Source organism: Ideonella alba, assembly GCF_018069845.1.
Classification (GTDB): Bacteria; Pseudomonadota; Gammaproteobacteria; order Burkholderiales; family Burkholderiaceae_C; genus Ideonella; species Ideonella alba.
Genome location: NZ_JAGQDD010000026.1, coordinates 1 through 55,550, shown reverse-complemented (window position 1 = coordinate 55,550; position 55,550 = coordinate 1). Strand labels below are relative to the sequence as shown.

Below are 55,550 nucleotides of genomic sequence, written 5' to 3'. Positions count from 1 at the left end.
ACGGCCGGTGAAATGGATGCCGGTGAGTTCGCCCGGCGCATCGGGCAGGCGGGTCTCGACCGGGCGCAGCGGCACCGGCGTCTGGTCGCCGGGCTCGGGCGGTGCGGCCTGGGGCAGCGGCTGCGCGCTGCGCTCGGCGCGGCCCAGTCGACGGATCAGCGCGGCCAGCTCGGGCAGCTGCTGCAGCCACTCGGCGGCCCGGCGTGCGGCCTGCCAGGGCCGGCCGCTGAGCTGGCCACGCAGCTCGTCCCAGCGCAGCTGCGCCAGGTCGCCCAGGCCCTGCAGCAGCGCCAGCGACTCTTCCAGGCCCTGGGTCTCGAACTGCCAGGCAGCGCTGAACTCGGCAGCCACCTCGGCGATGGCCTCGTCCCGCGTCAGGCGCGGCTGGTGGTCGGCGATGCGGTCCAGGTGCCACAGCACCGCACGCAGCACCTGCTCGGCCAGCGAGGGCACGCCGCGGCCCATGGCCGGCAGCTTCAGCTCGCCCACGGCCTGGCGCAGCGCGGCCGCCGCCGCAGCATCGCCGAAATCCGCATCGGCCGGGGGCAGTTCGCCAGCAGTCAGCGACTGCAGCCAGCGCTGGGCGTCGCGCAGCCGCGCCGCGCGCTCGCCGGTGGCATTGACCAGGCTGCCCAGCCACACGCCGCGGGGCAAGGGCGCCAGCGCGTCATAGGGCCGGTCGAGGGGGCCGTGGCCATGGGCGTCGCCACTGACGTCGCCACTGTGGCCCGCATTCACGCCGGCTCCAATTGCACCGGCGGCGGCGCCGGCTCGTTCAGGGTGTCGTCCAGCGGCAGCGTAGCGAAACCATCGCGCACCGGCGTCAGCCGGGCCACCAGCGCGGCCAGCACGGCCTCGGTGTGGCGGTGGGCGTCCACCACCTGCTGCGCCAGCGCAGGTGGCCACCACAGGCGGCCGCGCAGGCGCGCGGCCAGCGCGTCAGCGGTGGCGGCGGCCGCAGCGCGCTGAGCCTGCAACTGGGCCAGCAATTCGTCGGCCTGGGCCACGCGTGCCGCCACGTGCACCGGGCTGTAGCGCCGGCGCAGCTGGGCCTCAAGCTGCTGCGACACCATGCGCAGCATGCCGTCCCCGTCATCGCCCTGCCCCATCCCGATCTGGCGCGCCAGCGCCAGCTTGCCCGCGGCGTCATCGGCCTCGGCGTCCTGGCGCGCGCTCATCTCCAGGTCCAGCTGACGCTCGAAAGCCTCGACCGCCCGGGTCAGCCAGGGCGCCTCCTGCGGCACCGCCTGCAGCCACTCGGCCTGGAACCACTGCGCCAGTGCGGCGGCCTGCGCCGGCTCGTCGGCAGCCACCAGCGGCGCGGTCCACAGGTCCAGGCCGTCGATCTGGCTGCGGCCCTCGGTGGCCGCGGCCACCCGCAGCAGGCCCACCCACTGGCGCCAGCGGCGGTCGCTCAGCGAGCGGCCCTGCGCCGCCAGCCAGGCGCGCAGCGCGGCCAGCGCCTGCACCGCCTCGTCGCCCAGCGACACCTGGGTGGCGGCCGCGCTCACCGCGGCCCGCTCGTCGGGGCTGATCGGCACCGGCCAGAGCGGCTCGGCGCCGTTCAGGCGCAGCAATGCAGCGAAGTGATCGTCCCCCACCGGCGTCACCGGCACGCGCAGCAGGAAGCGGTCGTGGAAGGCGCGCAGTGCCTCGTCGGCCGGGCCTTCGTTGCTGGCCGCGACGACGCTGAGCAGCGGCGTGCGCTGGCGGCCGCTGCCGTTGTCGAACTCGCGCTCGTTGAGCAGGGTCAGCAGCGCGTTGAGGATGGCCGAGTTGGCCTTGAACACCTCGTCCAGGAAGGCCACGCCCGCGGTGGGCAGGAAGCCATCGACCAGGCGCTCGTAGCGGTCGTCCTCCAGCGCCTTCAGCGACAGCGGGCCGAACAGCTCTTCGGGCGTGGAGAAGCGCGTCAGCAGGCGCTCGAAGTAGCGGGCGCCGCCAAAGGCCCGGTGCAGGCGGCGCGCCAGCTCGCTCTTGGCAGTGCCGGGCGGCCCCAGCAGCAGCACATGCTCGCCGGCCAGTGCCGCCAGCAGCGCGGCGCGCACGGCCAGGCTGCGCTCCAGCAGGCCGCTCTCCAGGGCCGACAGCCAGGCCTGCAGGCGTTCAGGGGTGGGCAGGGACATGGCGGGATTGTCGGTGGGCGTGAAGGGGGCGGCAAGGCGCCGCGCCGGGGCATCGGTTATCGTTCACCTTGGAACCTCCTCATGAAATCCCGCGGCGTCCATCTCCAGTACAGCTTCCAGTCGGACGGCCAGCGCGGCGCGGACATCCAGAACCCGCTGTTCGACCTGCTCTCGGCGCTGCGCCAGCACGGCTCGATCCAGCACGCGGCCACCGCCACCGGCGCCTCCTACCGCCACGTCTGGGGCGCGCTCAAGCAGTGGGAGCTGGTGATCGGCGAGCCGCTGGTGCTGTGGGCCAAGGGCCAGCCGGCGCGGCTGACGCCCTTTGCCGAGCGGCTGCTGTGGGCCGAGGCGCGCGCCCGCACCCGCATGACGCCGCACATCGAGGCGCTGCGCTCCGAGCTGGAGCGCGTGCTGGCCGAGGCGCTGGACGGCAGCCACCAGGTGCTCACCATCTACGCCAGCCATGACCTGGCGCTGCCGGCACTGCGCGAGTGCGCCGCCGAGCACCACCGCCTGCACATCGACCTGCGCTTTGCCGGCAGCATGGACGCGCTGCGCGCGCTGTCCGAAGGCCGCTGCACCGTGGCGGGCTTCCATGTCCCGCCGCTGGAGGACGCGCGCAACCTGTTCGCCGAGGCGCTCAAGCCGCTGCTCAAGCCCGGCGTGCACAAGTTGATCGGCTGCACCCGGCGCACCCAGGGCCTGATGGTGGCGCGCGGCAACCCGCTGCGCCTGCGCGGCCTGGCGGACCTGGCCAGCGGCTCGGTGCGCTTCATCAACCGCCAGGAAGGCTCGGGCACCCGGCTGCTGACCGATCACCTGCTGGCCCAGCAAGGCCTGTCCAGCAGCTTCGTGCCGCGCTACCACGAGGTGGTGGAGGACAGCCACCTGGCCGTGGCCGCGGCCATCGCCAGCGGCCTGGGCGATGCCGGCGTGGGCATTGCCGCGGCGGCCGAGCAGTTCGGCCTGGACCTGGTGCCGCTGGTCGAGGAGGACTACTTCCTGGTCTGCCTGAAGGACGCGCTGCAGCACCCGGCGGTGCAGCAGCTGTGCGAGGCCCTGGCCGGCGCACCGATGCACCAGGCCGTCTCGGCGCTGCCCGGCTATGCGCTGAACACGCCGGGCGAGGTGCTGTCGCTGACCCGGGCCCTGCCCTGGTGGCATTTCCGCACCCGCAAGGAAGCGCACGAGGCCCGCCACGCTGCCGAGTAGGCCTGATCAGGGCCGGGCCGCGGCGGCCAGCGCCTCGCGCTCGTAGCGCGGATACAGGTGGGCCACGTTGCGCACGTACTCGGTGCGGAACGCAGCCCAGGCGCGGAACTCTTCGGGCACGGGCGCGCGCAGCAGGTCGTTCATCTCCCAGCCCTGCTGCGCGGCGCGGCGGAAATGGCCATCCAGCCACTGCAGGTAGCGCCGCGTCTGCGCCAGGCCGCGCGTGCCCTCGTGCACCGGTCCATGGCTGGGCACCACGGTGCGCAGGCCCTGGGTCTGCAGCGCGTCCAGGCTGGCCAGCCAGTCGGGGATGCGGGCATGCGGCGTGGTGGGAATGCGGTCGGCGAAGACCAGGCCGCCGACGAAGGCCACGCCGCTGGCGCGGTCGAACAGCACCAGGTCAGAGTCGGTGTGGCCGCGCCACTCGCGCAATTCCAGCTCGCGCGAGCCGATGCGCCAGCGCAGGCCCTCGGGCGGCACCACCAGGTCGGTGTCGGGCGCCAGGGTCTCGGTGCCCTTCATCCAGTCGCCGCACAGGCGGTAGAGGTTGGTTTCGTAGGCGGCCGCTTCGCGCGCCACGCCCGCCCGCGTGGTGGCGGTGGCGCGCCGTGGCACGTCGGCAAAGGCCTGGTCGCCCAGGAAGTAGTCGGGGTGCAGGTTCAGCTGCAGCACCTGCACCACCGGCTCGGGCGTGGTGCGGGCGATCAGGGCGCGCAACTGCTCGCCATACCGCCGGCTCGGGCCGGTGTTGATGACCACCACCCCTGCACCGGTGGCGATGAAGCCAGTGTTGATGATGTTGCAGCCATTGGCCACGCTGAAGTCGTCGTTCGCGCCTTCGACCACCCACACGCCAGGGGCCAGCGCGCGTGCCTGCAGGCGGTAGTCCTGGGTGACCGGATCCGGCGCGGCCTGCACCCACGAAGGCAACGCGGCCAGCAGCACCAGCACCAGGGCCAGCCCCAACGCCCCCAGGGGCGTGCTGATCTGCGGCCACCTCACGGCAGTCGCCCGTCGATGCGGTTGCCGTTGTTGTCAGCCCCGACGATGCGCACGCCGCCCTCCGGCGGGCTGCGGAAATCCAGGCTGAACACCGGGTTCTCGCTGACCGGCTCGAAGGCCTGCAGCCGGGCCAGCTCGCGCCCCTGCCCGTCCTGCACCGACAGGCGGTTGACGAAGAAGGCCGGCACGCCGCCCACCAGGCCGGTGTCCATCGGGTGCATCACACGCAGGCGCAAGCGCGCCGCCGGGCTGGAGGGGCCTTCGCTCTGCAGCGCAAAGACGCGGCCGCTGAGCTCACCCAGGGTGCGCGACCAGCTGCCGTCCTTGCGGCTGTCACCGCTGACCGTGCAACCGCCGCCGGCCGAGTCGATCTCGGTGCCGCCGACGTGCCACACGCCATCGGCGGTGCGCGCGGCGGCGCGGATCGGCGAGGCCTGCTCCAGCTTGAAGCGCAGCGACAGGCTGGGCAAGGCCAGCATCGGCTGGAAGGCCACCACCCGCTTGATCGGGTTGCGGTCGACCAGCACCAGGATCTGCTCGATCGGGCCCAGCGCCGGATCGACGCGCACGCTCACCGGCACGTTCATCGGGTCTTCGGCGAAGGCCGGGGCCTGCACCTGCACCCGTTCGTCATAGACCACCCGGCCGCCACCCAGGTACTCGCGGCGCATGTCGATCCAGACGTGCGAGCGGTAGGGGTCGCCCTCGAACTCATCGGCGCGCGCGCCCAGGCCGCCGGTCAGCGCGGCGGCCGCCCCGAGCCAGCGCAGGCAGTCGCGTCGCGCCAGCATCGTCAGCGCCCCAGCCCCAGGCGCAGGCCCAGCAGCACGCTGCGCGGCGCGCCTGGCTCGAAGAAGCGGCCGTTGCCGTCGTTGACGATCACGCTGCCGGCATAGGCGCGGTCGGCCAGGTTGTCGATGCGCGCCAGCAGCTCGGCGCGGGTGCCGTCGGGCAGCGTGTAGGCCTTGCGCCAGCGCAGCGCCAGCACCCCGTAGCCGCCGGCAAAGTCGGTGTTGCGGTCGTTCACCGCCACGCTGCCGGAGCCGCGCGCCTCCAGACCGAATTCGCCCCAGCGCGCATCGCGCCAGGCCAGCTCGGCAAAGCCGGTGCTGCGCGGCGCACCGGCCACGCGGTTGCCGGCCGCCACATCGGCCGTCGGCGCGGTGCAGGGCGTGCCCGCGCAGGTCTTGAAGGCGTCCAGGTAGGTGGCGTCCAGCCAGGTCAGCGCGGTGGCCGCGCGCCAGCCGCTGGCCGGGCGCCAGGCGGCGGACAGCTCCGCGCCCTGGCGGCGGGTGCGGCCCACGTTCTGGAAGCTGGAGCGGCCGCCGCTGTTGGTGGCGGTGCTCAGCTCGTCGTCGACCTGGGTGTGGAACAGCGTGGCATCGAGCTGCCAGGCCTGGGCGCGCCAGCGAGCGCCCAGCTCGGCCTGGCGGCTGGTCTGGGCCTTCAGCGCGGTGTTGAAACCGCCCTGGCCATCGGGCCGGTAGGCCAGCTCGCCCAGCGTGGGCGCCTCCACACCCCGGGCCACGCTGGCATGCAGCTGCCAGCCCGGCGCCACCTGCCAGCGCAGGCCCAGCACCGGGTTGGTGTAGGTGTAGCGGACCTCGCCGGAATCGTCGCCGTTGGCCAGGTAGGCGTCGTCGGCCGACAGGCTGACCTTGCCATGGCGCAGGCCGGCGCTCAGCGCCAGCGTGGGGTTCAGCTGCCAGTCGGCCTGGGCGAAGACGTCGCGGGTGTCGGCGCGGTCCACCTCGTCACGCCGCAGGCGGCCGGTCACGCCCAGCGTGCTGCCGATGAAGTTCTCATAGCCGCGGCGGTCATCGCGCTGGCTGTCCAGCGCCGCACCGACCACCAGGTCCAGCGCGTCCCAGCCCCAGCGCAGCCGGGCCTCGGCGCCATGGAAGCCGCGGTCGAAATCGACCACGCCACCGCCATGGCGCGGGCTGCCCTGCGCCGCCACCGGGATGGCCTGCCACTGCGTGACGCTGCGCTGACCGCTGTAGCCCGCCAGGCTGGCCTCGCGCAGCGCGCCGGCATCAAAGCGGTGCGTCCAGCTGCCGCCCACCTGGGTCTGGGCCAGCTCCTTGCGGGTGTTGAAGTCGATCGCCACCTGGGCGGTCTGGTAGGGGTCGGCGTCGAAGTCGGCGCGGTTCAGGCCCAGCGCGTCCTGCGCGTTCTGGCGCAGGTGGTTGAGTTGCAGCACGACGCGGTCGTTGCCCTCTTCCCAGGCACCGCGCAGCGTGCCCAGCGTGCGGTTGGCGGCGCTTTGCGGCCGGAAGCCGTCCAGCGTCATCTGCGTCAGCGAGGCGCGCACGCCAATGCCCGCAGGTGTCAAGGCCCCCACCGAGGCGCGCACCTGGCGCAGACCGTCGCTGCCGCCGTCGACGCTGAAGTCGGCCTCGGGGCCCTTGACCGGCGCGCTGAACAGCGAGATCACGCCGCCCGAGCTGTTGCCATACAGCGCCGAGAACGGCCCGCGCAGCACCTCGATGCGCTGCGCATTGGCCAGGTCGAACTGCGAGACCTGGCCCTGGCCGTCGGGGCCGCTGGCCGGGATGCCGTCGGTGTACAGGCGGATGCCACGCACGCCGAAGCCGGCCCGCGCGCCAAAGCCGCGGGCGCTGATCTGCAGGTCCTGGGCGTAGTTGCTGCGGTTGTTGACGACGATGCCGGGCACGCGGCCGATGGCCTCGCTGAGGTTGATGCCCGGGCCGGCGGCGCTGATCGTGTCGCGGTCGACCACGCCGATCGCGAAGGGCACCAGGTCGGCGGCGCGCGGCGCGGCGCTGCCGCTGACCACCACCTGCGTGGCGGCGGCGTCCTGGGCCTGGACGGACGGGAGACAGGCGGCCAGCACGGCCAGCGCGATCGGGCGAAGCAGGGAGCAGCGGTGTCGAATCATGGGGCGCGATTGAGCAGCAGCCGAACCGGCCGCCATCTGATCCGCATCAGACCCGGACGGCGCGCGCCCGCAAAGTTCGCGAAAACCCCGATCGATGCGCCAGGACGTGACACTGCCCAGCGCGCGCCGTGGCGCCGCCCCGGATCAGGGCTTGCCCCAGGTGTGGGGACTACACCACGCAGCCGGCGGTGACGCTGGCCGCCGCGCCGCCCACGAAGCGGGGTTCGGGGATCTCCCAGCCGTAGCGGATGGCCGTCAGCTCGGCCAGGATGGACACCGCGATCTCGGGCGGCGTTCGGGCGCCGTTCTTGATGCCCACCGGGCCGTGCAGCCGCGCCAGCTCGGCCTCGGTCATGCCGAAGTGCTCGGCCAGGCGCTGCTTGCGCTTGGCCTGGTTGATGCGCGAGCCGATCGCGCCGACGTAGAAGCAGGGGCTCTTGAGCGCCTCCATCAGCGCCAGGTCGTCCAGCTTGGGGTCGTGGGTCAGCGCGATCACCGCGGTGTGGGCGTCGGGCTTCATCGCGATCACCGCGTCGTCGGGCATCTCGCGGGTGCGCTGCACGCCGGGCAGCTCGGGCAGGTATTCCTCGCGCGGATCGCAGACCGTGACCTGGTAGTCCAGCGCCTGCGCCATCTGCGCCAGGTAGACCGTCATCTGGCCGGCCCCGATGACCATCAGCCGCCAGTGCGGGCCGTGGGTGGAGACCAGCGTGGACTCGTCCAGCAGCACGGTGTCGGCACCATCGGCCGGGGCCAGCGTCACCGCGCCGCTGCGCATGTCCAGCGTGCGCCGCACCCGTTGGCCATCGGCCAGGCGCTGCAGCAGGTCCTCGACCAGGCTGTGCGCCGCCAGCGGCTCCAGCACCAGCTCCAGCGTGCCGCCACAGGGCAGGCCGAAGCGCGCGGCCTCGTCGCCCGACACGCCGTAGCGCACCACCTGCGGCGCGTCGGCCACCAGGGCCTTCTCGCGCATGCGGGCGATCAGATCGTCCTCGATGCAGCCGCCCGACACCGAACCGGCGATCTGGCCGTCATCGCGCACCGCCACCACCGAGCCCACCGGCCGCGGCGCCGAGCCCCAGGTGCGGGTGATCGTGCCCATCACCACCGCATGTCCAGCCTCGCGCCAGGTCACGACCTGGCGCAGCACCTGCAGATCCACGTTGTCCATCGCCGGATTCTGGACCCGTCGTCAGGTTCCTGCAGGCGGCGGGACAAGCTCACCCACGCCACGCCTGCCAGCTGCTCCACAGCAGCCGCAGGCCAAAGCCGCCCACCACCGCCGCCGACACCCGGTTGAACACACCGGCGTGCCTCAGCCAGGCCTGCTGCACCGCCGGCTGGGACAAGGCCAGCGCCAGGCCGCCGTGCCACAGCAGCGAGTTGCCGAACACCAGCGCCACGGCGGCCGCCTGCAGCGCCAGCGCCGGCTGCGCCGGCAGTGCGGTGGCGAACACGCTGGCGTAGAACAGCGCGATCTTCGGGTTCAGCATCGCGGTGGTGAAGCCCACACGGGCCGCTGCCCAGCGCGACAGCCCCTCGGCCTGGGCCTGTGCGGTGGGCGAGCCGGCCGAGGCCCACAGCCGCCAGGCCAGCTGCAGCAGGTACAGCCCGCCCGCCACCTGCACCGCGTCGCGCAGCAGCGGGTGCGCGGCGAACACCACGCCCACGCCCAGCACCGCCAGCAGCGCCCAGCTCAGCGTGCCCGCCGTCATGCCGGCCACCGCGGCGAAGGCGCGGTCGCGCTGGCCACTGGCGGCCAGTTGGCCCAGCAGCACGAAGTTGAAACCCGGCACGAGCAGCACAGCCCAGTGCAACACGGCGATGGTGGCCAGAGAGCTCAGCATGAGCCCGATGCTAGCGGCTCAACCCGGCCAGCCGCGCCGCCACCACCGCCTCGATCAGGTCCATCGGCAGCGGCTGGTCATGGCGGAACTGCAGATTGCCCTTCGGGCCCGCCCAGGGCGCCAGCCGCGCGCGCAGCGCCGCGTCACGCACCGGCGGGAACAGGCCGATGTGCTGCTGGAAGGCCGCGTAGTGCAGCACCACGCCGCCGCGAAACATCGTCGGCATGCGGTAGCTCAGCCGCTCCTCGCCATCGGGCACGCAGCGCTGCAGCAGGGCGCGGATGTCGCGCAGGCGCTGGCGCACCGCCGCATCGGGCCAGTCATCGATCCAGGCCTGCACGGCCGCTGCGCCTTCGTCCATCACGGTCTGCCTCCCGGGTCCATGGTGCACGACGAAGCAGGCCGGCGCCGATCGACGCCGCAGCGCCGTGTCGGGCCGGCGCAACGCGCAGGTGCCGCGCCGATGGCTATTTTTTGTAAGCCCTGAGGCGCGGTCCGACGCCCGCTGCCCGGCCGGGCCCGGGTCAGACCCGGGCCTGCGTTAAGAAGCGTAAGCGCCAGCCCACCGGCCCCTCCGCGGCCCCGGGTGGCTGCCCATGCCGGTGCGGCCGGGCGATGCTAGCCTGCGCCACCGAAGACGCGGTTGCCACGCGTTCGACCGATGGAGACCCTGTTGATGCGCACGCCCCTCCTGGCCACCCTGCTGGCGGCCACCCTGCTCGCCCCGGCCCAGGCCGGCACGCTGACGATCGAGAGCTGGCGCGTCGACGACAAGGCGCTGTGGGAAAGCACGCTGATCCCCGCCTTCCAGCGCAAGCACCCGGGCGTGGAGGTGAAGTTCGCCCCCACCGCGCCCACCGAATACGACTCCAGCCTGTCGGCCCGGCTGACCGGCGGCACCGCCGGCGACCTGATCGCCTGCCGGCCGTTTGACGTGTCGCTGGCGCTGTACAAGAAGGGCCACCTGGAAAAGCTCGACGGCCGCCCCGGCATGGAGAACTTCCCCGCCAGCGCCAAGGTGGCCTGGCAGACCGATGACGGCAAGGACAGCTACTGCATGCCGATGGCCTCGGTGATCCACGGCTTCTTCTACAACAAGGCCATCTTCCGCAAGCTCTCGCTGCAGCCGCCCAGGACCGAGGCCGAGTTGTTCGCGCTGCTCGACACCGTCAAGAAGGCCGGCGGCATCGCCCCGCTGGCGCTGGGCACCGCTGACCAGTGGGAGGCCAACCAGATCGTCTTCACCAACCTGGGCCCCAACTACTGGCAGGGCGAGGCCGGCCGCAAGGCCCTGATCGCCGGGCAGGCCAGGTTCACCGACCCGGCGTTTGAAGGCGTGTTCGACCTGATGGCCCGACTGGGCCCCTACCTGCCCAAAGGCGCCAGCGCGCAGACGTATGGCGACAGCCAGAACCTCTTCGCGCTGGGCCGCGCCGCGGTGTACCCGGCGGGCTCCTGGGACATCGCCTACTTCAATCAGCAGGGCGTGGAGTTCGGCGCCTTCCCGCCGCCGGTGCGCAAGGCCGGGGACAAGTGCTTCATCTCCGACCACACCGACATCGGCATGGGCATCAACCGCAAGTCGAAAAACAAGGAGGACGCGCAGAAGTTCATCACCTGGCTGGGCTCGCAGGAGTTTGCCGATCTGTACACCAACAAGGTCACCGGCTTCTTCTCGCTGTCCAACCACCTGATCGCGGTGCGCGACCCGGTGGCCAAGCAGATGATGGACTGGCGCACCCAGTGCGGCTCCACCATCCGCCTGAACAGCCAGGTGCTCAACCGCGGCACGCCGCCGCTGGAGAACGAACTCTGGAACGTTGGCGCGCAGGTGCTCAACGGCAAGCTCGCGCCCAAGGACGCCGCCGCGCGCCTGCAGGCCGGGCTGGCCAAGTGGCACAAGCCGGCGCAGTGACGCTGCCTGGCCGCGCATGAGTCGCCTGCGCCCCTCGCCGCCGGTCCCGCGCTGGGTGCTGGCCGTGTTCCTGCTGCCGGCGGTGGGGGTCTACGCCGCCTTCAGTGCCCTGCCGCTGCTCGACACCCTGCGCCTGGGCCTGTTCGTCGCCGACGACAGCGGCGCGGCCCGCTTCGCCGGCCTGGCCAACTTCCACACGCTGCTGACCGACCCCGACTGGTCGGCCGCGTTCTGGAACGCAATGGGCAACAACCTGCGCTTCTTCGTGATCCACATGCTGGTGCAGAACCCGATCGCGCTGGGCCTGGCCGCGCTGCTGAGCCTGCGTGGCCTGCAAGGGGCCGCCGCCTACCGCACGCTGATCTTCCTGCCCACGCTGCTGTCGGTGGTGATCATCGGCTTCGTCTGGCAGCTGATGCTGTCGCCGCTGTGGGGCCTGGGCGAGCGCATGCTCGGCTGGGTGGGCCTGGCCGAGCATTTCCAGCCCTGGCTGGGCCAGGAGGAGACCGCGCTGACGACGCTGGCGCTGATCTCGGTGTGGCAGTACGTGGGCATGCCGATGATGCTGATCTACGCGGCGCTGATCGCCGTGCCTGAGGACATCATCGAAGCGGCCCATGTCGAGGGCGCCAGCGCCTGGCGCATCTTCTGGGCGATCCGCCTGCCGCTGGTCTACCCGACGCTGGGCCTGGTCACGATCCTGACCTTCGTCGGCAACTTCAACGCCTTCGACCTGATCTACTCGGTCAAGGGCGCGCTGGCCGGGCCGAACTTCTCCACCGACCTGCTGGGCACACTGTTCTACCGCACCTTCTTCGGCTACCAGGCGCAGATCGGCAGCCCGCAGATGGGCGCGGCGGTGGCCACGCTGATGTTCCTGGTAATCCTGGGCGGGGTGGGCCTGTATTTCGCGCTGGTGCAGCGCCGGCTGGTGCGCCATGCCCTCTAGCCCGGCGTCGCGCAAGCCACCGCTGCTGAACCGGCCGCAGCCGCTGGGTGTGGGCCCCGGCCTGGGCCGCGCCGGCGTGCACGCGCTGCTGCTGGCGTACACGCTGGTGGCGCTGTTCCCGATCGCGCTAGTGCTGATCAACGCGGTGAAATCGCGCGCCGCGATCTTCGACGACCCGCTGTCGCTGCCCGACGCCGCCAGCCTCTCGCTGGTCGGCTTCAACAAGGTGCTGGCCGCCACCCACTTCGCCCACTACTTTGGCAACAGCCTGGTGGTGACGCTGGGCTCGCTGGTGCTGATCCTGCTGTTCGGCGCCATGGCGGCCTGGGCACTGACCGAGTACGACTTCCGCGGCCGGCGCCTGCTGGGGCTGTTCATGGCCTTCGGCATCATGATCCCGATCCGCCTGGGCACGGTGTCCATCCTGGAGCTGGCGGTCCGGCTGGACCTGGTCAACACGCTGACGGTGCTGGTGCTGGTCTACACCGCCCAGGGCCTGCCGCTGGCGGTGCTGATCCTGTCCGAGTTCATCCAGCAGGTGCCGGGCGAACTCAAGGACGCGGCGCGCTGCGATGGCGTGGGCGAGCTGCGCATCTTCTTCCAGGTGGTGCTGCCGCTGATCCGTCCCGCCGTGGCCACGGTGGCGGTGTTCACGATGATCCCGGCCTGGAACGACCTGTGGTTCCCGCTGATCCTGGCGCCGTCCGAGCCCACCCGCACCGTCACGCTGGGCGTGCAGCAGTTCATCGGCCAGTACGTCACCGACTGGAATGCGGTGCTGGCCTCGCTGACGCTGGCGGTGCTGCCCATCCTCGTGCTGTATGCGCTGTTCTCGCGCCAGCTCATCCGCGGCCTGACCTCAGGCGCCGTCAAATAGAGTTCCCGCCCATGGCCCGCGTCCGCCTCTCCCGCCTGCGCAAATCCTACGACGGCCGCACCGATGTGCTGGCCGGCATCGACCTGGACATCGCCCACGGCGAGTTCGTCGTGCTGCTGGGCCCCTCGGGCTGCGGCAAGTCCACGCTGCTGCGCCTGCTGTGCGGGCTGGAGCCGATCACCGAGGGCACGCTAGAGATCGGCGACCGCGTCGTCAATGACCTGCCTCCCGCGCAGCGCGGCATCGCCATGGTCTTCCAGAGCTATGCGCTCTACCCGCACATGACGGTGTGGAAGAACATGGCCTTCGGCCTGAAGATCGCCGGCCAGGACAAGGCCGAGATCGATGCGCGCATCCGCCGCGCCGCCGCCATTCTGAAGATCGAGCACCTGCTGGAGCGGCTGCCGCGGGAACTGTCCGGCGGCCAGCGCCAGCGCGTGGCCATCGGCCGCGCGATCGTGCGCGAGCCGCAGCTTTTCCTGTTCGACGAGCCGCTGTCCAACCTGGACGCCGCGCTGCGCGTGCAGACCCGGCTGGAGATCGCCAAGCTGCACCGTCAGCTCGACGCCACCATCGTCTACGTCACCCACGACCAGGTCGAGGCGATGACCCTGGGCGACCGCATCGTGGTGATGCACGAGGGCCACATCCAGCAGGCCGGCACGCCGCTGCAGCTCTACCAGCAGCCGGCCAACCTGTTCGTCGCCGGCTTCATCGGCTCGCCGAAGATGAACCTGCTGCCCGCCCGCGTGCTGGCGGCCGCCGCCGACGGTGTGGTGCTGAGCCTGGGCGATGGCGCCCAGGTACGGGCGGCAGTCGATGGCCGGGGCGTGGCCGTCGGCAGCGCGGTGACGCTGGGCCTGCGCGCCGAACACGCCCGCGCCGGCCACAGCGCCAGCGAGCGCTTCAGCGGCCGCGTGCAGGCGGTCGAGCACCTGGGCGAATCCAACCACATCTACCTGGCCCTGGCCGATGGCAGCGAGCTGGTGATCCGTGGCGAGGGCGACCGCCCGGTCGATGCCGACGCGCCGCTGCATTTCTCCGCTGACCCGGCCGCCTTCCACGTCTTCGACGAGCGCGGCCAGGCGCTGACACGCTTGCAGCCCGGCAACCTGGTCTCCAGCGGCCGCGCCCGCGCCACGGGGGCCGCATGACGCCGCGCGCATGCCGCCAGGCGTGGGCCGCGATGGCCCTGGTCCTGCTGGGCCCCGCGGCGCTGGCCACCCCCGCCACGCTGCAGTGGTCGGTGCTGCGCAACGGCCCGGTGGCCGGCCACCCGGACCCGCTGGGCCTGCTGGAGCTGCAGCTGAGCCTGCCCGCCGACCTGGCGCTGCCGGCCACCGGCTGGTCGCTGTACCTCAGCACGGTCTCGGGCCTGCGCACCGGTCCCACCGAGGGCGGCCTGCTGGTGGAGCCGGTCAAGGGCACGCACTACCGGGTGCGGCCCATCCAGCCCCAACCGGTGGCCGCCGGCCAGACGCTGACGCTGCGCTTGCTGGCGGCCGAGCCCATGCACCGCGTCGACAAGGGCCCGCGCGGCGCCTACCTGGTGCTGGACGCCGAGCCCGACCGCGCCTGGCCCCTGGCCACCACCGCCCGCGCACTCGTGCCCGGCCCGGGCGACCCCCAGCCACCCACGGCGGCCGAGCTGTATGCGCGCTACCAGCGGCCGGCCCCGGCCGATGCGACGGCGCTGCCGCCGGTGTTTCCGCCGCCGCTGCATTGGCAGGCCGGCGCGGGCGAACTGCGCTGGCGCGCCCGCCCCGCGCTGCAGGCCGCGCCCGCGCTGCGCGCCCAGGCTGATCAACTGAACCGCTGGCTGGGCGCGCGCTGGCCCGGCCCGGTCGATGCCTCGCAGCCACCGCTGCGCCTGCGCGTGGGCGCAGTGCCCGGCAACGCTTCGCCCGAGGCCTACCGGCTGCAGATCCACCCGCAGCGCGGCATCACCCTGACCGGGCGCAGCCCGGCCGGCGTGGCGCGCGGCCTGTCCTCGCTGCGCGACCTGTGGCCCGCCCCGGGCGCCGCCTGGCCGGCGCTGGACATCACCGATGCGCCGCGCTTCGCGGTGCGCGGCCTGCTGGTCGACATCGCGCGCAACTTCCAGTCGCCCGACACGCTGAGCCACACGCTGGCGCTGATGGCCCGCCTGAAGCTCAACACGCTGCACCTGCACCTGAGCGACGACGAGGGCTGGCGCCTGGAGATCCCCGGCCTGCCCGAGCTGACCGACTTCGGCGCCCGCCGCGGCCACAGCGCCGATCCCTGGCGCCACCTGCCGCCGGCCCATGGCTCGGGCGCCGACGTGGCCGACCCGCACGGCAGCGGGCATCTCAGCCGGGCCGACTACATCGCGCTGCTGCGCGAGGCCGCGGCGCTGCAGATCACCGTGCTGCCCGAGATCGAGATGCCCGGCCACGCCCGCGCCGCCGTCTGGGCCATGGCCGCGCGCGAGCGCGCACTGGCCGCGCAAGGCCGGCCCGATGCCGCCCAGTACCGCCTGCGCGACCCGGACGACCCCTCGGTCTACCGCTCGGCCCAGCTGCACACCGACCATGTGATCGACCCCGGCCTGCCCGGCACCTACGCCTTCATCGACAAGGTGCTGGGCGAGATCGCCGCGATGCACCGCGAGGCCGGCGTGCCGCTGCGCCGCATCCACCTGGGCGCCGACGAGCTGCCTGGCCGCGCCTGGAGCGCCTCGCCGGCCAGCCTCGAGACCATCCGCCGGCTGGGCCTGGGTGACCGCGACGGCCTGTGGAACCACTTCTACCAGCGTGTCGACGCCATCGCCCGGCGCCACGGCGCGCGCGTTGATGGCTGGGAGGAGCTGGGCGCGGTGCGCCGCCCGCACGTGAACAGCAACGGCCCAGGCAGCCGGCTCGAGCCCAACCCGGTGTTCCGCGGCCGCGGCATGCGGCTGTTCGTCTGGAACAACCTGGACGACTCCGACGACCTGGCCTACCGCCTGGCCAATGCCGGCCACGACGTGGTGCTGGCGCCCGCCACGCGCCTGTACTTCGACATGGCGCATGACGCCGAGCCCAACGAGGTGGGCGTCAACTGGGCCGCGCTGACCGACCTGCAGCAGACCTGGTCCTATGTCCCGCTGGACGACCTGCGCGCCCGCCCCACCGACCCCACCCCGCTGCCCGGCCGCGCGGCACTCACCGCCAGCGGCCGTCGCCATGTGCTGGGCCTGGAGGGCACGCTGTTCTCCGAGGTGGTGCGCGAGCCCGCCACCATGCAGCGCCTGCTGCTGCCGCGCCTGCTGGCACTGGCCGAGCGCGCCTGGTCGGCCGACCCCGCCTGGGCGCGCAGCCGCGTGCCGGCGGACGCCGCCGCCGGCCATGCGCAGGACTGGGACCGTTTCACCCGCCAGGTGGGCACCCAGGTGCTGCCGCGGCTGCTGAGCGAGCAGCCGGGCCTGGCCTACCATGTACCGCCCCCGGGCCTGCAGGTGGACGGCGCACGCACCCGCAGCGCCACCGCCTGGCCCGGCCTGCAGGTGCGCTACACCACCGACGGCAGCGAACCCGGCCCCGACAGCCCGCTGGCCGGCCCCGACGGCATTCCCGCCACCACCGGCGTGCGCGCCGCCGCCTTCGGCCCGGGCGGCCAGCGCAGCCGCACCATCGCCCTGCCATGATGCGTCACCGCCTGCTCCTGTCCCTGCTGCTGGTCCTGCCGCTGATGAGCACCGCCGCCACCCCGCCCGACGACTGGGCCCAGCTGGGCCGCTTCCGCGAGGCCAACGCCGCGCTGGGCGCGCCGCGCGCCGACGAGGCCCGCGTGGTCGTGCTGGGCGACTCGATCACCGAGCACTGGAGCCACGACGCGCCCGATCCCTTCGGCCCCGGCGGCTGGATCAACCGCGGCATCAGCGGCCAGACCACGCCGCAGATGCTGCTGCGCCTGCGCCAGGACGTGATCGCGCTGGCGCCGCGGGTGCTGGTGATCATCGCCGGCACCAACGACATCGCCGGCAACACCGGCCCCACCACCGTGGAGGCCATCGCCGGGAACATCGCCTCGATGGCCGAGCTGGCGCGCGCACACGGCATCCGCGTGGTGATCGGCACCGTGCCGCCGGCCAGCCGGTACTGGTGGGCGCCCGAGATCGACCCGCGCACGCGCATCATCGAGCTGAACCACCTGCTGCGCCGCTACGCCCAGCAGCAGGACCTGGTGCTGCTGGAGCTGCACACGCCGCTGGCCGATGCCGACGGCGGCATCGCCAAGGCCCTGGCCGAGGACGGCGTGCACCCCACCGCCGCCGGCTACCGCGTGATGAGCGCCGCCGCGCGCGAGGCCGTGCAGCGCGCCCTGACCCGCTGACGCGCCGGTCTGGGCAGACAATGCCGCCGTGCGCCTCGTCCTGTCCACCCTCCTGCTGACCCTGCCGCTGGCCGCCGCCGCTGCCACGCCGCTGCAGGTGCTGCACTGGTGGACCTCGGCCAGCGAGCGCCGCGCGGTGGAGGTGCTGGCCGCGCATGCCGCGGCCGAGGACATCGCCTGGCGCGATGCCGCCGTACCCGGCGGGGCCGGCCAGGGCGCCGGCAAGGTGCTGCGCAGCCGCGTGCTGGCCGGCGACGCGCCCGACGCCACCCAGCTCATCGGCCGCTCGATCGCCGACTGGGCCGAGGTGGGCGTGCTGCTCGAACTCGACAATGTCGCCGGCACCTGGCCGCAGCAGCTGCTGCCCCCGGTGGCCGCGCTGCTGCGCCACCGCGGCCACACGGTGGCGGTGCCGCTGGGCATCCACCGCGCCAACGCCTTGTACCTGCACAAGCCCACCTTCGACCGCCTGGGCCTGAAAGCCCCCACCACCTGGGCCGAGCTGGAACGCACCGCCGCCGCGCTGCAGGCCGCCGGCGTGGTGCCGTTGGCGCAGAGCAGCGAGCCCTGGCAGGTGGCCGGCCTGGCCGAGGCGATGATCCTGGCCGAAGGCGGCGTGGCCCTGCACCGCGCGCTGTTCGTGCGCCACGACCCCGCCGCCGCGGCCGACCCGCGCCTGGCCACGGCGCTGCGCCGCCTGCGCCAGCTGCGCGGCTGGATCGGCGGCGCCGCCGCTGACCGCCCCTGGACCGACGAGGTCCGCCGCCTGCAGCGCGGCGACGCGGCCATGCTGATGATGGGCGACTGGGCCAAGGGCGAGCTGCTGGCGCTGGGCGCCCGGCTGGACCAGGACGTGGTCTGCAGCACCTGGCCCGGCACCCAGCGCCTGCACCTCTACAGCATCGATTCACTCGGCATGTTCACCAACGACTACGCCCGCAGCCCGGCGCAGGAGCGCCTGGCGCGTCTGCTGGTGACGCCGGCGGTGCAGGCCGACTACAACGCGGTCAAGGGCTCGGTGCCGGTGCGCCGCGACACCGACCCGGCCCGGCTGGATACCTGCGCGCGCGACTCCTGGCTGAGCTTCGCCCAGGGCAGCGCGCAGCGCGCGCCCAGCATGGTCCACCGCATGGCCACCGACGAGGCCAGCAAGGAGGCGCTGATCGACGAACTGCGCCGCTTCTTCCTGGACGACCAGGCCACGCCCGCCTCCCTGCAGCAGCGCCTGGCCGCGGTGCTGCGCACCCTGCCCCAACGCGCCACGGACGACTGAAGACCCATGGGACGCCAGATCCTTGTCGTCGACGACGACCAGAAGACCCGCCAGCTGCTCAAGACCTACCTCGAGAAGAACCAGTTCGAGGTGCTGGTGGCCCACGACGGCGCCAGCTTCATGGCCGAATTCCTGCGCCATGCCGACGAGCTGGCGCTGGTCATCCTGGACGTGATGCTGCCCGACACCGACGGCTTCGCGCTGTGCCGCGAGGTGCGCGCCCGCGCGCCCAAGGTGGCCATCATCATGCTCACCGCCAGCGCCGACGAAACCGACCGCGTGGTCGGCCTGGAGATCGGCGCCGACGACTACATGGCCAAGCCCTACAGCCCGCGCGAGCTGCTGGCGCGCATCAAGGCCATCCTGCGCCGCAGCGGCGCCGAGCAGTCGCCCGCGCTGCGCTTTCACCGCTTCGCCGGCTTCACGCTGGATCTGGTCGAGCGCACCGTGGTCGATGCCCAGGGCCAGCCGGTGGTTCTGACCGGCCTGGACTTCCAGCTGCTGCGCTGCTTCGTCGAGCACCCCGGCGTGATCCTCGACCGCGACCAGCTGTGCGAGCAGACGCGCGGCCGCGAATCCGGCCCGCTGGACCGCTCGCTCGACGTGCAGATCAGCCGCCTGCGCCTGCGCCTGGGCGACGACGGCAAGCAGCCGCACCTGATCAAGACGGTGCGCGGCGCCGGCTATGTCTTTGCCGCCGAGGTCGTCTCCGGTGCCGTCTGACGCACGCGGCGGCTGGCCGACCTCGATGATGGGTCGGCTGTCGCTGCTGCTGGTCGGCGGCGTGCTGGTGGTGCAGCTGGCGCTGGGCGCGCTGTGGAACGCCCAGTTGCGCGCCGACCGCCGCGCCGAGGCCGAGGCCGCCGCCCAGGTGCTGGGCCACGGCGCGGCGCACACCATCCGCTCGCTGCGCAGCGTGCCGGCCAGCTACCGGCCGCTGGTGGTGCAGCAGCAGCGCGACATGGGCGGCGCGCGCTTCCTGCTGTGGTTGAACGACGCCCCGGTGCCGGTGCAGCCGATCGCCCCGGCCGCGCTGGCCGAGCAGGCGCTGGCCTCGCTGGCGCGCACCCTGCACGCCGACCTGGCCAGCCTGCCGGGCCTGCAACTGGCCTTTTCCTGGCCGGGCGAGGTGCAGGTCAGCCCCGCCGGGGCGCGCCTGGTGGAGCTGCCTGAGCTGTGGGCCCAGCAGCTGCTGCTGCCGCAGCCGGCGCCGGTGCTGCTGGTGCAGACCGAGCTGGAGCCCGGCCACTGGCTGCTGCTGGCCACACTGATGCCCAACCCCTACTTCCTGGACGGCAGCGACGCCTTCAGCGCCGAGCGCCTGCTGCTGCCCGGCATCTCGCTGGCGGTGGCGCTGCTACTGCTGATGCTGTTCGTGCTGCGCGGCATCATCCGCCCGCTGGCCCGGCTGTCCGACGCCGCCACCGCCATCGGCCAGGGCGAGCCCATGCCGGCACTGCCCGAGACCGGCAGCCGCGAGTTCATCAACACCGCGCGCGCCTTCCGCGCGATGCAGCAGCGCATCCACAACTACCTGGAGGACCGCGAGCGCCTGTTCGTCGCCATCTCGCACGACCTGCGCACGCCGATCACCCGGCTCAAGCTGCGCTCGGAACTGCTGGACGACGACACGCTGCGCACCGAGTTCGAGGAAGACCTCGACGAGCTCGACATGATGGTCAAGGGCGCGCTGCAGAACGTCAGTGACAGCGACATCCACGAGGACGTGGTGGACGTGCGCCTGGATGCGCTGATCGCCCGCCTGGTGCGCGGTGCGCAGCTGTCGGGCCAGGCGGTGGCCTTCACGCCGGCGGGCCTGACGGTGCGCGCCAAGCCGCTGGCGCTCAAGCGTGCGCTGGGCAACCTGCTGGACAACGCGCTGTTCTACGGCGCGCGGGCCGAGATCAGCGTGCGCCGAGACGGCCCGCACACCGAGATCGCCGTGCGCGACCACGGCCCCGGTGTGCCCGACGAGGCCCTGCCGCGCCTGTTCGACCCGCACCTGCGCCTGTCGCATGGGCGCGAGCACAACGCGGGCGGCATGGGCCTGGGCCTGGGCATCGCGCGCAGCCTGGTGCAGGCGCAGGGCGGCGAGTTGCTGCTGGCCAACCACCCCGAGGGCGGATTCGTGGCGCGGATCCGACTGCCGGCCTGATCCGCGGGCCGCGGCCGGGCAAGTTTTTGTAATCTTCGGTGAGGCATCGCGCCGCGCGCACGCGCGGCCCTGGCCCGGCGGGGTAATGATGCGTAAGGGCGCCGCGCGCCGCACGCGGTGAATCAGGCACTTGCACCGGGGGGCCCCGGTGGCCGGGCCTCTGGCCTCGGCGCGCCGGGGATGCTAACTTGGGCACCGATGTCCACCGCCCACCCGTCCACCGCCCCCTCGCGTTCATTGGCGCTGGACGTGATGCGCGGCCTGACGGTGGCGCTGATGATCGTGGTCAACATGTCGCTCAGCGAGCAGCTGTCCTACGGCCAGCTGCTGCATGCGCGCTGGCACGGCTTCACGCTGACCGACCTGGTCTTCCCCAGCTTCCTGTTCATCGTGGGCGCGGCCATGGCCTTCTCGCTGGAGCGCAGCGCGCAGGCCGGCCGCGGCGCGGCCTTCGCGCGCGTGCTGCGCCGCTCGGCCCTGCTGTTCGGCTGCGGACTGTTGCTCTACTACTTTCCGTTCGTCCAGCAGGGGGCCGATGGCAGCTGGTCGCTGCGGCCGCTGGCCACCGCGCGCATTCCCGGCGTGCTGCAGCGCATTGCCCTGTGCCAGGCGCTGGCCGCCGCCGTGCTGCTGTGGGGCGGGCGGCGCGGCGCCATCGTCTTCAGCGGGTTGGTGCTGCTGGGCACCTGGGTGGTGCTGCTGACCGGCGGCGACCTCACGCTGGAGGGCAACGCCGCGCGCCGGCTGGACCTGTGGGTCTTCGGCGCCGGCCACATCTACCAGGGCGAAGGCCTGCCCTACGACCCTGAAGGCCTGCTGGGCACCGCCGCCGCCACCGTGCATGTGCTGGCCGGCTACGGCGCCACCCGCTGGCTGCGCGCCGCGCCGGCGCAGCCCCTGGCGCGGCTGGTGGTGCTGGGGGCCGCCAGCGTGGGCCTGGCCCTGGCCTGGGACCCGCTGCTGCCGATCAACAAGAAGCTCTGGACCCCCAGCTACGTGGCGCTGACCATCGGCCTGGACCTGTTGATCCTGGCGGCACTCACCGCGCTGATCGACCGCCGCGGCTGGCGTCGCGGCCTGTGGGTGTGGCAGGTCTTCGGCCTGAACCCGCTGGCCATCTACCTGCTCAGCGAGGTGGGCAATGCGGTGCTGTGGCTGACGCCGGTGCAGGGCACGTCGCTGATGGAGTGGCTCTACCAGCACGGCTTCCAGTCCTGGGCCGGCGACAAGCCCGGCTCGCTGCTCTACGCGCTGGCCTACACCGCCGCCTGCTGGCTGCCGGGCTGGTGGCTGTGGCGGCGCGGCATCGTGGTGCGGCTATGACGATGCCCCGCTACCTGGCCGGCGTGGATGGCGGCGGCACCGGCACGCGCGTTCGGGTGACCGACGTCGCCGGCACCCCGATCGGCCACGGCCGCGCCGGTGCATCGGCGCTGATGCACGGCATCCCCAGCGCGTGGCAAGCCGTGCGCGACGCCTTGGCCGACGCCTTCGCCCAGCAAGGCCAGCCGATGCCGCCCTGGTCCGAGATCGCGCTGGGCCTGGGCCTGGCCGGTGCCAACAACCCGCCCTGGGCGGCGGCCTTCGTGGCTGCCGACCCCGGCTGCGCCGCGCTGTGCCTGGCGAGTGACGCGCTGACCACACTGCTGGGCGCCCACGGCGGCGCGCCCGGCGCGGTGGTGGCCATGGGCACCGGCAGCGTGGGCCTGCGCCAGGATGCCCACGGCGCCCGGCGCGACGTGGGCGGCTGGGGCTTCCCGGCGGGCGATGAAGGCAGCGGCGCCTGGCTGGGCCTGCGCGCCGCCGCGCATCTGCAGCAGGTACTGGACGGCCGCGCCAGCGCCGACGCGCTGTCCCACGCCGTGGCCCAGCGCTGCGGCGCCGACCCCGACACCCTGCGCACCTGGCTGGGCCAGGCCAGCCAGGGCCACTTCGCCAGCCTGGCTCCGCTGGTGCTGGATCACGCGCCCAGCCACGCGCTGGCGCGCGCCTGGGTGGAACAGGCCGCGCGGGAGGTGGTGCGCCTGGCCGATGCCCTGGTGCCCCAGGGCGAGCTGCCGTTGTCGCTGTGCGGTGGCCTGGCCGCGCCACTGATGCCCTGGCTGCCCGAATCCTTCCGCCGCCGCCTGCAGCCGCCCCGCGGCGACGCGGCCGACGGCGCCCTGATCCTGCTGCGCCAGCACCTGGCGCACACTGACGCATGACCTTGCACACCCTGCACGCCAATGTGCTGACGCCCGAGGGCTGGCGCCTCGGCCCGCTGCGCTTCGACGAGCGCATCCAGGCCATCGACGGCGCGCCCATCGCCCAGCCCGACCCCGCGCTGCCGATCGCCCTGCCCGGCTTCATCGACCTGCACGTGCACGGCGGCGGCGGCGCCGACACCATGGAAGGCGCCGCCGCCGTGCGCACCCTGGCCCGGCTGCATGCGCGCCACGGCACCACCGCACTGCTGGCCACCACGATGACCGCGCCCACGGCCGATGTGCAGCGCGCCCTGGACGGCATCGCCGCCGCCATGGCCAGCGGTCCGGGTGACGGTGCCCGCGTGCTGGGCGTGCATCTGGAAGGCCCCTGGCTCAGCCCGCAGCGCCTGGGCGCTCAGCCACCCGACACCCACGCCGCCACGCTGGCTGAGCTGGACGACTTCTGCGCCCGCGCCACGCTGCGCGTGGTCACGCTGGCGCCCGAGGAGGACGGCCACCTGGCGCTGATCCCGCAGCTGGTGGCGCGCGGCCTGCGCGTGCAGATCGGCCACAGCGAGGCCAGCTACGAGCAGGGCGTGGCCGCGCTGGCCGCCGGTGCCAGCGGCTTCACCCACCTCTTCAACGCCATGTCCGGCCTGCACCACCGGGCCCCCGGCCTGGTGGGCGCGGCGCTGGCCCACGCCCAGCATGCCGAGCTGATCCCCGACGGCCTGCATGTGCACCCCGGCGCGCTGCTGGCCGCGCTGCGCGCCATCCCGCGCGTGTTCGCGGTGACCGACGCCACCGCCGCCGCCGGCATGCCCGAGGGCGAGTTCCGCCTGGGCCGCCAGACCGTGCACCACTGCGCCGGCGGCGTGCGCCTGGCCGACGGCACGCTGGCCGGCAGCGCGCTGACCATGGACCGCGCGCTGCGCCACCTGGTCGGCCTGGGCCTGAGCCTGGCCGAGGCCAGCGACCGCGTGTCGCGCTTCCCCGCCGACTACCTGGGCGAGACCGAGCGCGGCCGCCTCGCCCCCGGCGCCCACGCCGATCTGGTGCTGCTGGACGCACGGCTGGGCGTGCAGGCGGTCTACGTGGCCGGCCGGGAGCTGCCCCGATGAGCCGCATGCGCGACGAAGCCCTGGAGGCCGCTGCCGCGGTCGAGCGCCAGGGCATTGACGAGGACGCGCGCCTGGCCGCGCTGGGCCGCCACCTGGCCGCCTTGTCACCCGCGGTGACGCTGACCCTGGCCCGCGGCAGCAGCGACCACGCCGCCAGCTACCTGGCCTACCTGGTGATGGCGCGCCTGGGCTGCGTGGTGGCCTCGCTGCCGCTGTCGCTGCTGACTTTGGGCCAGGCCCCGCTGCGCACCGCCGGCGCACTGGCCGTGGCCGTGTCGCAATCGGGCCAGAGCCCCGACGTGGTCGAGCCGATGCGCGCGCTGCGCGCCAGCGGCGCCTGCACCGTGGCCCTGGTCAACGACACCACATCCCCGCTGGCCCAGGCCACCGAGTGGACCATCGGCTTGCACGCCGGCCCCGAGCGCAGCGTGGCCGCCACCAAGAGCTTCATCGCCAGCCTGGCCGCCGCCGCCCGCCTGGTGGCCCACTGGCAGGACTCCGCCGCCCTGCACGCCGCGCTGGCCGAACTGCCGCACGACCTGACCCGCGCCGCCCAGACCGACTGGTCGGCCGCCCTGCCCGTGCTGCAAAGCGCCCGCCACCTGATGGTGGTGGGCCGCGGCCTGGGCCTGTCGGTGGCGCAGGAGGCCGCGCTGAAGTTCAAGGAAACCTCGGCCCTGCAGGCCGAAGCCTTCAGCAGCGCCGAAATCCGCCACGGCCCGATGGCCCTGGTCGAACCCGGCTACCCGTTGCTGGTCTTCGCGCTGCGTGGACCCACGCAACCGGGCCTGCGCGCGCTGGCCGCCGACATGCGGCAGCGGGGTGCCGCGGTGCTGCTGGCGGCACCGGCCGATGTGCCCGAACGCGATCTGACGCTGCCCACGGCCACGCTGCCGGAGTTGGATCCGGCGTGCGCGATCCAGGCGTTCTACGGGATGGCGGCGCAGTTGGCCCAGGCGCGGGGGATGGACCCGGACCAGCCGAGGCATCTCAGCAAGGTGACGAAAACGGTGTAGTGAGACGAGCTCTGCCACGGCCCGCTAGAGGCCGCCGACATGCTTGATCAGCGCCTGCTTGTCTTCCGACAACCCAGCCAATTGCGCCTCCTGGATCCGTCCCTCGCGCAACAGGCGACCGAACACGATGATCAGTTGCGAGTACCGGTAGTCATATTTGGCGTCGATCTCGCGTTGCCGGTCAGCCAGGAAGGGCTGAATGGCCCACATCGCCTCGGGGCTCGACACCGCCGCTGCCCGGGCCTTGAACTGGGCCAGTGTGTCAGCCAGTTCCGCATCGAGCGCCTGGTCAAACAGGCGACGTGACAGGCTCTTCTCGGCCTGCGTCCACGTCAGGTTGTGCATCGCGCTCGCCAATGAGGGTCCACCGGGTGTGCGCTCACGCCGGCTGGGCGTGCAGGCGAACACCGAGCGCACGCGCCACCTTGAGCACCGTGGCGAAGCTGGGATTTCCGCCTTCGCTGAGCGCACGATAAAGGCTCTCGCGGCTCAGGCCAGCCTCCTTGGCGACCAGGCTCATGCCCTTGGCGCGAGCGATGTCACCCAGTGCGCGTGCAATGCCGGACACGTCATCGGGAGCGTCCTCGAGCCAGGCATCCAGATACGCCGCCATCTCCTCAGGCGTGCGCAGATGCTCGGCCACATCGTACGAGGACGTCTTGACCTTGGGGGTCGACTTGCGGGCAGCAGTGGCCATATTCACTCTCCGTACAACTGGGCCAGGCGAATGGCCCTGGCAATGTCCTTGGACTGGGTCGACTTGTCACCGCCGATGAGCAGCAACAGCAAGCGGTCACCGCGCTGGGTGTAGTACACACGGTAGCCTGGGCCCACATCGACCTTGAGCTCCGAGACGCCGTGAGTCAGGCAATGCGGTGCGCGCCCGGATTGCCATGGACGAGCCTGTCGACACGCATCAGGATGCGCGCACGCCCGGCAGTGTCCTTGAGGCTGTCAATCCACTCGCGATACTCGTTCGTCTTCTCGACGCGCATGGCCGGATTGTAGCCCAAAAGCTACATCCGGAACCATCTTGTGCATGGCACTGAATGCCTCGCCCGGAGCGTGACGAGTCATCGCCCGCCGTTGCTGCCCGCCGAAGCCCGCCCACCCCAGCGTACCGTCAACACCAACGGAAAGTGGTCACTGGTATAGCGCCCCCGCAATGAATCGGTCAGCACCGCATAGTCCAGCACCCGCACCCCCGGGCTGACGAAGAGGTAGTCGATGCGCTCCTCCGCCGCCGCATCCCACTGGAACGCATTGAAGGTGCCCATCGGCCCATAGGGTGGTGACTCGCTCAGCTCGCGCGCATCGCGCAGCGCGGCCCGCATGATCGCCACCGGCTCGCTGTCGGGGGTGGCGTTGAAGTCGCCCAGGCACAGCACCGGCAGGCCCTGGGACAGGGCCTTCACCCGCTCGACCAGCAGCCGCGCCGATTCGCGGCGCGACACCGCGGCCTCGTGGTCGAAGTGGACCGAGAAGGTGATGAAGCGCTGGCCGCTGGCGCGGTCGCGCAGCCGGGCCCAGGTGGCCAGGCGGTGGCAGCAGTTCGAATCCCAACTCATCGACGGTTTGTCGGGCGTGGCGCTGAGCCAGAAGTCGCCGTGGTCCTCCAGCGCCAGGCGCTCGCGGCGGAAGAAGATGGCCGAGTGTTCGCCACCCTCGCGGCCATCGTCGCGGCCCACCCCCACGCGGGCCCAGCCGGGCATGGCTTCCAGGTCATGGATCTGGTCGATCAGGCCTTCCTGCGTGGCCACCAGGTCCAGGCGGTGGTAGCGGATCAGGGCCTTGACCTGCTCGCGGCGGTGCGGCCAGGCGTTGGGGCCGTCCTCGGGCTCGTTCAGGCGCAGGTTGTAGGTGGCCACCTTCAGCGGCGGTGCGGCCTGCGCGGCGCCGACCAGGCCCAGCAGCAGCGCCAGCAGCCAGGCCCTCATCGGGCGCTCCCCGCCTGCCACACCCGCACATGGTCCACCGCCATCGTCACCGGGAAGATGCTGTCGTCCACGCGCCCGCCCAGGTCACCGCCGATGGCGATGTTCAGCACCAGGAACTGCGGGCGGTCGAAGGGCCAGGCGTCGCCGCCGTGGTTGAGGTAGCGGTAGTGCGCCACGCCGTCGATGCCGAAGTCGATGTGCGTGGGCGTCCAGTGCATCTGGTAGTCGTGGAAGGCGGTGCACACGTCGGTCAGCGTGCGCTCGGCCCCGCTGCCCCAGGCGCCGCTGCCGGCCTGGGTGTGCACGGTGCTGAAGACGCGGTCGGGTCGCTCGCCGATCTGCTCCAGGATGTCCAGCTCACCATCGGCCGGCCAGCGCCCGCCGCTGCCCACCATCCAGATCGCCGGCCAGGTGCCCTGGCCGCAGGGCAGCCTGGCGCGGATCTGGAAGAAGCCGTAGGTCCAGTCGCCTCGTCCCTTGGTGATCAGCCGTGCCGAACTGTAGGGCTGGCCGCCCCAGTCGGGCTGCTCGCGCAGCGCTTCGCGGCGGGCGGTGATGTGCAGTTGGCCGCCCTGCACCACCGCGTTCTCGGCGCGGCGGTCGCTGTAGTACTGGGCCTCCTTGTTGTACCAGCCCTCGCGGTTGCGGTGGGTGTCGTGCACCCAGCGCGCGGGGTCGGGCAGGCCGTCGCGGTCGAACTCGTCGGACCAGACCAGCGTGTAGCCGGCGGGCACGGCCAGGCGCTCGGGCAGCGGCGCGGTGAGCGGCTGCACGCGCTGGGGCGGGCTGCTGCAGCCGGCCAGCGCCAGCAGCGCGGCGCACAGGGCGGTGGCCAGCGCCTTCATGCGCGGGCTCCGGCGCGCCAGCGCGTCAGCGCGTCGCGGTAGGCGCGGGCGCTGGCCTTGGGGGTGCGCGCCAGGGTGGCGTAGTCGACATGCACGATGCCGAAGCGCTTGGCATAGCCGCTGGCCCATTCGAAGTTGTCCATCAGACTCCAGACGAAGTAGCCGGCCAGCGGCACGCCCTCCTGGGCGGCGCGCACCACGGCGGCGATGTGGGTGCGCAGGTAGTCGATGCGGTCGTGGTCGTGCACCAGACCGTCGGCCTGCACCGGGTCGGGGAAGGCGCCGCCGTTCTCGGTGATGTAGGTGGGGGGCAGCGCGTAGTCGCTGTGCAGGCGGGTGAGCAGCGCGTGGAAGCTGTCTGGGCAGATCTCCCAGCCCATGTCGGTCACCGGCAGGCCGTGCGCGGCCGGGTCCCAGGGTCCGGCGCTGCTGGACACGTTGCGGGTGTAGTAGTTGACCCCCAGCCAGTCCAGCGGCTGCGCAATGGCCGCCAGGTCGGTCGGTTCCATGCGCGGCGCGTCGCGCCCCAGATCGGCCCACACGTCCTCGGGGTAGCGGCCCCGCAGCAGCGGGTCCATGTACCAGCGCAGACCGCGGCCGTCCTGCAGGTGCGCCAGCGCCTGGTCGGCCGGGTCGGGGGTGGCCGGATCCTGCGGCGACATATTCAGCACGATGCCCAGCGGCGCGGTGGCGCCGTCGGCACGCAGGGCCTGCAGCGCCAGGCCATGACTCAGCAGCAGGTGGTGGCTGACCTGGGCAGCGGCGGCGCGGCTCTTCTGGCCGGGCGCGAAGATGCCCAGCTCATGGCCCAGGGTGGCGATCACCCAGGGCTCGTTGTGCGTGGCGATGCTGGCCAGCCGGTCGCCCAGGCGGCGCTGCACACCGCGCGCATAGTCGACAAAGCGGTGCACGGTGTCGCGCGCCACCCAGCCGCCCTGGGTCTGCAGCACCTGCGGCAGATCCCAGTGGTACAGCGTGGCGAAGGGCTGGATGCCGCGCGCCAGCAGTCCGTCGACCAGCCGGTCGTAGAAGCCCAGACCCTCCTCGCTCCACGGCCCCCAGCCCTGCGGCTGCACGCGCGGCCAGCTGATCGAGAAGCGGTAGGCGTCCACGCCCAGGCTGGCGATCAGGTCCAGGTCCTCATCCAGGCGGTGCACATGGTCGCAGGCCACGCTGGCGTCGCTGCCGTCGGCGATGGCGCCGCTCTGGCGGCAGAACACGTCCCAGATCGACTCGCCCTTGCCGTCGTCGTGGGCGGCGCCCTCGATCTGGAAGGCGCTGGTGGCCACGCCCCAGACGAAGTCGCTCGGCAGGCGGTGCTCGGGATCGATGGGCAGGCTCATGGTCACTTGACGGCGCCGGCCGTCAGACCGGCGATGAGTTGGCGTGAGCTGATCGCGAACAGCACGATCAACGGCAAGGTGGCGATGGCCGAGCCGGCCATCAGCGCGCCCCATTCGGTGCTGCTGGGCGCCTGCAGCGTGCGCAGCGCCAGCGGCAGCGTGTAATGGGCGGTGCTGCGCATCACCACCAGCGGCGCCATGAAGTTGTTCCACGAGCCGATGAAGGTGACCAGGCCCAGCGTGCCCAGCGCCGGGCGCAGCAGCGGCAGCGCAATGCGCCAGTAGATGCCCCACTCGCTGCAGCCGTCCATGCGCGCGGCCTCGACCAGCTCCTTCGGGATGGCGCTGCCGGCGTACTGGCGCACCAGGAAGATGCCGAAGGCACTGGCCGCGCCGGGGATGTACAGCGCGCGGTGCTGGTCGATCCAGCCCAGCGCGTCCATCACCATGAAGGTGGGGATCATGTTCATGAAGGTGGGCAGCAGCATCGTGCCCATCACGAAGCCGAACAGCGCGTTCTTGCCGCGGAACTCCAGCCGCGCGAAGGCATAGCCGCCCATCGAACAGAACAGCAGCGTCAGGCCGGTGGACATCAGCGCCACGTACAGGCTCCAGCCCACGTTGTGCCAGAACGGCAGCTTGGCGGTCAGGATGCCCAGGTTCTCCAGCAGCGCGCTGCCGAAGAAGGCCGGCGGCGGCAGGCGGAAGATCTCGCCCCGCGGGTGCGTGCCGAAGACGAACATGAACCAGAACGGCGCCAGCATCAGCAGCGCGCCGGCCCCCACCACGGCGTAGGCGGCGCCGGTGGCCAGCGACGGGGTGGTGGCGCGCTTCATTCGCTGGGCTTGAGCAGTCGGTGCGTCAGCCAGGTCATGCCCAGCACCACCAGGAACAGCAGCCAGGACATGGCGCTGGCGCCGCCGAAGTCATTGAAATCGAAGGCCATGCGGTAGAGGTACATGGCCGCGGTCATGCCGGCCTGGTCCGAGCCGCCGCGGCCATTGGTCAGCACGAAGGGCTCCTCGAACAGCTGCAGCCCGCCGATCACGCTGAGCGTGACGCCGAAAAAGATCATCGGCTTGAGCGAGGGCAGCGTGATGTGCAGGAACTGCCGCCAGGGCGTGGCGCCGTCCAGCGCGGCGGCCTCGTACAGGTCGCGCGGAATGGTCTGGATGGCCGCCAGGTACAGCACCAGGTTGAAGCCCAGGAAGCGCCAGAACACCACCATCGCGATCGCTGGCTTGATGAACTCGGGGCGGTTGAGCCAGTCGATGCCGCTGATGCCGGCCAGGCGCTGCAGCGTGGTGTTGACCAGGCCGTAGTCGGTGGAGAAGAAGGACGCGAACAGGATGGCCACCGCCACCGTGCTGGTGATGTAGGGCAGGAAGTACGCGCCCACCACCCAGTCGCGGCCGCGGCGCACGCGGCGGTCGATGAAGGCCGCCAGCGGCAGCGCCACCAGGTGCTGCGGCACGCCCGACATCACCGACAGCCACAGCGTGTTCCACAGCCCCTTCCAGAACCACTCGTCGCCGATGGCGAAGGCGAAGTTGTCCAGGCCCACCCAGTGCATCGCGCCCAGGCCGCCGGTGGGCTCCCAGGACTGGAAGGCCAGCCACAGCGAGAACAGCAGCGGGAACAGGCCGAACACCGCGAACAGCGCAAAGAAGGGCGCCACGAACAGGTAGGGTGCCCAGGTGGGCGGGATCCAGGCGCGGCGTGGTGAGGTCATCGGTTGGCCCGCCTCTCCAGCAGCCGCGCGGCGTCCTGCAGCGCCTGGGTGATGTCCTTGCCGTGGTCCATCACCTTGTCCAGCTCGCCGCCCACCACCTCCTCGGCAAAGGCGTTCTGCTTGTGCACCGGCACTGCGGGCAGGCGACGCGCGGTGTCGCGCCACTGGCGCCGCGCGCGCTGACCACCCAGGAAGGGCAGCGGCTCGTCAAAGAACGGATCGTCCAGCGTGGCCAGCAGCGTGGGAAAGGCGTCGAACTGCTTGAAGGCCAGCAGCTGCACCGCCGGGTCCAGCGTCATCATCCGGATGAAGTCCCAGGCCAGCGCCTTGGTGGCGGGGTCGGAGCGGCGCGGGATGGCGTAGCTGGAGCCGCCATAGCCGATCAGCGCCCCCTCGGGCAGCGGCGCGGCGCGCCACAGGCCGGCGGTTTCGGGTGCCAGCCAGCCGCTGAGCTGGCCGGCCATCCAGGCGCCGCTGAGCGCGGTGGCCACGCGACCGCGGCGCAGCGCCTCGACCCACTCGTTGGTCCAGATCATGTAGCGGCCGTCCAGGCGCTCCTGGCGCACCTGGCGCGCCAGCGTGAAGCCGCGCACGAAGCGCGCCGAGGTGACCTGCGGGTGATTGTCGGCGCCGTAGTACAGGCCGTCACCCGGGGCGATGCCGGTGCGCGCGACGATGTCCTTGAGCTCCAGCGCATGCCCCACCAGCCTGGCGCCGGTGCGGGCCTGGATCTGGCGGCCGGCGTCGAGGTAGCTGTCCCACGAGGCGCTCAGGCGCGCCGGATCGACGCCCGCCTTGTCCAGCACATCGGCGCGGTAGAACATCGTGCCCGGGCCCACGTCGGCCGGCGCCGCCACCAGCTCGCCGCGGCGGTTGCGGCCCTGCTCGTAGGCGCCACGGATCCAGCGTGGCGCATCGGCCTCGATGCTGAAGGGCGGCTGGCGCAGGTCCTCCAGGCCGCTGCCCTGGCCGAAGCGGCCGACGAAGCCGATCTCCAGCGCCATCACGTCGGGCAGGTGCGAGGCGGTGGACAGCGCCGTGGTCATGGCCGTGTGGTGGTCCATCCACTGGCGGCTGATCACCTCCAGCGCCACGCCGGGGTGGCGTTCACGCCAGCGCGGTGCCATGCCCTCGATCAGCTTGTCCAGCAGCGGAAAGGCCGCCACGCTGAGCCGGCGCGGCGTCTGCGCCTCAGCCGGGCCAGCGGCGGCACCCATGCACCAGGCGCCGGCCGCGCCAAGAACGCGGCGGCGGGTGAACGGGGGAGCAAGCGGAGGGCGGGACACGCGGGCAGAGGGTCTGGAAACGCCCGCGATGTTAATGTTTCATTAAACTATGAACGCTCGGGGCTTACCCTGGCGGGCCCGCCGCCGGCCACCTGCGGCAGGCAGGCGCGCGCCAGCAGGCCGCGCGGCGAGGCCGGCAGCAGGCGCACCTGGCCGGCGTGGCGCTCGACGATCTCGCGCACGATGGCCAGGCCCAGGCCGCAGCCGCTGCCGTCGTGGCGGGCGCGAGTGAAGCGCTCGAACATGCGTTCGCGGTCCGGCTCGGACAGGCCGGGGCCGTCGTCCTCGACCTCCATGCAGACCTGCCCGCCACCCTGGCGCACCCGCACCGTCACCACACGGCCGGCGCCGGCATAGCGCACCGCGTTGTCGATCAGGTTGTGCAGCGCCTCGCGCAGCAGCAGCGCGATGCCTTCCACCTGGGTGTCCTCGGGCGGCGGCGCCGGCTCGGGCTCGTCGTAACCCAGGTCCACACCGGCGGCCAGGGCGCGCGGCACCCATTCGGCGGTCAGCTCGCGCGCCAGCCGCGCCAGGTCCAGCACCGCGCGGTCCTGGCGCGAGGCCGACTCGGGCTCGGCGCGCGCCAGCGTCAGCAACTGGTTGACCAGGTGCGCGCTGCGCGCGGCGCTCTCGTGCACCCGGGTCAGCCGGGCCTGCAGCGCCGGGTCGGTGGCCTCGCGCAGCGCCAGCTCGGTCTGGCTCTTCAGGCCGGCCAGCGGCGTGCGCAGCTGGTGCGCGGCGTCCGAGATGAAGCGCTTCTGCGCCGCCACGCTGTGCTGCACCTCGGCCAGCAGGGTGTTGATCGCGCGCGCCAGCGAGCGCACCTCGGGCGGCGCCGCCTCGATCTCGATCGGCGCCAGGTCGTTGGCGGTCTGGCCCTGCACCCGCTGCTGCAGCTGGTCCAGCGGCTGCAGGCCGGCGCGGATGCCGGCCCAGACGATCAGCGTCATCAGCACCACCAGCGCCGACAGCGGCAGCGCGGTGTCGACCAGGATGCGTCGCGCCAGCTCTTCGCGGTTGGCGCGCGAGCGGCCCACCTGCACCAGCATCATGCCGTCCGACGCGCCCTCGGCCGCAAAGGGCAGGTACAGCGCCACCATGCGCACCGGCTCGGGCGCGGCCTCGGTGCGGGCCGGGTCGGGCAGCAGGCTGTCGTAGTGGTAAGGCTCGCCCAGGCGCGGCTCGGGGATGTCGGGCACCGGCAGGTTGGGCGTGCCGATCAGGAACTGACCCGGCGGCGAGCTGACGGCGTAGAGCACGCGGTCGGACGGGTCGGCCTCCAGGATCTCCTGCGCCGAGCGCGGGAAATCGATGTACAGGCCGGTGGCGGTGGGCTTGATCTGCCGCGCCAGCGCACGCGATGCCTGCACCAGGCTGGCGTCGATCGCCTCCTGCACATAGTGGCCGGCCAGCTTGTAGGTGAAGCCCGCCGCCGCCAGCCACAGCACCACCTGCGGCAGCAGCAGCCACAGCAGCAACTGGCGGTGCAGCGAGCGCGCACCGGGCAGGCGGGCCAGGTGACGCAGGCCGTTCATGCCTCAGGCGCGGGTGGTGTCGGGTTCGAGCAGGTAGCCCAGCCCGCGCACCGTGCGGATCGACAGGCCGGAGTCCTCCAGCTTGCGGCGCAGCCGGTGGATGAAGACCTCGATCGAGCCGGCCGCCCCGGGATCGGCGCCATCGGCGGCCCAGGCCTGGACGATCTCGTCCTTGGTGACCACCTGCTCGCGGCGGCTCAGCAGCAGCTCCAGCAGCAGCCACTCGCGCGGGCTGAGCTCCAGCGCCTGGCCGTCCACCGTGGCGCGGCGCGCGGGCCGGTCGAAAACCAGCCGGCCCAGGCCGATGTCGCCGGTGGCCGGGCGGCTGCGGCGCAGCAGCGCATGCAGCCGCGCTTCCAGCTCAGGGAAGTCGAAGGGCTTGGTGAGGTAATCGTCGGCCCCGGCGTTCAGCCCGGCAACGCGGTCGGCCAGGCTGTCCAGCGCGGTCAGCACCAGCACCGGCACCGGCTTGCGCGCCTCGCGCACGCGGCGCAGCACGGTCAGGCCGTCCACCATGGGCAGGCCCAGGTCCAGCACCGCCACATCCCAGGGCTGGCGCAGCAGCAGGTACTCGGCCACCGCGCCGTTGGGCGCGTGCTCGACCTGGAAGCCGGCCCGCTGCAACTGGGCCGACAGCGCGTCGGCCAGGATGGCGTCGTCCTCGGCCAGCAGCAGCGTGGGGGTGGTGGGCATGGTGGCCCGGACTGTAGCGCGCGACGTGGCGGGAAGTGGACAACCTAGGGTTAACGTTCAATTAACAACATTTCCATCTCGTTAAGAATCAGCGCAAGGTGCCGCAGTGCACTGCCCGCTTCCCGTTCCAACCACAGGAGACATCCCATGACACATGCCCGCGCTCGACAGCGGCGCTCTCTCTCGTCGCCCGGCACCCCGGTGGTGCGTCTGTCGCCGCTGGCACTGGCCAGCCTGGTGGTGCTGGGCCTGCCGGCCGGCCCGGCGCTGGCACAGGACGCGCAGGACACCCAGTCGGTGGTCGTGACCGGCATCCGCCGGGCGATCGAGACCTCGGTGGCCATCAAGCGCGAGTCCACCTCGGTGGTCGAGGCCGTCTCGGCCGAGGACCTGGGCAAGCTGCCCGACATCAGCATCGCCGAGTCGCTGGCCCGCCTGCCCGGCCTGACCGCGCAGCGCGTGAACGGCCGCGACCAGGTGCTGTCGGTGCGCGGCATGGCGCCCAAGTTCGGCGTCACGCTGCTCAATGGCCGCGAGGTGGTCTCCACCGGCGACAACCGCTCGGTCGAGTTCGACCAGTTCCCGAGCGAGCTGATCAACGGCGCCGTGGTCTACAAGACGCCCGATGCCAGCCTGGCCAGCCAGGGCCTGGCCGGCACGGTCAACATGAGCACGGTGCGGCCGCTGGACTTCCGCGAGCGCATCATCAGCGTCGGCGTGCGCGGCGAGCGCAACAGCAACGGCGCCCAGGTGCCCGGCAGCAGCGCCACCGGCAACCGCCTGAGCGTGTCCTATGTCGACCAGTTCGCCGACAACACCGTCGGCCTGGCGCTGGGCTTTGCCCACCTGGACAGCACCAGCCAGGAGCGCTACTTCAAGCACTGGTGGTGGGGCAATTCGGCGATCTGGGGCGGCGCCTTCCGCGGCCTGGAGAACACCGACCCGTCCAAGGCGCCGCACACGCTGCAGGGCTTCGAGACCGGCGTCACCGCCACCAAGCAGGTGCGCGACGGCGCCCTGGCCGTGCTGGAGTTCAAGCCCAACAAGGACATCCGCAGCCAGGTCGACCTGTACTACTCCAAGTTCAGCCAGGACGCCCAGGGCCGCGAGCTGCAGGCTGACCTCGGGCCGAACTGGTCGGGCGACGGCACCCCCGGCCACGAGGCCAACGGTGGCCCGATCTACAGCAACGTCAAGACCCAGCTCATCGGCAATGACCGCTACCTGGTGGGTGGCCGCGTCACCAACGTCGATCCGCGCATCCTGACCCGCTACGGCCAGCGCGATGACAACATCACCGCCCTGGGCTGGAACACCGAAGCCAACCTGGCCGCCGGCTGGAAGGGCGTGGCCGACCTGAGCTGGTCGAAGGCCAAGCGCGACGAACTGGTGGGCGAGGCCTATGCGTCGGCCACCACCCTGGGCGGCTTCGACTTCGTGGCCAATCCCAATGGTGGCTTCTCGCAGTTCACCCCGCTGGGCAACTACGGCGACGCCAACAACATCCAGCTGCGCGGCCTGTCGGGCTGGGGCAACCTCAACGGGGTCGGGCAGGCGGGCTCGCTGTCGCCGATCCATGTCAGCGACGAGCTCAAGTCGCTGCGCCTGGGGGCCAAGAAGGACCTGGAGTGGGGCGTCGTCAGTGGCTTCGAAGGGGGTGTCAACTACTCGCAGCGCAGCAAGGACCGCAACAGCACCCAGACCATCTATGCGCTGAAGAACGGCACCACCTGCGTCGGCAACGATGTCTGCCAGCCCTTCCCGGCCGGCCTGTTGCAGTCGCCGGTGAACATGGCCTTCTCGAAGGTGCCGGGCCTGGTCAGCTTCGACATGATGGCGGCCATCAATGCCGGCCTGTACAACTCGGGCGTGGTCAACCAGTCCTCGGCGCCGGGGCGGATCTGGGGTGTCGACGAGAAGGTCACCACCGCCTACGGCAAGGTCGACCTGGACTTCAACGCCGGCGTGCCGGTGCGCGGCAACCTGGGTCTGCAGGTGGTGCATGCCAACCAGAGCTCGACCGGTCTGGCGTGGGACGCCAACGCCAATGCGGCCACGCCGATGACCTTCGGCACCAGCTACACCGACGTGCTGCCCAGCCTGAACCTGGTGGCTGAGCTGCAGCCCTCGCTGCTGATGCGCTTCGGCCTGGCCAAGGTGGTGGCGCGGCCCAACATGGACGACATGCGCGCCGGCTTCTCGGCCAGTGTGGCCACCAGCGGCCAGGACCTGGGCAAGTGGTCCGGCTCGGGCGGCAACCCCTTCCTAGAGCCGTGGCGCGCCCGGGCGATCGACATCTCGCTGGAGAAGTACTTCGGCAAGCGCAGCTATGTGTCGGTAGCGGGCTTCCACAAGAAGCTGGCGAACTCGATCTATGTCGAGGACTTCCAGTTCGACTTCACCGGCTTCCCCAACACCTCGGGCACCACACCGATCAGCAACATCGGCAAGCTCACCGCGCCGGTCAACGGCAAGGGCGGTCATGTGGCCGGCCACGAGGTCACCGCCGCGCTGGAAGGCAACCTGGTGAGCCCGATGCTGGACGGCTTCGGCATCATCGCCAGCTACTCGCACACGGTGAGCAACCTGCCGGGCACGGCCAATGACGGCAAGGCCGCGCTGAACCGCAGCCTGGAGGGCCTGTCGGGCGAGGTCTACTCGCTGCAGGGCTACTACGAGAAGAACGGCTGGCAGTTCCGCGTGGCGCAGCGCTACCGCTCGAAGTTCGTGGCGGAAGTGCGCGGCGTGTGGATCGACAAGTCGCTCTCGGCGATCGACGCCGAGAAGATCACCGACCTGCAGCTGGGCTACAGCTGGGAGTCGGGTCCGCTCAAGGGCGTGTCGGTGCTGCTGCAGGTCAACAACCTGGACAACACGCCGTACAAGACCGCGCTGGCGGATGACTCGTCCACCTCGACGCCGCTGCGCATGATGCCCGAGCGCTACATCGAGTACGGTCGCCGCTACCTGCTGGGCGTGAACTACAAGTTCTGACCCTGGCCCGCGAACGGGGCGGTCCTGGCGCAACCCGCGACCAGGCCGCCCCGGTCGCTCCTCCGACACGACCACGACGCCACGATGTTCGATGCTCCGACGGCGCGCCAGCTGCGCCGCACCGATTTCCCGCCCGACTTCCGCTGGGGCTGCTCCACCTCCTCGTACCAGATCGAGGGCGCCGTCGATGAAGGCGGCCGCGGCGAATCGATCTGGGACCGCTTCTGCGCCCAGCCCGGACGCATCCGCGACGCCAGCAGCGGCGCGGTGGCCTGCGACCATTACCACCGCTGGCCCGAGGACCTGGACCTGGCGCAATCGCTGGGCGTCAACGCCTACCGGTTTTCCATCGCCTGGCCCCGCATCCAGCCCAGCGGCCGCGGACCGGCGCTGCAGGCCGGCCTGGATTTCTACGAACGCCTGGTCGACGGCATGCTCGAACGCGGCCTGCAGCCCTGGGCCACGCTCTACCACTGGGACCTGCCGCAGGCGCTGCAGGACGCCGGTGGCTGGGTGCAACGCGAGACGGTGGACGCCTTCGTCGACTACGCCGGCCTGGTGGTGCGGCGCCTGGGTGACCGGGTGCGCCACTGGATCACCCACAATGAGCCCTGGTGCACCGCCTTCCTGGGCCATGCCGAGGGCTGCCACGCGCCCGGCGTGCAGGACTTCGGCGCCGCGATCCAGGTCTGCCACCACCTGCTGCTGTCGCACGGCCTGGCGGTGCCGGTGATCCGCGCCGCCTGCCCCGGCGCGCAGGTGGGCATCACGCTGAGCCTGCACCCCATCCATGCGGCCAGCGACTCGGCCGCCGACCAGGCCGCGGTGCAGCGCCACGACGGCCTGCGCAACCGCTGGTTCCTGGACCCGCTGCACGGCCGGGGCTACCCCGCCGACACGCTGGCCCTGCTGGGCGACCGGGCGCCGCAGGTGGCCCCCGGTGACCTGCAGGCCATCGCCACCCGCACCGATTTCCTGGGCGTCAACTACTACTTCCCTGAAGAGGTGGCCGATGCACCCGGCCAGGGTCCGCTGGCCACCCGCGTGGTCGAACGCGAGGGCGTGCCGCGCACCGCCTTCGGCTGGGAGGTCTCGCCCGAAGGCCTGGTCGAGCTGCTCACCCGTGTGCAGCGCGACTACACCCCCGGCCCGATCTACCTGACCGAGAACGGCTCGACCTGGGACGACACGCTGGGCCCCGATGATCAGGTGCCGGACGAGCAACGTCTGGACTACCTGGCGCGCCACCTGGCCGCCGCGCGCGAGGCGATGCGCCAGGGCGTGCTGCTCAAGGGCTACTTCGCCTGGAGCCTGCTCGACAATTTCGAGTGGGCCGAGGGCTACACCCGCCGCTTCGGGCTGACCTATGTCGACTACCCGACGCAGCGGCGCATCCTGAAGGCCAGCGGGCAGTGGTACGCCCGCTTCCTCCACGCCTGAGACACTGCATGCCGATGCGCCGACTGCCCCGCTCCCTGCTGCCCGCCGCCCTGGCCCTGGCCATGGCGGCGCCGCAGGCCGCCCCCACGCCCCCCGCCCCGGCGGCCTCCCCCGCACCGGGCCCGCGCGCCGAGGTCATCCACTGGTGGACCTCGGGCGGCGAGTCGGCGGCCGTGAAGACGCTGGCCGACGCCTACCGCGCCGCCGGCGGCGTCTGGGTGGACATGGCGGTGGCGCTGGGCGAGCAGGCGCGCGCGGTGGCGGTCAACCGCATCATCGGCGGCAACCCGCCCACCGCGGCGCAGTTCAACACCACCAAGCAGTTCCACGACATCGTCGAGCAGGGCCTGGTGGTGCCGATGGACGAGGTGGCACAGAAGGACGGCTGGGACCGCTTCCTGCCCGAGATCGTGCTCAGCGCGATCCGCATCAAGGGCCACTATTACGCGGTGCCGGTGAACATCCACATGCCCACCTGGATCTGGTACTCCAAGGCGGCGTTCAGGCAGGCCGGCATCAGCGCCGAGCCGCGCACGATGGAAGAGCTGTTCGCCGCGCTGGACAAGCTCAAGGCCGCCGGCCTGGTGCCGCTGGCGCATGGCGGCCAGGCCTGGCAGGACAACACCGTCTTCACCGCGGTGCTCACCAATGTGGGCGGGCGCGAGCTCTACCTGAAAGTGCTGCGCGACCGCGACCCCGCAGCCATCAACTCCGAGGCCTTCCGCCAGGTGCTGCTGACCTTCAAGCGCCTGCAGGGTTATGTCGACAAGGGCTCGCCCGGGCGCAACTGGAACGACGCCACCGCCATGCTGATCAGCGGCAAGGCCGGTGTGCAGTTCATGGGCGACTGGGCCAAGGGCGAGTTCGCCCAGGCCCGCCAGGTGGCCGGGCGCGATTACGGCTGCATCCCCGGCTTCGGACCGCAGGCGCCCTACATCATCCAGGGCGACGTGTTCGTCTTCCCGCGCCAGAAGACGCCCGGTGTGCAGCCGGCCCAGCAGTTGCTGGCCCATGTGGTGACCCAGCCCGCCACGCAGGTGGAGTTCAGCCTGCGCAAGGGCTCGATCCCGATCCGCACCGATGTCGACGTCAGCAAGCTCGACATCTGCGCCCAGCAGGGCGTGGCGGCGATGAAGGACAAGGCGCGCCAGCTGGGCAATGGCGAGCTCTACCTGACCCCCGACCAGAACGGCGCGCTGCAGGACATCCTGACCACCTACTGGAACCGCAACATTCCGGTCGAGAAGGTGCAGCGCGACATCCTCGCGGCACTGCGCAGTTGATGCCCCGCCCGCGGACTCTCCAGCGACTGCGCCGTGCCCTGGTCGGTTGGGCCGCCCTGGGCCCGCTGCTGCTGACCGTGCTGCTGGCCTACGGCGGCTCGGTGCTGTGGACGCTGAGGGTGTCCTTCAGCAGCTCGCGCACGCTGCCGGTGGACGACTTCGTCGGCCTCGCGCAGTACGAGCGGTTGCTGGGCAATGCCCGCTGGATGGAGTCCCTGCAGCACCTGGCGCTGTATGGCGGCCTGTTCATGCTGGCCTGCCTGGGCCTGGGCATCCTGCTGGCGGTGGCGATCGACCAGAAGGTGCGCGCCGAGGACCTGCTGCGCAGCCTCTTCCTCTACCCCTATGCGCTGTCCTTCGTGGCCACCGGCCTGGTCTGGCAATGGCTGCTGCAGCCCGATGGCGCGGTGGCGGCAGGCGTGCGGGCGCTGGGCGGCGAGGGCTTCGACTGGCTGATCGACCCCGACCGCGTTCTCTACACCCTGGTCATCGCCACCACCTGGCAGGCGGCCGGGCTGGTGATGGCCATCATGCTGGCCGGCCTGCGCGGCGTGGACCCGCAGCTGTGGCAGGCCGCGCGCGTGGATGGCATCCCGCGCTGGCGGGTGCTGCTGCAGATCGTGCTGCCCTCGCTGGGCCCGTCGCTGGCCACCGCCACGGTGCTGCTGTTCACCGGCGTGGTCAAGCTCTTCGACGCGGTGGTGGCCATGACCCAGGGCGGCCCGGGCAACGCCAGCGATGTGCCGGCACGCTTCATCATGGACCACCTGTTCGGCCGCGCCAACATCGGCCTGGCCTCGGCCGGCGCGGTGCTGATGCTGCTGAGCGTGCTGGTGCTGGTGGCGCCGCTGCTGTACTGGCGCGCCCGCCGACAGGAGGCCGCATGACGCGCCGCCGCCTGACGCGCCGTCTGGATGTGGGCCGGCTGGGCCTGGTCGCCTTCCTGCTGCTGTCGGCACTGTTCTTCGTGCTGCCGCTGTGGGCGATGGTGGTCACCTCGCTGAAGGACATGGACCAGATCCGCGCCAGCAGCCCCCTGGCCTGGCCCGACAACCCCACGCTGCAGGCCTGGCAGGCCGCCTGGAGCGAGGCCTGCGCCGGCGTGGACTGCGGCGGCGTGCGCAGCGGCTTCTGGAACTCGGTGGCGATCGCCCTGCCCTCCACGCTGCTGCCCATTGGGGTGGGCGCGCTCAATGGCTACGCGCTGTCCTACTGGCAGCCACGCGGCGCCGGCTGGCTGTTCGGCGCGCTGCTGCTGGGCGGCTTCCTGCCGGTGCAGGTGATGATCTACCCCCTGGTCAAGACGCTGGCCGCCGGCGGCCTGTTCGGCACGCTGCCGGCCATCGTGCTGGTGCACCTGGTGTTCAGCATGCCGGTGATGACGCTGCTGTTTCGCAACCACTTCCTGTCGCTGCCGCGCGAGCTGTTCCTGGCGGCGCGGGTGGACGGCGCCGGCTTCTGGCGCGTCTTCGTGCAGCTGATGCTGCCGATGTCGCTGCCCATCATGGTGGTGGCCGGCATCATCCAGGTCACCGGCGTGTGGAACGACTACCTGCTGGGCCTGGTCTTCGCCGGCCCCGATTGGCAACCGATGACCGTGCAGCTCAACAACATCGTCAACACCAGCACTGGCGAGCGCCGCTATGACCTGAACATGGCCGCCACGCTGCTGACCTCGCTGGTGCCGCTGCTGGTGTACTTCGGCTCGGGCCGCTGGTTCGTGCGCGGCATCGCCGCCGGAGCCGTCAAGTGAGCCGCCTGGTCCTGCGACAGCTGGCCGCCGGGCACGGCCGCGCGCCGGTGTTCCAGGGCCTGGACCTGGAGGTGGCCGACGGCGAATTCATCGTGCTGCTGGGCCCGTCCGGCTGCGGCAAGAGCACGCTGCTGCACGCGATCGCCGGCCTGGTTGAGGTGCGGCAGGGACAGGTGCTGATCGGCGGGCACGACATGACCGACGCCGACCCCGCCGAGCGCGGCATCGGCATGGTGTTCCAGTCCTACGCGCTCTACCCGACGATGACGGTGGCCGGCAACATCGGCTTCGCGCTGCGCGTGGCCGGGCTGCCAGCCGCTGAGGTGGCGCAGCGCGTGCAGCGCGTGGCCCGCCTGCTGCAGCTCGAGCCGCTGCTGCAGCGCAAGCCCGCGCAGCTGTCGGGCGGGCAGCGCCAGCGGGTGGCCATCGGCCGCGCGCTGGTCCGCGAGCCGGCGCTGTTCCTGTTCGACGAGCCGCTGTCCAACCTGGACGCCCAGTTGCGCACCGAGCTGCGGCGCGAACTGAAGCTGCTGCATCGCCAGCTGGGCTCGACCATGGTGTACGTCACCCACGACCAGGTCGAGGCCATGACCCTGGCCACCCGCCTGGTGGTGATGCACGAGGGCCGCATCCAGCAGGTCGGCACACCGGCCGAGGTCTACGGCCGCCCGGCCAACCGCTTCGTGGCCAGCTTCGTCGGCTCGCCGGGCATGGCCTTCGAAGCCGGCACCTTGCGCGTGGGCCCGCAGGGCCAGGTCTCGTTCGTGTCCTCGCGCCTGCAGCTGCTGCTGGACCCGGCCACGCTGGACCACCCGCCGCGCGACGGCCAGGCGGTGCATCTGGGCCTGCGCGCCGACCAGGTCCGGCTGCACCCCGACGGCCCCTATGAGGCAGCGGTGCAGCTGGTCGAACCGCTGGGCGGCCAGGCCGTGGTCTGGCTGGACCTGGGCGGCTGCCTGCTGGCCGCGCTGTGGTCCGAGCCGGTGCTGCCGGCGCCGGACCAGCGCCTGCGCTTCACGATCCATGCGGCCGGGGCGTCGGTGTTCGACGCCGCCACCGGCCAGCGTTGCTGAGAGCATCCTGATGAGCGAACTGCAATTCCAACCCGCGCGCCGCGTGGTCATCGTGGGCGGGGGCACCGCCGGCTGGATGACCGCCGCGGCCCTGTCCACCCTGCTCGGCCCGCTGCACGAGATCCACCTGGTCGAGTCCGACGAGATCGGCACGATCGGCGTGGGCGAGGCCACGATCCCCCACATCCGCGTCTTCAACCAGGCCCTGGGCATCAACGAGGACGACTTCATCCGCGCCACCCAGGGCAGCTTCAAGCTGGGCATCGAGTTCGTCAACTGGGGCCAGCTGGGCGACCGTTACATTCACGGCTTCGGCACCATCGGCCATGACTACCACGGCACGCCCTTCCACCACTGGTGGCTGCGCCGCCAGGCCGAGGGCCGCGGGGGCGATCTGGCCGCGGTGTCGATCAACACCGCCGCGCCGCTGCAGGCGCGTTTCATGCGCCCGCGCGCCGACATGGCCGGCTCGCCGCTGGCCGACATCGCCTACGCCTTCCACTTCGACGCCAGCCTGTACGCGCGCTTCCTGCGCGGCTTTGCCGAGCAGCGCGGCGTGCGCCGCCACGAAGGCCGCATCACCCGCGTGCACCAGCGCCCCGGCGACGGCTTCATCACCGGCGTCACGCTGGCCAGCGGCCAGCAGATCGACGGTGACTTCTTCATCGATTGCTCGGGCATCCGCGCGCTGCTGATGGAGCAGACGCTGATGGTGGGCTACGAGGACTGGCGCCACTGGCTGCCCTGCGACCGCGCGATCGCCGTGCCCTGCGCCAGCGTCGAGCCGCTGCTGCCCATCACCCGCTCCACCGCCCACAGTGCCGGCTGGCAATGGCGCATTCCATTGCAGCACCGCATCGGCAACGGCCATGTGTTCTGCAGCCGCTTCATGAGCGAGGACGAGGCACAGTCCATCCTGCTGAACCACCTGGACGGCGAGCCCCTGGCCGAGCCGCGCACCATCCGCTACGTCACCGGCCGGCGGCTGCGCTTCTGGGACCGCAACTGCGTGGCGGTGGGCCTGTCCAGCGGTTTCCTGGAGCCGCTGGAGTCCACCAGCATCCACCTGATCCAGACCGCGATCACCCGCATCATCCAGTTCTTCCCGCATGCCGGTTTCGACAGCGCCGACATCGCCGAATACAACCGCCAGACCCGCTACGAATACGAGCGCATCCGCGACTTCCTGATCCTGCACTACCACGCCACCGACCGCAGCGACTCGCCGTTCTGGAACCACTGCCGCACGATGGAGGTGCCCGAATCGCTGCGCCACCGCATGGCCCTGTTCCTCAGCAACGGCCGCGTGGTGCGCGAAGGCAACGAACTGTTCGCCGAGGCCAGCTGGTTCCAGGTGATGTATGGCCAGCGCATGCGCCCGCGCGCCTACCACCCGCTGGCCGCACAGCGTCCGCTGGCCGAGGTACAGGACTTCGTGGACGGTGTCGAACAGGTGATCGGCCGCTGTGTGCAGGTGATGCCCAGCCATGCCGAGTTCATCGCCGAGCACTGCGCCGCCCCCAGCCCGAAGGCCATGGCATGAAGCGCCTGCTCACGCTGTCCCTGCTGGCCGCCGCACTGGGCCTGGGCGCACCTGCGCAGGCCGCGCCGCGGGCCTGGGTCACCAGCGGCGACGGCCTGCAGCTGATGCAGGCGCAGCCGCCGCTGCGCCCCGCGCCAGCGCCGCGCGGGCAGCTGATCGAGGTCGACCCCGCCCAGCGCTTCCAGACCATGAGCGGTCTGGGCGCCAGCATCACCGACGCCTCGGCGCAGCTGCTGATGGCCCTGCCGCCGGCGCGCCGCAGCGCGCTGCTGCGCGAGCTGTTCGGCCGCCAGGGCGACGCGCTGGGTTTTTCGCTGACCCGGCTGACGATCGGCGCCTCGGACTTCTCCACCCGCCACTACAGCTTCAACGACCTGCCGCCCGGCCAGACCGATGAGGCGCTGGCCGGCTTCTCCCTGGCGCCGCAGCGCGCCGATGTGATCCCGGTGGTGCGCCAGGCGCGTGCAATCAACCCGCGCCTGCAGGTGATGGCCTCGCCCTGGAGCGCCCCCGGCTGGATGAAGACCAACGATTCGCTGATCCAGGGCAGTCTGCGGCGCGACCGGCACGGCGTGTTCGCCCGCTACCTGGTGCGCTATGTGGACGAGATGGCCCGCGAAGGCGTGCCGATCTTCGCGCTGACGGTGCAGAACGAGCCCCACTTCGAGCCCGGCGACTACCCCGGCATGCGCATCGAATCACAGGACCGCGCCGCGCTGGTGGGCCAGCACCTGGGCCCGCTGCTGGCCGGGCGCCAGCCACCGGTGCAGATCATCGAATGGGACCACAACTGGGACCAGCCGCAGGCGCCGCTGGAGATGCTGTCCGACGCCCAGGCCCGGCGCTTTGTCAGCGGCGTGGGCTGGCATTGCTATGCCGGCGACGCGCGGGTCCAGTCGGTGGTGCACGACGCCCACCCCGACAAGGACACCTGGTTCACCGAGTGCTCCGGTGGCCGCTGGAAACCGCACTGGCCCGAGACCCTGCCGTGGATGATGCGCCATGTGGTGATCGGCAGCATCCGCCACTGGGCGCGCGGCGTGCTGATGTGGAACCTGGCACTGGACGACCAGGGCGGCCCGCACCTGGGCGGCTGCCCCGACTGCCGCGGGGTGGTCAGCATCAACACCGCCACCGGCACGGTCACACGCAACCTGGAGTACTACGCGCTGGGCCACGTCAGCCGCTGGGTGCGGCCGGGTGCGGTGCGCATCGGCAGCTCACCGGGCCGTGACGGGATCGACAGCGTGGCCTTTCGCAACGCCGATGATGGCTCGGTGGTGCTGGCCCTGTGCAACTCGGCGCCCGATGAGCGCTGGCTGACGCTGCGCCTGAACGGGCGCAGCACCACGCTACGCCTGCCGCGCGAGAGTGTGGCCACGGTGGTGTGGCCCGGACCGGGCCGCCTCACGCCGCGGTAGCCTGGTCGCGGTACCGCTGCTGGATCACCCGCGCCAGCGCCTGCATCTCCTGCTCGGCGTGGCGCTGCCAGATGGCCTGGGTGAAGAACAGGCGCGCCAGCAGGTGGCGCCAGGCATTCGGAAAGACGATGCAGATGCTCAGCCCCAGCCGGCAGGCGGCCGGGCCATCCGGATCAAAACGAAAGCTCACCTCCGAGCGCGAGGTGCTGCGGAACAGACCCAGCACGCGGACCTGGCTCTGCGCGGACACCAGGTCCATCCGCCGCCCAGGCACCAGCGCGGCCACCCGGTACTGGTGCTGCACCCGCTGGAAGCCCGCCTGCTCCCAGACATCGATCACGGTGTCGGGGCCGAGGTGCTCGCCCCGCATCTCGTACTTCAGGTGGGCCGGGCTGAGCGCCAGGTAGAACTCGCGCACCCGCATGTAGACCTGGAACGCCGCCTCAGCAGGGCAGCGCGCGCCCAGTTCGGTGCCCACCTGCACCGCATGGCGCGGTGCCGCCACCACGCGCCACAGGCTGTGCAGCACCCAGCCCGCCAGCAGCGCCTGGACCAGGTGCCTCAGCATGCGTGCCTCGCCCAGCAGCGGCGCTGACAGCGTTCAGGATCCGACGCGCTGGAGGGCATAGGCGTTGCGCAGCGTGGCCGTGCCCGAGGCCGCGTGTTCGGTCTTGGACCAGGCCAGTGTCTTCGGGCCCACCGCCAGCACATGGCGGTCGATGCGGTCGTCCACGGCACGCTCGAAGGCGATCTGGCTGCCCTCGCCGCCCGCCTCGGCACGGGTGATTCGGTGCTGTGACGTGCCGGGCTTGGCAATGCCGGTGGACCACACCAGCGCCTGCGCCGCGAAATCAAAAGCCATGCGCTCGTAGGAGTACACCCGCTTGCCGGGGCCATCGTCGAACTCGAAGAACAGCGCCAGCTCCTGCGGCGCCGCCAGCGACACCGACAGCTGGCAGGGCAGCGTGACCCGCGTGTCCGGGCGGCTCCAGTCCAGGTAGGTCAGCGTGCCCGCCCATGCGCCCACGGCCGCCGCCAGCCAGGGGTGCGGTCGCGGGTCATACAGCGCCCGAGCGACACCCGGCAGGGTGGCTGTCAGCGTGGCGCCGAGTGCAGTGGTGAGCGCGGTGCGACGTTGCATCGTTCGATCTGAGCGAGAGCCAGGAACCGGGCGGGACATGCCCGCGCCATGATGACCGCATCCGGGCCGTCAGCCAAGAGCCTGACCGGTGATCCGCGCCGTGCTGGCACCCGAACTCACCCGGCCGCCGAGCCGCGCAAGGCCTGCCGCACCACCAGCTTCAGGCCGGACCACACCTCGCTGACCGCGCACACCTTGATGTCCACGTAGCCCAGCGGCAGCGCCAGTTCGCGGATCACGTCCTCGGTGACGGTGGTGGGCACCTTCGACGCCTTCTTCGGCCAGGACACCCACACCGCCGCGTCGGGCTGGAGCGACGCACGCAACTCGGCCAGCGCCTGCGCCAGCGTATCGCGCTGGGCCACGAACAGATGGACCAGCGTGGTGCTGGCCGTCACCGCCGGCTGGCGCTGGGTGCCCTCGGGCAGCGGCCCGTAGAGTGACGGCAGCTCGGGGGGTGGCTCCAGCACGACCAGGCGGGTGCTGGCCGTGATGCCCAGCTTCTTCAGCAGCGGCGTTCCTGAGTAACCGGCAGCCATGGTGTCTCCTCACTCACGCACAAGGGCATCGTGCACTCAGGCCCCAGGCCGGATGGCCCGGCTCGGCCAGGCGCGGCGCACCTGGTCCAGCCGCTGCGCCACGGATTCGTCGGCCTGCAGGCGCAGCAGCGGACATGAGCGCTGCGCCAGCCAGGCCTGGTGCCTGGCCAGGCTGCGGCCCTCCGGGGGGCCCTCGTCGTACTGCGCCGCCCAGCGCAGAAAGGCCTCGTCGGCGTGGCCCAGGTGCTCGATCTCCCGCTGCCGCAGCCGCTGCACCCGCAGCGCAGCCGGCAGGTACAGGAACACGATCAGGTCGAAGGCATCCTGCAGCTCGGCGCCCCAGCCCATGATCGAGCCGCTGAGCACCACGTCCTCGCCCGAGAGCAGGTCGCGCCGCAGCAACGCCAGGCGTTCGCCCGGGTCGCGCTTGGCCTGGAACGGCGGCGTGGTGGGCAACCAGTAGTAGCCGTCGGCATCCAGATGCCGCATCGACCGCTCGGCGGCCAGGGCCGCACCCAGGGTCGAGGTACCACTGCCAGACGCACCGGTGATGTGCACACGCATGGATCGCGGGGCCCGGGTCGGGCCTGAATGACCTGGCGGAGCGCCGCGGCCGACCCCGGCATTGTGCAGTGTGCGGCCGTCCGGCGGCGGGTGCCCGAAGGCCCGCGTCAGGCGCGCAGGACCTTCTCCATCGCCTTGCCCTTGGCGAGCTCGTCCACCAGCTTGTCCAGTTGGCGGATCTGCTGCATCAGCGGGTCCTGCACCGCCTCGACCCGCACGCCACAGACCACACCCGTGATCAAGGTCCTGTTCGGATGCAAGGCCGGCGCACCGGCGAAGAAGCTGCGGATGTCCGACCGGTCATCGATCCGCGCCTGCAAGCCGGCGGCGTCGTAGCCCGTCAGCCAGCAGATGACCTGGTCCACCTCGGCGCGGGTGCGCCCCTTGCGCTCGGCCTTGTTCACATAGGCCGGGTACACGGCGGCGAAGGGCATGGCGAAGAGGCGGTGCTCGGTCATGGTGGCAGGTCGGTGGGGGAACGCTTGCGGCCTGCCGTCTGGGGCAGGAACCGGGCCCGGGGGGGCTGCTCAGCGAGCCCGGCCCGCGATTCGACCACGCGCCAGGCCCGCGCGCCAGCCCGGGCAACACCGGCGGGCGCAGTGGCGGCTCATCCCGCGCCGCCGGCGGTGAACACGCGCGCCAGGCCTTGTCCCTGGCTGTAGTAGTAGTCCCCGCTGGGGCTGATCACCACCGCGCGATGCTCCCCCGGCTGCACGAAGTAGCGCCACCCATGGGCCGCATCGCCGGGACGTGTCTCCACCGGCACCATCTGCCAGGCTGTGCGCACACCGGGCGCCTCCTGATCCACCGAGCGGGGTGGCGCCGCCCAGGCCGCCACGCTGGTCAGGGCCGCCCCGAGGCCCCATGCCAATACCGTGTTCGCGAACATCATGGTCCATCCTTTCTTCCGACGGGTTCCAGTCGACGCTGACTGTGCGTCCACTGTGGGCGTCGGAACTGAAGACCGTCTGATGGTTGGTGGTGCGTCGCTCGAATCCAAGGCCATGGTCTGCACACCACGGCCCAGGGCGGAGCGCCTTCACCTGGGCTATGCGCAAGAAGCCTGCATGCCACCGCCCCCACGGCTCAACGCGGCAGGTCGCCACGCGTCACGGACTGCTCTGGCACCAGCGTGTGCCCCAGTCCCCCCATCACGGTGCCCGCGGCACGCGCCACGGCGGCCTTGGCGTGCGCGGTCGCCATGGTGTACCGCCTCCCGGCCAGTCCCACGCGCGTGAAGATCTGCACACCCAGGGTGCGGAGGCAGTGGGCGCCCGGCACCTTGCGCGCCACGTCAACCCTCGGGACAGCCATCGGGACCGCATGAGGCACCGGCCCGGGGGGCGGGGCGGCGTGGCCGCGTCCGAGTCCGGCGCTAGAACTTGCCCCAGCCCGGTAGGGCCGCCGCCTGGCGGATCCACGCCAGCACCTGCTCCTCGTCCAGGGCCCCTTCCACCAGGTTGATCCACCGGGCCTCCTGGGCGCTGCCACCCGGCGGGGGCGGACGCAGGGAGGTGCCCTTGAAGAAGGTGAGTTTCACGAAACCGGTGAAGATGTGGAAGCTGACGAACCAGCCCTGGCCCGGGATCCCGTACATCGGTGAGTTCCAGCGCACGGCCTTGCTGACGCCGGGCACGGCCTCGCAGATCAGTGCATCGAGGCGCTCGGCCACGCCGCGCTTCCAGCCGGGAACGGCGCTGAGGTAGGCCTGGACCGGTGCATCACCGTCAGCCTTGGCGATCTGTGGATTCCCGCCGGCCAGGAGTCTGGGCGGTGCGGACGATGGACCTGGTGCAGCCACATGGCCCCCTGCAACCTGTCGTGGGAACCGGGCCGCGCGCTCAAGACGACGGCATCAGCCCGGACCAAGGCCATGATAGTCCGGCAGCGGCCGTTCCTCAGCCCTGAGCATCGGCTGGAGCCGACGACCGGCCGTCGTCGCCACCGCGTGAGGTCTGCCCGGCGGGCTACCGCTCGCACAGTCCCTTGAGCAGGGCCAGCGCCTTCGGATAGGTGTCCAGCATGTACTGTTCCCACTCGGCCGCGGTGTCCAGCGTCACGACCAGCTGGCAGCCACCCGGCACATCCAGCAGGCGGTAGGTCTCGTCAGCGGGTGCCCAGGCGCGCACCTTGTCGCTGGTCGTGTCCTCCACGCCGTTCTCGATCATGCCCAGGTGTCGGATGCGGACGAACTCCTCCGGTCGGTGCTCAGCGATCTCCGACACCATCCCGTCGCCCGACGGTGAGAGGAACAGGATCTTGGCGCCCTGGTCCCACGAACCAACGAAGTGCGAGCCTTGCGCGAACGCGGCCGTCCAAGCCTGGTAGCCCTGCGGATCCAGCATGGTGGCCCACACCGTGGACCGTGGCGCGCGGACAGTGGTGTCGAAAGTCAGTGTCTTCATGGGTGCTTCCTCGTTCATCGGCTGCGGAACGTTGTCGCCGCCTGCCTGACGACGATTGAGCGTGCGAGACATCGACCGAGCCCTGGATCGTGCAGCTTGGCGCCGTGGCGCTCCATGGGGACGAAGGTTGCCACGCAGCCCTGGCACGCATGTCCACCCTGGCCCATGGCGCGTTTCGTTCACTGCGCGCCCGGGCGATGTTCGACGGATCGTGCGTCATGGGCGAAGAGCGTTGCAGCCGAGCCAGCAGCAGGCGCCTGGCGTTTGGTCGATGGCACGCATGATGCACCACGGCCAGCAGCCAGGCCAGGTGCGTTGCTTGTGACGGTCAGCGCCTGCGGGGCCTCAGGCCGAGCGTTGTCTGGCGGCCAGATAGGCCTCGATGTGCGGCAGCATGACCTGCCGCCGCGCCAGGCTCTCAGGTGGCCAATGGTGCTCGCGATCGTAGTAGGCCGTCACGGCCGGTACGCCCACGGGCAGCACGACCCAGGGCTGCTTGGATGCCGTGAAGATGTGGATGTCCGGCGGCAGCAGGTCCGGGTTGTCGAGCGTGCCGACCCGAATGAACTTGATCAGCGGTCCGGCGCCGGCATAGTGGCTCCACACAGCGATCTTGCAGTGGGGGCAGCGAGCGATCATCTGGCCATTGCCGCTCTCCGATGGGGTATCGACCAACTCCGGCGTTTGACCCAGCGTAACGACTCGAACGGCCTCGATCATGGCGTTCAGCGCGAAGGACGCGCCAGACTCCCGCTGGCACCAGCGGCAATGACAGCAGTGGACGAACAGCGGCGCGGTCTGTATGCGGTAGCGCACTGCCCTGCAATCGCAGCCACCTTCAGCGGGGAACGAATTCGGGGGAGGCATGGCTGTGCCCTTCCTGAAGCGCCTGATGTTGAGGCCATTCGGCCCGCGGACGACATCCGCCGCCGGCCCGGTGCCAGATGATGCACCATGGACCATGAACCGCGGGGCTTGTCGCCCCCGACGCACGACCTGCAATGCGGACCCGGGTGCGCCCTGGGCCCGCGGCGGATGCCGCTGATGCGCGCCCCGCAGGCCAGGCACCCGGCCTGTGGCTGTCAAACGTCGCCAGAGGTCATGCAGGAATCTTGGCGTAGATGCGCAGGTGGCGCAGCCGTCCTTGTGGCGTGAACCCGGCATTGCGGTGCAGGCCCTCCAGTGTGAACCCTGTGCGCTCTGCCAGTTGCCAGCACTTCCGGTTGTTGTCATCGACACTGAGTTCCAGCCGGTTGGCCCGCAGCACCGTCATGGCGTGATCGGCAAGCGTCTGGACGGCTTCCGTGATCAGGCCCTGCCCGCCGTGTCCGGTGCGACACCAGTAGCCGACTTCGAACTTGCGAAGCTTCCAGTCGGCCTTGTGCAGGCCGCCACCGCCCACCAGCCGTCCTGACCCTCGCTCGAAAAAGAACACCATCCAATCCTCACCCAGCAGGTAGCAGCCGTGGGCCTTCCTGCATTCCATCTCACAGAAGGCCACCGACGGCGGCGGAAACGTCCAGGCCAGCCACGGCGAGAGCTCTGCCTGCGACTCGATGAGCGCCGCGTAGAACGCCTCGCCATCACCGGGGGCAGCCGGCCGGATGAGCAGACGATCCGAGATCAGCCGATCGGGAAAGATGTCTGGTGTGTCCATGGAGCGAATTGGCGGCCTGACTTGTGAACCCAGGGGCCGACGCTGCCATGCCACTCAGCCCGAGAGGCTGAGGATAGGCAGGCAGCGCCCCGCGGGCAAGCTGCCATGCCCGTGGCGCTCACGTTGAACAACGGCTCAGACACCGCTGGCCTGCCTTACCAGAAGGTCATTTCTCGAAGCGGCAAGCGAACCGGCTGCTGAAAGCCTTCCTCACGGTCACTGGCGTACCGGGTGGTGAGGAAGGACGGAAAGACGGTGAGCCCGGACAGCGCCCCGGGTTCATGCCAAGCCGCCTGCGTGATGTGCTCGGCCACGGTGTCGGGGTGGCTCCAGTTCAGTTGCCCGCCCATGAAGCGGGCAGCGAACCAGAACTTGACGTGCCGACACTCCGGGTTGAAGAACTCCTCCACATAGAGCAGTCGGCCCACCTGGACCTCGAGTCCTGTCTCCTCGCGCGCCTCCCGGGCAGCCGCCTCCTCAAGGGACTCCGTGCCCTTGACGCCGCCTCCCGGCGCCACCCAGAAATCGTAGGCGCCAGGCTTCACGTGGCGGACAAGCAGCAAGCGACCGTCGTGTTCCACGATGACGCCGGCGGAGATTCGATGTTGCATGGGTTTCACGGTCCTTGGCGTGTAACTGACCGGCGCCGCACCGGCATGGCGCCGGAGGCCCAGCCTGAACGCAGGCTGGAAGGCGTCATGCCGTTGGGTGTCTGGGTGAGCGACAGATCAGGCATCTCGCCACCGGCACCTGGTCAGCGCTGCCGTCACCTGTTCCTTGTCCCTCGGGCTCTTGCCAATCACCCAAGGCGCCGACGTCACCAATGTGCTTCCCCCGACGGAGTCCGGAAGCACGTGGAAGATGCAGGTCTGCTCTTCAAGATCTGCCTTGCGGCTGTCTGTCGAGAAGAGGCCGCCACCGAATCCGTCAACAACCCCCGGTCCACGTTCCCAGGTCGAGGGGAAGAGCACTTCCAAGACGGTGAGGTCAACGTCAGCGCCAACGCAAGAGGTCCATGCGCCGCCATGCGTTGCTGGTTCACCTTGGCACATCCGGACCTGACTGGCATTCACCAACCTCAGGTTCGTAGCCGTTCCGAGGAAGACGTGGCGCGCGCTGCAGACCTCCTCGTCGAAAGTCATGGGCGGCGGAGGTGTATCAGCCAAGCTTGCCCGCCATAGCAGGGCCGATAGAACCGCGAATGCGCACAGTCGAAACGTCATACCTTGGCGCCCAACAATGGAGTCAACTCTGCCGGCCGCAGCGGGCAAGGGTTGAACGGCGGGTCTGGCGGCATGGGCCCAGGGGCGATACGCACGGTACGTTGGCGAGTGCACTACCCGCACCTGCCGCCAGGAAGTCTCTGCCTTTGGCCTGTCTACTTGACGGGGAAGCTGACGCGAGCGCCGGCATGGCAGTGGGCGTCGGTTGTAGCGAGCGGTCAGGCGGCGACTGCGGCGCGTGGGTTGGGGAGCTCATAGCGCAGTTCCGCAAAGCCTGTGCCCACCTGGCGAACGGAAAGGAGCTTCCAGGGCGGACTGGTGACTCGACGTGGAAAGAGCTGCTTTCCCTTGCCCAAGGTGACCGAAGCGACCTGAATGATGGCTTCGTCCAGAAGCCCGGCGTCAAAGAACTGGCCTGCAAGATCCCCACCACCGACGACCCAGACATTCTTGGCGCCTGCAGCGCGAACCATCTCTTTGTGGACCGCCCGCACATCCCCTTGAACGAAGCGGACGTCAGCCCCCTCAATGGGCGGCAGGGTGCGATGAGAGAACACCCAAGCGGGCTGTTCGTAAGGCCATGGCGAGCCAGCCTGCTCCGCCACCTTCTCCGCATGGCGCACCATCCACATGTACGTGGCTGAACCCATGGCCAGTGCCCCCACATGGGCAATGAAGGAGGGGTAGCCGGTGTCGTTGATGTCCCCAAGCGGGAACAGCCAGTCCAGCGAGTCCTCCTCTGTCGCAATGAAGCCATCAAGGCTTGTGGCTGTGTAGTACTGCGTCTTCATGGCGAGGGAAGTTAGAAGGACAGTGTTGTCGCCGCCTAACGGTTGAGTTGAGCGGCGCGCACGCCGAGGTCTGAGCATGGCACTTTATCCCTCACGCGCCCGCTCCAACGAGGCGTTAGGTCGCATCGAGCAACTTCAGCGCTTCCACGTCGGAGATCGAACCTCCGCGATGGATCACAGTAGCCCGAGCACCAGCAGAAGCGGACAACTCGACCAGAGCATCGTCACTCAGGAGTCGCGCACCGTTCGCATCATCAGCAACAACCGCCAGTACGATCCGAGGCGCCGGCTTGAGCCAAGCCGACGCACCGAGCTTCGAATAGGCAAAGGCCAGTATCAGCTCGGCAATTCTTCGGTCACCAGCAAAGGCAGCGGGGTTTGCGAACGGTGAGTACGTCTTAACAGCCGAGGCATCGATTGGACGCCCCACAGAAACGACGCGTTGGTCGGCATCGATGCTGAGTAGCGGCTCGAACTCAAACTCCCTTCCATTCGAAACGTCGCGCACGCGTATACGACCGCTATGAAGCTCGACAACCGCAGCAGCGCTGATGAGGGAACGTAGCCATGCGAACATAGATGCGGCCTAACGTTCGAGCTGAGCCATGCACGCCGGCATGGCGCTTGGCCCGCTGTATGGATGATGGCCTAAGCCGGGAAGCGGGCCAAGTGCCATGCCGGTGGGCGTCGGTTCCAGCGAGGGGTTAGGCCTCGCCGAGGTAGGCTACGGACCCTTGCGCGCGACAGCCAGTTCGTTTCGAAACGCGTCCTCGACACTCTTGATTCTGCCAAGAACGATCTCGTCAAAGTTGCGACATGTATTCTCGGTTTCGGCAACAGGCCGGGCGTCCATCTTCTGCTCGATGTTGCGGACGTTGCTGGCTACGAGATCGTCGTATTGCTTCTTGCGTGATGAGGCAGTTTGGTTCCGGACCTTAGCCCAGTGCCTCGTGTACTCGGTAAAGATTACGTCAATCTCGTCAAGCACCTTGCGGTTGGCGCGCTTCCACTCATCATGTGCAATGAGGCTCGCGGCGGCTAGTTCCGGAAACCTCTTTGCGCAGATGCTTTGATAGAGGGCAGGAACCTTCGTTGCGGCGTAGAGGATTCCTGGAGCGTTTTCATAGGACAGCGCCCTGGTCTGCGACTGCGCGGCCAAAGAGGCGACAGCTAGGGTACTGGCGAAAAGTCGGGGCAGTTGCATTGTTCTCTTGGGCACGCGAGAGCTGATCTGCGAGGCCTAACGATCGGGCTGAGCCGCGAACGCCAGCATGGCGCTTGGCCCGCTGTACGGATGATGACCTAAGCCGGGAAGCGGGCCAAGTGGCATGACGGTGGGCGTCGGTTCCAGCGAGCGGTTAGGCCGCACTCTTGCCCCACTAGAGGCCGGCGAAAAGAATAACTGCACCGATGACTACCAAGTACACCACCCA

General features: G+C 71.1%; 57 protein-coding genes (1 of these 57 running past the window's edge). 22 read left to right on the top strand and 35 right to left on the bottom strand.

The genetic code is table 11. The annotated features are described in order from the left end of the window. Positions 1-738: the 5' portion of a VWA domain-containing protein gene (locus KAK03_RS22880; protein ID WP_210856991.1), read on the bottom strand. Its footprint begins 786 nt before the window's first position; the window shows 738 of its 1,524 coding nt (coding positions 1-738); its start codon is at positions 736-738; its stop codon lies beyond the left edge, outside the window. Then, on the bottom strand, positions 735-2,126 hold the full coding sequence (locus KAK03_RS22875) for an AAA family ATPase (protein WP_210856990.1): 1,392 nt from the start codon (positions 2,124-2,126) through the stop codon (positions 735-737). Before KAK03_RS22875 ends, KAK03_RS22880 begins: the two co-directional genes overlap by 4 nt. 81 nt (positions 2,127-2,207) lie before the next feature. Between KAK03_RS22875 and KAK03_RS22870 the strand changes: the two genes are divergently transcribed. Next, entirely contained in the window at positions 2,208-3,341 is a 1,134-nt protein-coding gene (locus KAK03_RS22870; RefSeq protein ID WP_210856989.1) for a substrate-binding domain-containing protein, read from the top strand. Positions 3,342-3,347: 6 nt separating this feature from the next. Here the strand turns inward: KAK03_RS22870 and KAK03_RS22865 are convergent, their stop codons facing one another. The 6 genes from KAK03_RS22865 to KAK03_RS22840 all read right to left on the bottom strand — a co-directional run bounded on the left by KAK03_RS22865 (position 3,348) and on the right by KAK03_RS22840 (position 9,453). Continuing rightward, positions 3,348-4,343 carry a quinoprotein relay system zinc metallohydrolase 1 gene (locus KAK03_RS22865; protein ID WP_310738714.1) on the bottom strand — a complete coding sequence of 332 codons (996 nt, stop codon included), beginning with the start codon at positions 4,341-4,343 and terminating at the stop codon, positions 3,348-3,350. After that, on the bottom strand, positions 4,340-5,134 hold the full coding sequence (locus tag KAK03_RS22860; RefSeq protein ID WP_210856988.1) for a quinoprotein dehydrogenase-associated SoxYZ-like carrier: 795 nt from the start codon (positions 5,132-5,134) through the stop codon (positions 4,340-4,342). Before KAK03_RS22860 ends, KAK03_RS22865 begins: the two co-directional genes overlap by 4 nt. Before the next feature lie 2 nt (positions 5,135-5,136). Next, a complete protein-coding gene (locus KAK03_RS22855) occupies positions 5,137-7,245 on the bottom strand; it encodes a TonB-dependent receptor family protein (protein ID WP_210856987.1) in 2,109 nt (702 codons plus the stop codon). A 169-nt stretch (positions 7,246-7,414) separates the two neighbouring features. Beyond that, positions 7,415-8,416 (bottom strand): XdhC family protein, encoded by a 1,002-nt coding sequence (locus tag KAK03_RS22850; RefSeq protein ID WP_210856986.1) that lies wholly within the window; start codon positions 8,414-8,416, stop codon positions 7,415-7,417. A gap of 49 nt (positions 8,417-8,465) precedes the next feature. After that, a complete protein-coding gene (locus tag KAK03_RS22845; RefSeq protein WP_210856985.1) occupies positions 8,466-9,092 on the bottom strand; it encodes a LysE family translocator in 627 nt (208 codons plus the stop codon). A gap of 10 nt (positions 9,093-9,102) precedes the next feature. Continuing rightward, a complete protein-coding gene (locus tag KAK03_RS22840) occupies positions 9,103-9,453 on the bottom strand; it encodes an iron chaperone (RefSeq protein ID WP_210856984.1) in 351 nt (116 codons plus the stop codon). Between the two features lie 315 nt (positions 9,454-9,768). Between KAK03_RS22840 and KAK03_RS22835 the strand changes: the two genes are divergently transcribed. The 13 genes from KAK03_RS22835 to KAK03_RS22775 all read left to right on the top strand — a co-directional run bounded on the left by KAK03_RS22835 (position 9,769) and on the right by KAK03_RS22775 (position 24,919). Next, positions 9,769-11,007 (top strand): ABC transporter substrate-binding protein, encoded by a 1,239-nt coding sequence (locus KAK03_RS22835; RefSeq protein WP_247661360.1) that lies wholly within the window; start codon positions 9,769-9,771, stop codon positions 11,005-11,007. A 16-nt stretch (positions 11,008-11,023) separates the two neighbouring features. Continuing rightward, positions 11,024-11,956: a carbohydrate ABC transporter permease gene (locus KAK03_RS22830; RefSeq protein ID WP_210856982.1), complete on the top strand. Its 933-nt coding sequence runs from the start codon at positions 11,024-11,026 to the stop codon at positions 11,954-11,956. Next, entirely contained in the window at positions 11,946-12,833 is an 888-nt protein-coding gene (locus KAK03_RS22825) for a carbohydrate ABC transporter permease (RefSeq protein ID WP_210856981.1), read from the top strand. The genes KAK03_RS22830 and KAK03_RS22825 overlap by 11 nt, the downstream gene beginning before the upstream one ends. Before the next feature lie 11 nt (positions 12,834-12,844). After that, complete coding sequence (locus KAK03_RS22820; protein ID WP_210856980.1) at positions 12,845-13,987, top strand: ABC transporter ATP-binding protein; 1,143 nt, start codon at positions 12,845-12,847, stop codon at positions 13,985-13,987. 32 nt (positions 13,988-14,019) lie between these two features. Beyond that, a complete protein-coding gene (locus tag KAK03_RS22815; RefSeq protein WP_210856979.1) occupies positions 14,020-16,479 on the top strand; it encodes a family 20 glycosylhydrolase in 2,460 nt (819 codons plus the stop codon). Then, complete coding sequence (locus KAK03_RS22810; RefSeq protein ID WP_210856978.1) at positions 16,476-17,168, top strand: GDSL-type esterase/lipase family protein; 693 nt, start codon at positions 16,476-16,478, stop codon at positions 17,166-17,168. The genes KAK03_RS22815 and KAK03_RS22810 overlap by 4 nt, the downstream gene beginning before the upstream one ends. Positions 17,169-17,196: 28 nt before the next feature. Next, a complete protein-coding gene (locus KAK03_RS22805) occupies positions 17,197-18,441 on the top strand; it encodes an ABC transporter substrate-binding protein (RefSeq protein WP_310738713.1) in 1,245 nt (414 codons plus the stop codon). Positions 18,442-18,447: 6 nt separating this feature from the next. Next, on the top strand, positions 18,448-19,164 hold the full coding sequence (locus KAK03_RS22800; RefSeq protein WP_210856977.1) for a response regulator: 717 nt from the start codon (positions 18,448-18,450) through the stop codon (positions 19,162-19,164). Further along, a complete protein-coding gene (locus KAK03_RS22795) occupies positions 19,154-20,596 on the top strand; it encodes an ATP-binding protein (RefSeq protein WP_310738712.1) in 1,443 nt (480 codons plus the stop codon). The genes KAK03_RS22800 and KAK03_RS22795 overlap by 11 nt, the downstream gene beginning before the upstream one ends. A gap of 198 nt (positions 20,597-20,794) precedes the next feature. After that, entirely contained in the window at positions 20,795-21,919 is a 1,125-nt protein-coding gene (locus KAK03_RS22790; RefSeq protein WP_210856975.1) for an acyltransferase family protein, read from the top strand. Then, positions 21,916-22,800, top strand: coding sequence for a glucosamine kinase nucleotide-binding domain-containing protein (locus KAK03_RS22785; RefSeq protein WP_310738711.1), 885 nt, complete (start codon positions 21,916-21,918; stop codon positions 22,798-22,800). The genes KAK03_RS22790 and KAK03_RS22785 overlap by 4 nt, the downstream gene beginning before the upstream one ends. Continuing rightward, positions 22,797-23,903 carry an N-acetylglucosamine-6-phosphate deacetylase gene (gene nagA, locus KAK03_RS22780; RefSeq protein WP_210856974.1) on the top strand — a complete coding sequence of 369 codons (1,107 nt, stop codon included), beginning with the start codon at positions 22,797-22,799 and terminating at the stop codon, positions 23,901-23,903. Before KAK03_RS22785 ends, nagA begins: the two co-directional genes overlap by 4 nt. Before the next feature lie 5 nt (positions 23,904-23,908). Further along, the gene (locus KAK03_RS22775) at positions 23,909-24,919 is read left to right on the top strand and encodes an SIS domain-containing protein (RefSeq protein ID WP_210856997.1); all 1,011 of its coding nucleotides are present in this window, start codon (positions 23,909-23,911) and stop codon (positions 24,917-24,919) included. A 24-nt stretch (positions 24,920-24,943) separates the two neighbouring features. On the opposite strand, the gene frp is transcribed toward KAK03_RS22775, so the two are convergent. The 12 genes from frp to KAK03_RS22720 form a co-directional block, all read right to left on the bottom strand. Further along, positions 24,944-25,264, bottom strand: coding sequence for a fluorescence recovery protein (frp, locus tag KAK03_RS22770; RefSeq protein ID WP_210856973.1), 321 nt, complete (start codon positions 25,262-25,264; stop codon positions 24,944-24,946). Between the two features lie 34 nt (positions 25,265-25,298). Continuing rightward, a complete protein-coding gene (locus KAK03_RS22765; RefSeq protein WP_210856972.1) occupies positions 25,299-25,616 on the bottom strand; it encodes an addiction module antidote protein in 318 nt (105 codons plus the stop codon). A gap of 2 nt (positions 25,617-25,618) precedes the next feature. Then, the gene (locus KAK03_RS25480) at positions 25,619-25,735 is read right to left on the bottom strand and encodes an addiction module toxin RelE (RefSeq protein WP_310738710.1); all 117 of its coding nucleotides are present in this window, start codon (positions 25,733-25,735) and stop codon (positions 25,619-25,621) included. 47 nt (positions 25,736-25,782) lie between these two features. Then, a complete protein-coding gene (locus KAK03_RS25475; protein WP_310738709.1) occupies positions 25,783-25,914 on the bottom strand; it encodes a hypothetical protein in 132 nt (43 codons plus the stop codon). Between the two features lie 78 nt (positions 25,915-25,992). Continuing rightward, positions 25,993-26,856: an endonuclease/exonuclease/phosphatase family protein gene (locus tag KAK03_RS22755; RefSeq protein WP_210856971.1), complete on the bottom strand. Its 864-nt coding sequence runs from the start codon at positions 26,854-26,856 to the stop codon at positions 25,993-25,995. Then, complete coding sequence (locus tag KAK03_RS22750; protein WP_210856970.1) at positions 26,853-27,701, bottom strand: glycoside hydrolase family 16 protein; 849 nt, start codon at positions 27,699-27,701, stop codon at positions 26,853-26,855. The genes KAK03_RS22755 and KAK03_RS22750 overlap by 4 nt, the downstream gene beginning before the upstream one ends. Next, complete coding sequence (locus tag KAK03_RS22745) at positions 27,698-29,044, bottom strand: GH1 family beta-glucosidase (protein ID WP_210856969.1); 1,347 nt, start codon at positions 29,042-29,044, stop codon at positions 27,698-27,700. The genes KAK03_RS22750 and KAK03_RS22745 overlap by 4 nt, the downstream gene beginning before the upstream one ends. Positions 29,045-29,046: 2 nt before the next feature. After that, positions 29,047-29,880 (bottom strand): carbohydrate ABC transporter permease, encoded by an 834-nt coding sequence (locus KAK03_RS22740; protein ID WP_210856968.1) that lies wholly within the window; start codon positions 29,878-29,880, stop codon positions 29,047-29,049. Continuing rightward, positions 29,877-30,776 (bottom strand): carbohydrate ABC transporter permease, encoded by a 900-nt coding sequence (locus tag KAK03_RS22735; protein ID WP_210856967.1) that lies wholly within the window; start codon positions 30,774-30,776, stop codon positions 29,877-29,879. The genes KAK03_RS22740 and KAK03_RS22735 overlap by 4 nt, the downstream gene beginning before the upstream one ends. Continuing rightward, on the bottom strand, positions 30,773-31,993 hold the full coding sequence (locus KAK03_RS22730; RefSeq protein WP_210856966.1) for an ABC transporter substrate-binding protein: 1,221 nt from the start codon (positions 31,991-31,993) through the stop codon (positions 30,773-30,775). Before KAK03_RS22730 ends, KAK03_RS22735 begins: the two co-directional genes overlap by 4 nt. A gap of 116 nt (positions 31,994-32,109) precedes the next feature. Next, a complete protein-coding gene (locus KAK03_RS22725) occupies positions 32,110-33,597 on the bottom strand; it encodes a sensor histidine kinase (protein ID WP_210856965.1) in 1,488 nt (495 codons plus the stop codon). A gap of 3 nt (positions 33,598-33,600) precedes the next feature. After that, positions 33,601-34,290 (bottom strand): response regulator transcription factor, encoded by a 690-nt coding sequence (locus KAK03_RS22720; RefSeq protein WP_210856964.1) that lies wholly within the window; start codon positions 34,288-34,290, stop codon positions 33,601-33,603. 147 nt (positions 34,291-34,437) lie between these two features. Here KAK03_RS22720 and KAK03_RS22715 point away from each other — a divergent pair, with 147 nt between their 5' ends. The 8 genes from KAK03_RS22715 to KAK03_RS22680 all read left to right on the top strand — a co-directional run bounded on the left by KAK03_RS22715 (position 34,438) and on the right by KAK03_RS22680 (position 45,797). Next, a complete protein-coding gene (locus tag KAK03_RS22715) occupies positions 34,438-37,284 on the top strand; it encodes a TonB-dependent receptor (protein ID WP_210856963.1) in 2,847 nt (948 codons plus the stop codon). A gap of 84 nt (positions 37,285-37,368) precedes the next feature. Further along, positions 37,369-38,724, top strand: a complete 1,356-nt coding sequence (locus KAK03_RS22710; RefSeq protein WP_210856962.1) for a GH1 family beta-glucosidase — start codon at positions 37,369-37,371, stop codon at positions 38,722-38,724. 8 nt (positions 38,725-38,732) lie between these two features. Further along, positions 38,733-40,007 (top strand): ABC transporter substrate-binding protein, encoded by a 1,275-nt coding sequence (locus KAK03_RS22705; RefSeq protein WP_375140997.1) that lies wholly within the window; start codon positions 38,733-38,735, stop codon positions 40,005-40,007. Beyond that, positions 40,007-40,894 (top strand): carbohydrate ABC transporter permease, encoded by an 888-nt coding sequence (locus tag KAK03_RS22700; protein ID WP_210856961.1) that lies wholly within the window; start codon positions 40,007-40,009, stop codon positions 40,892-40,894. The genes KAK03_RS22705 and KAK03_RS22700 overlap by 1 nt, the downstream gene beginning before the upstream one ends. After that, entirely contained in the window at positions 40,891-41,760 is an 870-nt protein-coding gene (locus KAK03_RS22695; RefSeq protein WP_210856960.1) for a carbohydrate ABC transporter permease, read from the top strand. The genes KAK03_RS22700 and KAK03_RS22695 overlap by 4 nt, the downstream gene beginning before the upstream one ends. Then, positions 41,757-42,833: an ABC transporter ATP-binding protein gene (locus KAK03_RS22690; protein WP_210856959.1), complete on the top strand. Its 1,077-nt coding sequence runs from the start codon at positions 41,757-41,759 to the stop codon at positions 42,831-42,833. Before KAK03_RS22695 ends, KAK03_RS22690 begins: the two co-directional genes overlap by 4 nt. A gap of 10 nt (positions 42,834-42,843) precedes the next feature. Next, entirely contained in the window at positions 42,844-44,376 is a 1,533-nt protein-coding gene (locus KAK03_RS22685; protein ID WP_210856958.1) for a tryptophan halogenase family protein, read from the top strand. After that, complete coding sequence (locus KAK03_RS22680) at positions 44,373-45,797, top strand: glycoside hydrolase family 30 protein (RefSeq protein WP_210856957.1); 1,425 nt, start codon at positions 44,373-44,375, stop codon at positions 45,795-45,797. The genes KAK03_RS22685 and KAK03_RS22680 overlap by 4 nt, the downstream gene beginning before the upstream one ends. Here the strand turns inward: KAK03_RS22680 and KAK03_RS22675 are convergent. The 15 genes from KAK03_RS22675 to KAK03_RS22605 form a co-directional block, all read right to left on the bottom strand. Then, positions 45,784-46,365: a hypothetical protein gene (locus KAK03_RS22675; protein ID WP_210856956.1), complete on the bottom strand. Its 582-nt coding sequence runs from the start codon at positions 46,363-46,365 to the stop codon at positions 45,784-45,786. The two genes, KAK03_RS22680 and KAK03_RS22675, sit on opposite strands and share 14 nt — an antisense overlap. A 33-nt stretch (positions 46,366-46,398) precedes the next feature. Continuing rightward, entirely contained in the window at positions 46,399-46,938 is a 540-nt protein-coding gene (locus KAK03_RS22670) for a hypothetical protein (protein ID WP_210856955.1), read from the bottom strand. 116 nt (positions 46,939-47,054) lie between these two features. Beyond that, a complete protein-coding gene (locus KAK03_RS22665; RefSeq protein ID WP_247661358.1) occupies positions 47,055-47,477 on the bottom strand; it encodes a DUF3052 domain-containing protein in 423 nt (140 codons plus the stop codon). A 36-nt stretch (positions 47,478-47,513) separates the two neighbouring features. Beyond that, positions 47,514-48,041 carry a P-loop NTPase family protein gene (locus KAK03_RS22660; protein WP_210856954.1) on the bottom strand — a complete coding sequence of 176 codons (528 nt, stop codon included), beginning with the start codon at positions 48,039-48,041 and terminating at the stop codon, positions 47,514-47,516. A 107-nt stretch (positions 48,042-48,148) separates the two neighbouring features. After that, positions 48,149-48,499, bottom strand: a complete 351-nt coding sequence (locus KAK03_RS22655; protein ID WP_210856953.1) for a DUF2200 domain-containing protein — start codon at positions 48,497-48,499, stop codon at positions 48,149-48,151. Between the two features lie 149 nt (positions 48,500-48,648). After that, on the bottom strand, positions 48,649-48,933 hold the full coding sequence (locus tag KAK03_RS22650; protein WP_210856952.1) for a hypothetical protein: 285 nt from the start codon (positions 48,931-48,933) through the stop codon (positions 48,649-48,651). A gap of 483 nt (positions 48,934-49,416) precedes the next feature. After that, a complete protein-coding gene (locus KAK03_RS22645) occupies positions 49,417-49,713 on the bottom strand; it encodes a DUF1801 domain-containing protein (protein ID WP_310738707.1) in 297 nt (98 codons plus the stop codon). Between the two features lie 295 nt (positions 49,714-50,008). Then, positions 50,009-50,446, bottom strand: coding sequence for an SRPBCC family protein (locus KAK03_RS22640; RefSeq protein ID WP_210856950.1), 438 nt, complete (start codon positions 50,444-50,446; stop codon positions 50,009-50,011). A 345-nt stretch (positions 50,447-50,791) separates the two neighbouring features. Continuing rightward, the gene (locus KAK03_RS22635; RefSeq protein ID WP_210856949.1) at positions 50,792-51,313 is read right to left on the bottom strand and encodes a GFA family protein; all 522 of its coding nucleotides are present in this window, start codon (positions 51,311-51,313) and stop codon (positions 50,792-50,794) included. Between the two features lie 232 nt (positions 51,314-51,545). Further along, positions 51,546-52,103, bottom strand: a complete 558-nt coding sequence (locus tag KAK03_RS22630; RefSeq protein WP_210856948.1) for a GNAT family N-acetyltransferase — start codon at positions 52,101-52,103, stop codon at positions 51,546-51,548. A gap of 155 nt (positions 52,104-52,258) precedes the next feature. After that, complete coding sequence (locus KAK03_RS22625; RefSeq protein ID WP_210856947.1) at positions 52,259-52,714, bottom strand: NUDIX domain-containing protein; 456 nt, start codon at positions 52,712-52,714, stop codon at positions 52,259-52,261. Between the two features lie 117 nt (positions 52,715-52,831). After that, positions 52,832-53,245 (bottom strand): hypothetical protein, encoded by a 414-nt coding sequence (locus KAK03_RS22620; RefSeq protein ID WP_210856946.1) that lies wholly within the window; start codon positions 53,243-53,245, stop codon positions 52,832-52,834. A gap of 299 nt (positions 53,246-53,544) precedes the next feature. After that, positions 53,545-54,117 (bottom strand): dihydrofolate reductase family protein, encoded by a 573-nt coding sequence (locus tag KAK03_RS22615; RefSeq protein ID WP_210856945.1) that lies wholly within the window; start codon positions 54,115-54,117, stop codon positions 53,545-53,547. A 115-nt stretch (positions 54,118-54,232) separates the two neighbouring features. After that, a complete protein-coding gene (locus KAK03_RS22610; protein ID WP_210856944.1) occupies positions 54,233-54,625 on the bottom strand; it encodes a hypothetical protein in 393 nt (130 codons plus the stop codon). 216 nt (positions 54,626-54,841) lie between these two features. Then, positions 54,842-55,321, bottom strand: a complete 480-nt coding sequence (locus KAK03_RS22605) for a hypothetical protein (RefSeq protein ID WP_210856943.1) — start codon at positions 55,319-55,321, stop codon at positions 54,842-54,844. Between the last annotated feature and the right edge of the window lie 229 nt (positions 55,322-55,550).

Bases quoted from the DNA above. Each gene is read 5' to 3' on its own strand.
- KAK03_RS22875 (WP_210856990.1), bottom strand. From the start codon at position 2,126: ATGTCCCTGCCCACCCCTGAACGCCTGCAGGCCTGGCTGTCGGCCCTG.
- KAK03_RS22870 (WP_210856989.1), top strand. From the start codon at position 2,208: ATGAAATCCCGCGGCGTCCATCTCCAGTACAGCTTCCAGTCGGACGGC.
- KAK03_RS22860 (WP_210856988.1), bottom strand. From the start codon at position 5,134: ATGCTGGCGCGACGCGACTGCCTGCGCTGGCTCGGGGCGGCCGCCGCG.
- KAK03_RS22855 (WP_210856987.1), bottom strand. From the start codon at position 7,245: ATGATTCGACACCGCTGCTCCCTGCTTCGCCCGATCGCGCTGGCCGTG.
- KAK03_RS22850 (WP_210856986.1), bottom strand. From the start codon at position 8,416: ATGGACAACGTGGATCTGCAGGTGCTGCGCCAGGTCGTGACCTGGCGC.
- KAK03_RS22845 (WP_210856985.1), bottom strand. From the start codon at position 9,092: ATGCTGAGCTCTCTGGCCACCATCGCCGTGTTGCACTGGGCTGTGCTG.
- KAK03_RS22840 (WP_210856984.1), bottom strand. From the start codon at position 9,453: ATGGACGAAGGCGCAGCGGCCGTGCAGGCCTGGATCGATGACTGGCCC.
- KAK03_RS22835 (WP_247661360.1), top strand. From the start codon at position 9,769: ATGCGCACGCCCCTCCTGGCCACCCTGCTGGCGGCCACCCTGCTCGCC.
- KAK03_RS22830 (WP_210856982.1), top strand. From the start codon at position 11,024: ATGAGTCGCCTGCGCCCCTCGCCGCCGGTCCCGCGCTGGGTGCTGGCC.
- KAK03_RS22825 (WP_210856981.1), top strand. From the start codon at position 11,946: ATGCCCTCTAGCCCGGCGTCGCGCAAGCCACCGCTGCTGAACCGGCCG.
- KAK03_RS22820 (WP_210856980.1), top strand. From the start codon at position 12,845: ATGGCCCGCGTCCGCCTCTCCCGCCTGCGCAAATCCTACGACGGCCGC.
- KAK03_RS22815 (WP_210856979.1), top strand. From the start codon at position 14,020: ATGGCCCTGGTCCTGCTGGGCCCCGCGGCGCTGGCCACCCCCGCCACG.
- KAK03_RS22810 (WP_210856978.1), top strand. From the start codon at position 16,476: ATGATGCGTCACCGCCTGCTCCTGTCCCTGCTGCTGGTCCTGCCGCTG.
- KAK03_RS22800 (WP_210856977.1), top strand. From the start codon at position 18,448: ATGGGACGCCAGATCCTTGTCGTCGACGACGACCAGAAGACCCGCCAG.
- KAK03_RS22790 (WP_210856975.1), top strand. From the start codon at position 20,795: ATGTCCACCGCCCACCCGTCCACCGCCCCCTCGCGTTCATTGGCGCTG.
- KAK03_RS22785 (WP_310738711.1), top strand. From the start codon at position 21,916: ATGACGATGCCCCGCTACCTGGCCGGCGTGGATGGCGGCGGCACCGGC.
- nagA (WP_210856974.1), top strand. From the start codon at position 22,797: ATGACCTTGCACACCCTGCACGCCAATGTGCTGACGCCCGAGGGCTGG.
- KAK03_RS22775 (WP_210856997.1), top strand. From the start codon at position 23,909: ATGCGCGACGAAGCCCTGGAGGCCGCTGCCGCGGTCGAGCGCCAGGGC.
- frp (WP_210856973.1), bottom strand. From the start codon at position 25,264: ATGCACAACCTGACGTGGACGCAGGCCGAGAAGAGCCTGTCACGTCGC.
- KAK03_RS22765 (WP_210856972.1), bottom strand. From the start codon at position 25,616: ATGGCCACTGCTGCCCGCAAGTCGACCCCCAAGGTCAAGACGTCCTCG.
- KAK03_RS25475 (WP_310738709.1), bottom strand. From the start codon at position 25,914: ATGCGCGTCGAGAAGACGAACGAGTATCGCGAGTGGATTGACAGCCTC.
- KAK03_RS22755 (WP_210856971.1), bottom strand. From the start codon at position 26,856: ATGAGGGCCTGGCTGCTGGCGCTGCTGCTGGGCCTGGTCGGCGCCGCG.
- KAK03_RS22750 (WP_210856970.1), bottom strand. From the start codon at position 27,701: ATGAAGGCGCTGGCCACCGCCCTGTGCGCCGCGCTGCTGGCGCTGGCC.
- KAK03_RS22745 (WP_210856969.1), bottom strand. From the start codon at position 29,044: ATGAGCCTGCCCATCGATCCCGAGCACCGCCTGCCGAGCGACTTCGTC.
- KAK03_RS22740 (WP_210856968.1), bottom strand. From the start codon at position 29,880: ATGAAGCGCGCCACCACCCCGTCGCTGGCCACCGGCGCCGCCTACGCC.
- KAK03_RS22735 (WP_210856967.1), bottom strand. From the start codon at position 30,776: ATGACCTCACCACGCCGCGCCTGGATCCCGCCCACCTGGGCACCCTAC.
- KAK03_RS22730 (WP_210856966.1), bottom strand. From the start codon at position 31,993: ATGGGTGCCGCCGCTGGCCCGGCTGAGGCGCAGACGCCGCGCCGGCTC.
- KAK03_RS22725 (WP_210856965.1), bottom strand. From the start codon at position 33,597: ATGAACGGCCTGCGTCACCTGGCCCGCCTGCCCGGTGCGCGCTCGCTG.
- KAK03_RS22720 (WP_210856964.1), bottom strand. From the start codon at position 34,290: ATGCCCACCACCCCCACGCTGCTGCTGGCCGAGGACGACGCCATCCTG.
- KAK03_RS22715 (WP_210856963.1), top strand. From the start codon at position 34,438: ATGACACATGCCCGCGCTCGACAGCGGCGCTCTCTCTCGTCGCCCGGC.
- KAK03_RS22710 (WP_210856962.1), top strand. From the start codon at position 37,369: ATGTTCGATGCTCCGACGGCGCGCCAGCTGCGCCGCACCGATTTCCCG.
- KAK03_RS22705 (WP_375140997.1), top strand. From the start codon at position 38,733: ATGCCGATGCGCCGACTGCCCCGCTCCCTGCTGCCCGCCGCCCTGGCC.
- KAK03_RS22700 (WP_210856961.1), top strand. From the start codon at position 40,007: ATGCCCCGCCCGCGGACTCTCCAGCGACTGCGCCGTGCCCTGGTCGGT.
- KAK03_RS22695 (WP_210856960.1), top strand. From the start codon at position 40,891: ATGACGCGCCGCCGCCTGACGCGCCGTCTGGATGTGGGCCGGCTGGGC.
- KAK03_RS22685 (WP_210856958.1), top strand. From the start codon at position 42,844: ATGAGCGAACTGCAATTCCAACCCGCGCGCCGCGTGGTCATCGTGGGC.
- KAK03_RS22680 (WP_210856957.1), top strand. From the start codon at position 44,373: ATGAAGCGCCTGCTCACGCTGTCCCTGCTGGCCGCCGCACTGGGCCTG.
- KAK03_RS22675 (WP_210856956.1), bottom strand. From the start codon at position 46,365: ATGCTGAGGCACCTGGTCCAGGCGCTGCTGGCGGGCTGGGTGCTGCAC.
- KAK03_RS22670 (WP_210856955.1), bottom strand. From the start codon at position 46,938: ATGCAACGTCGCACCGCGCTCACCACTGCACTCGGCGCCACGCTGACA.
- KAK03_RS22665 (WP_247661358.1), bottom strand. From the start codon at position 47,477: ATGGCTGCCGGTTACTCAGGAACGCCGCTGCTGAAGAAGCTGGGCATC.
- KAK03_RS22660 (WP_210856954.1), bottom strand. From the start codon at position 48,041: ATGCGTGTGCACATCACCGGTGCGTCTGGCAGTGGTACCTCGACCCTG.
- KAK03_RS22655 (WP_210856953.1), bottom strand. From the start codon at position 48,499: ATGACCGAGCACCGCCTCTTCGCCATGCCCTTCGCCGCCGTGTACCCG.
- KAK03_RS22650 (WP_210856952.1), bottom strand. From the start codon at position 48,933: ATGATGTTCGCGAACACGGTATTGGCATGGGGCCTCGGGGCGGCCCTG.
- KAK03_RS22640 (WP_210856950.1), bottom strand. From the start codon at position 50,446: ATGAAGACACTGACTTTCGACACCACTGTCCGCGCGCCACGGTCCACG.
- KAK03_RS22635 (WP_210856949.1), bottom strand. From the start codon at position 51,313: ATGCCTCCCCCGAATTCGTTCCCCGCTGAAGGTGGCTGCGATTGCAGG.
- KAK03_RS22630 (WP_210856948.1), bottom strand. From the start codon at position 52,103: ATGGACACACCAGACATCTTTCCCGATCGGCTGATCTCGGATCGTCTG.
- KAK03_RS22625 (WP_210856947.1), bottom strand. From the start codon at position 52,714: ATGCAACATCGAATCTCCGCCGGCGTCATCGTGGAACACGACGGTCGC.
- KAK03_RS22620 (WP_210856946.1), bottom strand. From the start codon at position 53,245: ATGACTTTCGACGAGGAGGTCTGCAGCGCGCGCCACGTCTTCCTCGGA.
- KAK03_RS22615 (WP_210856945.1), bottom strand. From the start codon at position 54,117: ATGAAGACGCAGTACTACACAGCCACAAGCCTTGATGGCTTCATTGCG.
- KAK03_RS22605 (WP_210856943.1), bottom strand. From the start codon at position 55,321: ATGCAACTGCCCCGACTTTTCGCCAGTACCCTAGCTGTCGCCTCTTTG.